The sequence below is a fragment of the Streptomyces sp. HUAS MG56 genome, assembly GCF_058673395.1.
The window spans coordinates 1-54,394 of record NZ_JBZWEN010000003.1; the positions used below are offsets into that span (position 1 = coordinate 1).

The following is a 54,394-nucleotide window of genomic DNA, read 5'->3' on the forward strand; positions in this document are numbered from 1 at the left end:
CAATTACTCATCTTTTGGCACGCTGTTCAGTTCTCAAGTGACGTACACCCCCGCCCCGGCCTGTCGTCATCTGACGATGGTTCCGTGCTGGTCAGACCAGCTCTGGCGGTGCGCTTTCAAGGAGTTCATGCAGGCCAGAAGACATGACGAGCACACCCTTTCCGACCACTTCCCTAGTTAACTGGGGAAGCTGAGAAGACCGTAAGCCTTCACCAGGTAAGCCGTCAACAACCAAGACCCAAAAGGGCTCTGACGGCGTGTCATTCAAACTTGGAAACCAACTCCGACCTGCGGAAAAGCGATCGGCGGCCAAAGAAGTCCCATCTCGGGCTAGCTTCACTAGACAAGCCGGGTACTCTGTTCGGCATGACAACCCGCCAGCCAAAGAAGCGGATGGGGGCGAAAGACATCGCCGCTGCCCTGCGTTCGCGCATCGACAACGGCGACATTGAGCGCCAGCTACCGCCCACTCGCGTCCTGGTCACAGATTTCGAGACGAGCCCCGAGACGTTGCGGCAGGCCATCGGAATCCTCCGAGCCGAAGGGCGCGTCACAAGCCAGCAGGGGAAGGGCGTCTTCGTCAGGCGCGTCGAGCCGATCGAGTTCGCCATGCACAGGTTCGAGCACGGGAACCGTCGCGATGACGTTGAGAGCGGCATAGACGACTGGAAGGCCGCGATCCTCGAACTGGGGCGGGTGCCCAGCCAGGACACGCCCGCGGTCAGCGTGGAACGCGCGCCGGCGGACATCGCGAGGGAACTCGGCGTGGCCCCGGGGACATTCGTCGTCGCTCGTCGGCGAACCCGCCGCGTCGATGGCGACCCGTTCCAACTCGCCGACAGCTGGTTCCCCACCGAGGTTGCGTTCGACACGCCGCTGATGGACGAGGAAGACGTCACCATGCCGGGAGGAATCCTGGCCAACATCAAGGACGGGCAGTACGCCCAGACGCGCAAGGTGGACAAGCTACGCGCCTGGACCCTGACCGCCGACCAGGCCGTTCGCCTTGGGTTGCCGACCGGCAGCACGGTCCCCGTGCTCCGGCACGTTCGAGTCGGCTACAACTCGGCCGGAAGGGCCGTCCGCTGCATGGTCACTGTCGCCCCAGGTGACCTCAACACACTCGTCTACGAGATCGAGGACTGACTCTTGTCACAGCTCATCCGCCAGGCCACCCCGGCTGACTCCAACGCCCTCATGAAGCTGCGGATCGAGGCCGAGCAGTGGCTCGCCAGCGCGGGAATCGACCAGTGGCGCTCGCCCGGATTCAGGGACCGAGCGTTGGCCAAGTGGCAGGTCGACATCACCGAGGGACGCACCTGGGTGGTGCCCGATGCAGACGGCGAGTTGTTGGGGACGATCACCCTCGCGCGCCCGGACTCGGACTTCTGGACGAGGGCCGACTCACCGGAGTCGGCGGTCTACGTCGCGAAGCTCATCACGGCCCGTTCGGCAGCAGGACAGCGACTCGGTGGGCGCCTGCTCGACTGGGCCGGAGAAGTCGCGCGGGACCAACAGCTCCCGTGGGTCCGGTTGGACGTGTGGCGCGACAACTTGAAGTTGCAGAGCTACTACCTGAACGAGGGGTTCGAGCACGTTCGAACCGAGGCGCCGTCCCATCGCCTTTCGGGCTGGATGGCTCAGCGTCCGTCGTCGCTCGCCAAGCACCCCGACGCCCCCCTGCGCACGGTCGACACACCGGGTTTGGCAGGCTGACCGCACAGCACGCCCTCGGGGGAGGAGAATGCGCGAGACGCAGGCTCCCTCCAGCACCAGGAGGGCGCTGCGCGGAGCGGTAGCCGATTGTGGTGGTCGGCGCCGCGCTGATCCGAGTAGCCGCAACCGCGGTGAAACCAACGGAACCAGGAAGGCACCACGCATGACTCGTACTCAGGACCCGTCCTCGCCTCAGCGGCAGCCCGGCAGCCCGAAAATGCGTTCAGGGCTTCGGCGTGAGAGGTGCAAGATCACAGGATGGCTAGTCATCCGCAGCACGACCACCGACGGCTGTGCCCCCGGATCTCTGCGGCCAGCACGAGCCCCCTGAAACGCCGATGGCCGCCCTGCCTGCCAGCAGAACGGCCATCTGAGTTGACTCGCAGCACTCTCACAGCCCGAGAGTCGTAGGTCGGCGATGACGCCGGGGCCCGAGCCCTGCCAGGCCCGAGGTCACCACTCCCAGGATAGAGCGAGCAGCGGCCGGCACGCAGCAGCGTGCCCGAGGTCACTGTCTCTTTTCCGTCAACTGCCGGTCTGCGGCTCCCCAAACACCCGTAGGGGAGATCCCGCACAATGTTCCAGGCCCATCTGACGACACGCAGCGTCGCGGCGCCGACTCGTTCGGTCGCGCTCGCTGTCTCCGCCGCCGGGGCGGTGACCTCGTGAAGCGCCCGAAGAAGGCCTTGTCCGCGGCCGCTTCGCCGGACGGCGACGAGGTGTTCGAGTTCTTCGGCGACATCACGGACTACTGGTCGTACACCCAGGTGCGCGACTACGTGATGTTGATGCCGGGGATGACGCACGTCGCGTACCGGCTCTACAGCCTGCTTCGGTCGATGATGACCGAGGCATCCCGCCGGCCGCGCAGCGGCATGCGGCGGATGACGATCGACCAGTTGTGCTGGCTGCTGCCCGGCCCGAACGACAAGCCCTTGAGCGTCTCGGCGATGTACGAGGTGCTGAAGACCCTGGAGACCCTCAACCTCGTCGTGCCCAAGGACTTGGTGGAGTTGGCGGGCATCTCCGACCTCAAGGGCAAGGTGAGGGCGGCCCAGGGCATCGCTCGCGGGTTCACCGTGAACGACCTGCCGCCCGATGCCATCCACACCGGCTGGCGCAACGCTTGGGACAAATTGGATGCCTACCGGCCGGACTGGCGGGACAACCCGCCCCAGGCGCCCACCCACCTCACCGAGGTCGAGACCTCCCCGAACGGCCGGGCCGTGGCTCGGGTGCGGCTGGTGGACACCGATGGCCAGCCGTTCCAGAAAACTGGAACGCCCCAGGTCGAGGCCACCGAGGACCCCTCATTCCAGAAAACTGGATCACCCTTCCAGAAAACTGGAACGCCAGACCAGAAAACTGGAACGGATCTTCCTCTGACCAGCGAAAACGGCCACCCTCTAAGAAGCTCTCTCAAAGAAGCTCTTCTCTCTCCTGTCCCTGGCGCCTCAACGGCCCCCGCCGTGACGGCGAAGCAGGGGACGGAGGAGAGAGAGAAGTCGGCTTCGCCGGAAAAGGCCACACCCGCCCCGGCTGCTGCTGATCTGCCCGAGAAGGCCGAACCGGCTCAGGCTGTTGCTGAGGCCTTCGCTCTGCGGTGGAAGCAGGAACGCGGTACGCGGCCCAACCGGCGTCAGCTTGCTTCGGTCGTCGCCGATGCTGCTGAGGCGCTGGAGGACGGCGACGCCTCGGACTGGCTGACGGAGACCGTGGTGCCGTTCATGGTCACCCGGGGCTACTTCGACCTCGGTCGGGCGAAGACGCACCCGGAGTGCCCGGCGCCGCGCGGTACGGCGGTGCCCGGGCAGCGGCCGCCGGTTCCTGACTGGTGCGGGGAGTGCAACGACGGCGAGCGCCCCGCCACCGTCGCCGAGCGCTTCCGCAAGGACGGTGGCCGCCTGGTCAAGTGCCCCGAGTGCCACCCCGGTGCGGTCCGGCAGCACGTCACGGCCTGACCCTGACTCTCTGATCCGACACACACAAACGGCGGCCGCTCCCGCGAAGAACCGGCCGCCGTTGAGACCCCAACCCGAGAAGGAAGAGATCCGTATGACCAGCATGACACCCCAGAGCCCCGACGGCGAAGGAGACCTGTTCGAGGGCGAGCGCGTACTTCCGGCGCAGCAGAGGCCGGACGTGCCCGAGACGTTCCGCGCCGAGGGCCCGTCGTCCGCTGACCGGTCCTTCGACCGGTTGCCGCCGCAGGATCTGGAGGCGGAGCAGGCCGTTCTGGGCGGGATGCTGCTGACTCGCGACGCAATCACCGATGTGGTCGAGGTGCTCAGCGGCCGGGAGTTCTACCGCCCGGCGCACCTGACGATCTTCCGGGTCATTGTCGAGCTGTACGGCAAGGGCGAGCCTGCCGACCCGATCACGGTCGCCGCCGAGCTGACCGTGCGCGGCGAGATCAACAAGGTGGGTGGGGCGTCCTACCTGCACACGCTCGTCCAGGTGGTGCCGACGGCGGCGAACGCCGAGTACTACGCCGAGATCGTGCGGGACAAGTGGAAGCTGCGGATGGCCGTCGAGGCGGGCACCCGGGTCGCCGCGATGGGCTACGACCAGGGCGCCGAGGCGGACGAGGTCATCGAGGCGGCCGCCAGTGAACTCCTTGCGATGCAGGCGCAGTTCGACACCGGTAAGGACCCCGCCGGGTGGGACACCCCGATGGAGGCGCTGATTGAGGAGTGGGAGGACGACCAGGCGGCCGGCGAGAACCCCGGGCTGCCGATGCCGTACGCCGACCTTCAGAAGATGCTCGCCACGGTGCCCGGCCACCTGGTGGTGCTCGCGGGCCGTCCCGGCATGGGCAAGTCGGTGACGCTGCTGGACCTCATGCGCCACCTCGCGATCGTCCACGACCGTCCGGCCGCGTTCGTGTCGCTGGAGATGGCCCGCCGCCAGATCATGAACCGGCTGATCGCCGCCGAGGCGGAGATCTCGCAGCACTACGTGCGCACCCGGGCCATGGACAAGGAGCAGTGGACGAAGTACGACAAGGTCCGCCAGCGCATCGTGGACTCGCCGCTGAGGCTGATCGTCCCGCCGGGCGGCATCACCGTGCCGCAGATCCGCTCGAACCTGCGCCGCTGGCAGATCGAGGACCGGCTCCCGGCGGCCCTGGCGGTCGACTACCTCCAGATCATCAAGCCGGACACCCAGAGCCGGGGCGGGAACCGGACCAACGAGGTCGACGCCATCGCACGCGGGCTGAAGGAACTGGCCCTGGAGTTCGACATCCCGGTGTTCGCGGCCGCCCAGCTCTCTCGCCAGACCACCGGCCGTGAGAGCAAGGTTCCGCAGCTCTCCGACCTGCGAGAGTCCGGTGAGATCGAGCAGGCCGCCGACGCTGTCGTGCTGCTGCACCGTGAGGACTACTACGAGCCGGAGAGCGAGCGGGCCGGGGAGATCGACCTCATCGTGGCCAAGAACCGTGAGGGATCGACGGGCATCGTGACCTGCGGATTCAGGGGCAGGTTCAGCAAAATCGAGGACATGGGCGTCCAGGCATGACGGGAAGGAAACCGAACAGCATGCTCACTGCCGACAGTGTGACCAACCGCTACGTCACCGCCATGCAGGCCCGGAAGATCACCGACCGGTGGAACGGGGCCTACCCCGCGATGCGGGCCATCCTGGACGACGTGATCAAGGCCCAGCGCGCCGCCGAGCGGCCCACGGTCGACGTGGCCCGCCTGGAGCGGGTCCGGCGCGAGATGGGGCAGCAGGACCGGGGCACCTTCAAGTCCTGCACCCACAGCCCGGGCGCCTTCAGCGTCTCCCACGCGTTCAGCCAGGTGCGCAGGGTGGTGACCGTGACCTCGATCGGCCACCCGGACGCCGGCGCGATCCTCCGGCTGTGCGCCGAGCTGGCCGACGCGGTCGCCGAGGAGGGGGTCGCCCGGCGGGCGGAGTGGGAGGCGGAGCGGGCCGCGGTTCCCGCGCAGCCGGTCGACGGCGGCCGCCACGAGCGGGCAGACTCGGAGCAGCACGAAAGGGGCACGCGATGACCGCACAGCCGATCCACCCGCACGAGCCGGAGCGGGTGCCGCAGAACGCCGAGGGCATCGCGGCCGCGCTGGACGAGGTGAGCCGTATCGAGTTCTACCGCCAGCTGCTGGCCGCCTCGCCGGATCAGGCGAAGGGTGTCCTGCTGTACTGGTGGGGGGAGGCAGTGCTCGACACCGACCCGGCCGGGGACCGGCTCACCGCGGCCGCGCTGGACGGGACGCTGCCGCTGACCGCGGTCAGCGAAGTCATCCGCCGCCGCCGTGAGGCGGGTCTGGCCGTTGAGTGAGCCGTACGACGAGGAGCCGGAGGGCCTGCCCTGCCTGCTGTCGGAGGAGGTCACCGAACTCCTCATGGACCCGAGTCTGCCCGGTGACGTGTTCGGCGCGATCGTGGCGGCCACTGTCCGGATCAATGAGGCCAGGGGTGAGGTGCCGGGCAGCACAGCGTCACCCCGGTGGCCGGAGCAGCGGCGCATGCCGCTCGGCAAGGATGGCTCGCTCGGCATCGCCGAGTACGTGATCGTCGCCGACGCCGATCCGCCGCACATCGTCCTCACTCGCATCCAGCTCTACTGACCCCGCCCGACCCGGGCCCGGCGAGACACTCGTCCCGCCGGGCCCTTCGGCGTTCACCGGCTGGTGCCGTACGGAGCCCGCGACGGCGCCGGCGGGACCGGCCCCCTGGTGATCGACCGGCCACCGAGCCGCCTCACCTCTTAAGAGATGAGTTTGTGGTGCGGGTGTCCGGGTGGGTGCGGGTTCGAGCAACGTGGGGGCTCCGCCCCCACACCCCTGGACCCTCCACAGAGGGGAGGGGGCGCCGTTTTGATCTTGCGGCCCGTGGGTGGTGCTGGGTGGGTGGGGTCGGGGGGTTCCCTCCGCGACAGGGCCCCCGGAGGGGACCATGGCCCGCACCGGAGCGTCAAAGCCAAGCCGCCTTCGGCGGTCGCGCGAGCGCGAGCTTTGACCCCCCGGCACGACCCATGGTCGGCTTCGCCTGCCCTGCCGCGGAGGGAACCCCCCGACCGGCCCGTCGTACGGCGTCCGCCGGAGGGGGTTTCCGGGGGCGGTCGAGGCGCCGGAAATTCCGTTAAAAAAGGCTTCTGACCTGCGGTTTTCTGCGTGTCGGGAGTTGACTCGGACCCCAAAACTTGAGAGTATTAGTTACGTCGAAAGGGGGGCGGGAATCCCCCGGCCGACACCGGGCCGACCGGCCCACACCGAAACCTCAACGAAAGGCCGAACGCCATGAACGACGACCTCACCACCCCGGACCGCGCCGAGCGGGCCCGCACGGTCTGGGAGATGTACCGCGACCTGCACGGCGAGGAGATCCGCTTCCTGATCACCGACCTGCTGCACCTCGCCGACGTGGACGAGCACCCCGGCGGCGGCACGCACGCCGTTCGTAAGGGCATTGCCGACTACCTGGCCGAGCTGCCGGTCTGGCCCGACCAGCCCAAGGAGCCCAAGTACCTGGGACAGTTCCGCCCGGCGGACGAGTGGATCACCATCGCCGAGGGCGACGACTCGGTCGAGCCCGCGGACGTGGCGAACCTCTTGTGGACCCAGATGCAGAAGGCCGACTTCCACACCGACGAGATCCCGGGCCACGTGCAGGACCTGGCCCGCGGCACCGTCCTGGTGGCCGACAACGGCACCGCGTTCCGCGTCATCACCAACCCGGCCCACCAGGGCTGACCCACTCGCCCCGGCGGGGGACGGGGCGGGAATCCCGTCCCCCGCCGGGTCACCGAAAACGCTCAACGAAAGGCCTCTCGTGAAGATTGAAAGCATGGACAGCCGTGACGGATTCACCAAGGGCGACCAGGTGAAGCGGGCCGGAGAAGGCCCCTGGGAGCTTCCGCAGGACGGCGTGGTCCAGGGCTGGTTCACCTACGAGTACGCGCCGACCAAGTGGTACTGCTGCGTGACCTGGGGTGGCCGGTACATCGGCCGCTACCAGGCGAACGAGATCGAGCACGCCGACCAGGCGAAGTGACCTGCGACCGGCGGGGGAGCGGGGCGGGAATCCCGCTCCCCCGCCGGGGCCCCATCACCGAAGAACCTCAACGAGGAGCACGAACATGAGCGCCACCACCCTGACGACCCGCATCGGAGAGCCGGACATCGAGTGCCGCTACCCGGTGATCATCGGGCAGGACCGCGTCATCGGGCAGACCTACCGCTGGCACCGTGACTGGCTGGTCGTCACCACCGAGGGTGAGCACAACCTCCGCCGCCCGCCCAAGGGTGAGAAGGGCATCGACATGGCCGCCGCGTACCTCGCCGAGGAGTACGCCGCCGGTCGCATCACCGCCGTCGCACTGGAGCAGCTCCGCGCCGAGGCCCCGAAGCCGCTGAACGGCCCGGTGCCCCTGCTGCACCCGCGGATGCCCGCCAGCCCGCGCAACATCGCGGGCGCCCACACCGCCTTCTCCGGACTCACCGAGCACCACTGGCGGGCCGTCCTCCACGGCTTTCCCGGCTCGGACAACCCGTGGTTCCTGCGCTGCGAGCTGTGCGGCTGGTCCGGCGTCCGCTACTGGAGCCACCACCGCGGGCGCAACGGCCAGCCGCCGAGCATCTACCGCCACGACGGCGGATGCATCGGCGCCGAGAAGGTCCGCGCCCTGATCCCCGCCTACCAGAAGTAGGCCCGCCGACCGCCGGGCCCGGATCTCACCGGGCCCGGCGCCACCGGCCACCAGACCACCCGGGCGACGACGGGGCGGGAATCCCGCCGCCGCCCGGGCCACACCGAGGAACCTCAACCCCCTTGGAGGGAACCCGTCATGACCGTCTTCGAGCCGACCGAGCAGGCTCGCGCCGCCGCCGCCCGCGCCACCGCCCTCGCGGGCATCGCCCGTCGCCGCACCCTGTTCGCCTCCGCCTGGAACGGCCGCGCGCTGCACGTGCTCGCCGACCTGCTCGACACCGTCGCTCTCTCCTTCTACGAGGACGCCCCGGCGGTCGACGGCATCCCGACCGACGCCGATCTCGCCCTGGCCGCCGCGGAGGTCGTGGCCGCCGAGGCGCCCGGCACCGGCTTCCCGGTCGGACTCGCGCAGTACGTCACCCACGCTGTGACCCGCCGCCCGCTGGTGGTCCCCGGCGCCGAGCGCGCCGCCGACGACGCCCGGCTCGTGGCCGCGCTGGAGACCCTGCACGGCCACCTCGCCGCGGCCGCCACCGAGGACGTCGCGCAGGCCCTGCTGGAGGCGGTGTTCGCGCTGCACGACAAGCGCGCCGACCTCCTCCAGCTCACCCGCGGCTGACGGCCCCACCGCCCGGGCCCGGGCGCCCCGGGCCCGGGCCGGGCTTCCGCCGGCCGCGACCCGGCGCGGGCGCTGGCCGCCCGCGCCGGGCCCCACCGAAGGTGGGCCGGAAGGGGTTCTGAGCTGCGGATCAGCTTGACTCGCACCCCAAAACTTGAGAGTATTAGTTGCGTTGGAAGGGGCGGGAATCCCGACCGGCACCGGCCTCCGGGCCGCACCGAGAACGCTCAACGAACGAAGGGCACACCCCATGATCATCAGCACGCCGCGACTCGACAGCCTCACGGCCGGCGGGACCAACAAGGTCTTCGACGGCATCCGTCTCGCCGACGGGAACGTGCTCACCCTCAAGGTCAGCCCCGGCGCCGAAGAGGCGGAGGTCTTCCTGCTCCCGGGGCTGACCGCGCCTGACACGGAGGCCTGGGAGAGCGAGGACGACTGGGAGGTCTGGCTGACCGGCGGCGAGTTCGGCGACGGCTCGCTGTACCTGGACGTGCCGGTCGAGGCCGTGCGCGACCTGATCGTGCAGCACGGAGGCGAGCACGAGAACCAGGAGGCCCCGTACGCCCCGGAGACGGCGGAGGTCATTGCGACCCGTGCCCTCACCGAGCGGGGCATCACCGTCCACCGCGACGACGACGCCGGGAACACGTGGCTGGTCGTCGGGCACAACCAGACCCGCAAGGGCTTCCCGCGCATGCTCGCCGAGCCCTACGTCGTGCTCTACCTCTACAGCGACGCCGACGACGAGGAGATCACCGTCGACCGGGCGCCCGAGACCGGCGACGAGTGGACCGTGCTCGCCGGTGACGGCACCGGCGCCGAACGCGAGCTGATGACGCGCCCCGCCGACCAGTTCGCCGACTGCGTCGAGGTCATCACCGCGTGGCTCGCCACGCCGCAGGTGACGCCGTCCAGGACCAAGTGACCGACGCCAGTCCGGCGGGGGAGCGGGGCGGGAATCCCGCTCCCCCGCCGGGGCCCGGCACGACCACACCGAACACCTCAACCAGGAGACGACCGTGACGAAGAAGCCCTTCCCTCCGCCGTGCGCCGCCGGGTGCGCCGCCGCCCAGATGGAACTGTTCGCCGCGCCGACCGCCGCGCCGGCCGCGCCGCCCGCCGAGTTCGACTTCGACGCCCACGACTTCGTGGTCGTCGGCGACAGCGGCGGGAAGGACTCCGGAGCCACCGTGCACGAGGTGTGCACCCAGGCCGACAAGGCGGGCCAGCTCCATAAGGTCCGTATCCTGCACTGCGACCTCGGCCGCACCGCGAAGGGGCACTTGGTCGAGTGGCCCGGCGCGCTCGAAGTCGCCCGCGCGCACGCCGAGCAGTACGGCGTCCCGTTCGCCGTCCGCCGCAGCAAGCTGTGGGGGTCGCTGTGGGAGCGGATTCGCTCCCACGGCAACTGGCCCGGGCACTTCGCGCGCTACTGCACGAGCGACACGAAGACCGTGGTCGGCCGGGACTACGTGGACGAGACCGGCGACGAGCTGAACCTGGGGCGCCCGCCCCGGGCCGGGTATGCGATGGGTATGCGGGCCGAGGAGTCCCGGGCCCGCGCCAAGAAGCCCGAGATCGAGCGGAACCGCATGAGCGGCAAGGGCACGCTGCGGGTCGTGACGACGTGGCTCCCGGTCCACAAGCTCACCACCGAGGACGTGTGGAAGGTCCACCGGGACAACGGCATCGAGCACCACGAGGCCTACGACCAGGGCATGCGACGCCTGAGCTGCCGGGCCTGCCCGCTCGCGCACACCGACGACCTGGTGCGCTCCGCACAGCTCAACCCCGGGCTGTTCGCCGAGTACGCCGAGGCCGAGGCCGACATGGGCCACCAGTTCAAGAAGTCCATCAGTCTGCGCGGGATCATCGAGCGCGCCCGTAGCTGACCGGCCTGGAGCCGGACATCGAGCGGCCCGGCGGGGCGCAAAAGCGTGGGAATCCCGCCGGGCCGTGCGGTCCGGCCACCGAGGGCCCTCAACAGCCCACAACCGAACCAGTCACCATCGTATCCACGACCGACACCACCAGGAGCACACCGTGAAGACCGTCGACGGCCGTCAGTGGGCGAACCGCGAGGACCTGATCGAGCACAGCGGATACAGCCGGGCCACCCTCGGAGCCCTGTGGCGCGACCGCCGGACCAACGGCCACCCCGCAGCCCGCGAGATCGACGGCGTCATGCACTGGGACCTGGAGGTGTGGGACGCCTGGTTCGAGGAGCACCGCCAGCGGCCCCGAGACCTGTCCGGCGTCGACCGCAGCGGTGACCCGGACGAGCCGCTCCCGCCGGCGAAGCAGGCCCGCGTGCTCGGCGTCGATGCGGCCCGGATCACCCAGTACGCCAAGACCCCGCCGCCCGGCTGGCCGGACCCGGTCCACGTTGAGCAGTTGCCCACCCGCACCCGTGAGTACCGCACCCGGGCGCAGCTGTGGGCATGGGTCGACAACCCGGTCAGCGGGTTCGGCACGACCGGCGGACGCCCCTCCGGCCCCGATCCCAAGACCCGTGCGGCGAAGGCGGGGAAGCCCGACCCGCGCGTCCGGCTGGCCGCCGAGGCGTTGGCGGAGCTGTCCGGCATGAAGCCCGGTGAGGTGGCCGCCGTCCTGGCCGAGCGCCACGGCCAGTCCGTGGACACCTGGAAGCGGATCGTCACCCAGGCCCGCCGGTCATAGCGGCGGCCGGGCCGGACGATGGCCAGCGCGACCCCGGAGCCGGGTTCCGCGCTGGCCATCGGCATGTCGGGAGGCGGGGGCTGAGGCCGCATCATGAGTCACCTCTTAAGAGGTGAGGCGGCATCTCGCCGGGGTTTACATGGCCAGACGTCGCCCGTGCGGCGGGTCTCGCTGTTGTGCGCGTGGCGAAGAGCAAGCGGGAAGGGGAGGGGAGGCGGGCCGGGGTCCGGAGTGCCGTCCGCCGGGCGGGAGTTGGGCCAGGCGCCGTACTGCCGCCGTCACGGACGCGCCAGCGTGAGCAGGCCTTGCGGCACGGCCGTGGCTGAGGGGGAGCGGCTGCTGCCGCGCTGCGGCCGGGGCCGTCGAGCTGGTCAGCCCTGCCCGCATCGTCGTGGCCGAGCGCCCGTCTGCGGGCCGGAAAGGGGCGCGCGAAATCCTCGGAAAATCGCCTCTGACCTGCGGCTTTGCATGGTGTCGGGGGTTGACTCGCACCCTAAAACTTGAGAGTATTAGTTACGTCGGAAGGGGCGGGAATCCCGACCGGCACCGGCCCCCGGGCCACACCGAGAACCCTCAACGACACCAAGGACGTGGCCATGGGAATCACCCACGCCTCCGCCGGCGGGATGCTGAGCCTCTTTCGCCCCGCGACCGGCACCAGCGCGGACTTCGCCGCCGACGCCGCCGAACAGGAAGCCGAGGACGCCGCCGCCATCGACGCGGCCGCCGGGCACCCCGCGCTGACCGAGTGCCAGACGGCCGCCGCCCTGCTCACCGAGTACGCCGCCCTTAACCCCGGCAAGCAGGCCGAGGAGTGGGCGTTCAACGCGGTCGAGCGCATCGCCGAGTGCGCGTACGCCGTGACCGAGGGATACGGGGAGCGCGTCGAGGAACTCGCCCGCGAGGCCCGCGGCGAGCGCGCCGCCGTCGCGCTGGGACGGTTCGAGGTCCAGGGCCCGGTCACCGCCGAACGGCTCGCCGCCCTGGACGACGAGACCCGCGCACTGCTGGAGTGGTACGCGGCGCCGTTCCCGATCGAGTGGCTGTTCGCGCCGGAGCGCGACACCTTCGGCCGCATCCTCCGTAAGCGCGTGGTCGTGCTCTTCCACGGTCCCGGAGGACTCTCCCTTGGTCTGCGTGATGTCCTTGGCGCGGACGTCGACATCATCGGCATCGACCTGGACGGCGGCGCCGTCGCCACCGCCGTCGCCGCCGGACTGCGCGTCATCCACGCGGACGTGACCGCGCTTGACCCGGAGAACCCCGCGCTCCAGTTCGTCAGCATCATCGCGCTGACCCCGCCGTGCCAGGCGTTCACCCCGAGCGGACTCGGCAAGGGCCGGTACACCGCCGCCATCGACGTCATCTGCCGCGTGATCTGGGAGGCGGGCGCGGCCGCCGGGTTCCTGCCCTGGGAGCACTCGGAGACCGGCTACGCGCCCCGCTCCGGCGACACCTGGGACGAGGTCCGCGCGCCGCTCGCGCAGCTGGAGGACCCGCGCGCCGGACTGATGGCGGAGGTCATCATCTGGCCGCTCGCGATGCTCGCGCGGTCCGGCGGCGGCATCCTGGAGTGCGTCATGGTCGAGCAGTCGAGCGCGCTGCCCCGGCAGATCGAGGACGCGTTGTTCGGCGAGCTGAAGCAGGCCGGTTGGCACACCACGGAGGCCTGGACGCTGGACGCGGTCGACTACGGTGCGAGCCTCCGAAAGCGCCGGTTCATGGCCGCCCACCGCGGCAGCGAGAAGCCGTTCGTGGACGTCGTCCCGAACGAACCGATCCCGGCTCCGACCTTCGCTCAGGTGGTCGGCTGGCCCACCGGTCGCACCTACCTGACGCGCGGTCACCGGCCCGTTGATCCCGAGACCGGCCGGGCCAAGGGCGGCGGCTCGCGCAGCGCCGATCTCCCGTCGACCTGCGTCACCGCGACCGCCTACGGATGGGCAGACTCCGAGACCGGCGAGACCATCAGTCAGTCCGACATCGGCCGCCTGGTGGGCTTCCCCGCCGACTACCCGTGGACCCACGTCGGACGAGGCCGCGGTGTGCGCAACGTCGCCCAGCAGGCGGCGGACGCGGTCTGCCCGATGGTCTCGGCCGCCATCTTCGGGCGCATCCTCGGAGACGCGAACTGGGAGACCAAGGTGCGGCACTACGTGCACGAGCTGTACGGCATCGACACCGGCACGAGTGCCGCCGAGCCCGAGCAGCTGGACCTGTTCGCGGCGGCGTAGCCGAGGCCCCGGCGGACCGCGCAAGAGGCGGTCCGCCGGGGCCTTTTCGGCGGGGACCGTCGACATGGGGAAGCCCCCAGCAGGCCGGGTGATGAGCGGCATCCTGCTGGGGGCTTCGTGTACCCGCGCCCACGGGGGTGGCGGCGGGTACGACCCGGGGGGAATGGTCTTATGCGGGCGAGCGCGTACGCCCCGAAGAGGCGGCGGTGCGCGGCCGGTTCGGGGTGAGCCGGTCCAGCCGTTCGTACAGTCCGCGCAGGACCTGCGCCCGCTCCTTTATGGCGTCGACGGTCGGTTCCGTGGGGGTGCTCAGTCGGCTCGTGGCGTCGGCGAGGACGGTCTCGGTCAGCGCGCGGGAGCGGCTGTCTTCGGGGAGCCGGTTGCACAGGCGCCGGACGTCGAAGGCGACGAGGTTCGCGTGCCCGGTGAGCTGAAGTGCGATCTGCGCGCAGTCGTCCGGTGGCAGGTCGGCGGACGCGTCCAGGGCGAGCACCGTCTTGACCAGCAGCAGGTACGGCTCACGGTCGAGCGGGAGCCTCGCGTAGATGGCGCCGTGCGGGTCATACGCCGCGCGCGCGGTCATGACGCGGCCTCTTCGGGGGAGGCCTTCCAGCCGTCGAGCATGGCCAGTCCGTCGTACAGAAACCGTGGAGTGAGACGGCCGGCGGGGAACTCGTCCAGCGAGTCCGGATCTCGTTCGACGGGGGACTCGTCCACACCGCTTTCGACGGCCAGGTCGATCCCGGGAAGCGGCGGACGGCTCAGCCAGACGGCCGCCCACGAACCCGGGGACGTCGTCGCGTCCGCAGGCGTCAGCACCCACGATCCGCCGGGCAGTACCCGCACCCCGTCAACGCCCGTCCACAGGTTCGCCCAACCACCTTCCACGAGCGCGGTGAGCTTGCCGCCCATGTAGTCGGCGATGAGGCTGTGGCCGTGTTCGACGGGCAGTTGCTGTGCGTCGAGCGCGGCCAGGCCCCGTTCCAGCGGGAGTACCACGGCGTCCCACCGCCGGTCGACACGTCGCAGCCGGGTCGACCACCTCGACGCGCTCCCGAGCGCATCGAGGAGCAGCGCATCACTGGGCACCGCCAGCGCGGCCCAGGTCAAACGTGAGGGAGTCTTCCGCTTCCGGGACTTGGCCATATCCGCACGGTAGAGGCGGTACAACAGAGTGAGACCACGCAATGTGCGTGGGTCGTCTGGACTCCGCCCCGGAGCGCACCCATGGACAGCAGCTTCTTCGGCCGTCAGGTCAAATACTTCCGCACCAGACGCGGCATGACCGTGCGGGAGTTCGCCTCCCTCATGGGCAAGTCGGTGCGCTGGGTCGAGGACCTGGAGGCGGGCAACCGGCAGGCCGACCCGAACCTGTCCGTGGCCCGGCTCGCCGCCCTGCGTCTGGGCATCACGCTCGACCGGCTGATCGCCGAACCGGTCGACGAGGAGTGCGCCGGGGAGGGCGAGATCGCAGCCGTTCGCGCCGCGCTCCAGCGGCACGACGTCATCACCGGCATGTGCGACGACTCGCACGCCGCACCGATCGCCGTCGCGATGCTGCGGCGCGGCCTGGACTACTCCCGGACGGCCTTCCAGTCCGGCCATTTCCAGCAGCTCAGCAACGACATTCCCACCCTGCTGGTCGACGCCACCCGGGCCGCCCACCGCCACGCCGGCGGCGACCAGCTCACCGCCTACGGAGTACTCAGCCTCACGCTCGAACTCGCCGAGGCCGCCGCCATCAAGTGGGGCGACACCGAGCTTGCCGTACTCGCCGGACACCGCGCGGTCGCGGCCGCCGAGCACAGCCAGAACCCGGTCATCATGGCGTCGGCCGCGCGCCACCTGGGCGACGCCATGACGATGCACGGCGAGGCGGCGGCCGCCGCTGAATTCATCCTCGCCGCAGCCACCCGCCTGCAACTCGACCTGCTGCGCAGCGGACCCGAGGGATACTCCGTCCTCGGCATGCTGTTCTTGAAAGCGGCGATGGCGGAGGCCGCGGCCGCGGAAGCCGAGGACCGCCACCCCGAGCGGCACACCCGCCGCGTCCCGGAACTCCTCACCGAGGCCGACGAACACGCCGCCCGCCTCGGCGGCGACGCCAACCACCTCTACACCGCGTTCGGCCCGACCAACGTCGCGGCCTACCGCGTGGCCGCGCACGTGCATCTGTCCGAGGGCGCCGACGCCGTCGCCGTGGCGCACGGCATCCCCGCCCCCGCGTTCCATGCCCTGCCGCGCGAGCGCCGGGCCCACCTGCTGGCGGACCGGGCCCGCGGCGAGACCCAGGCCGGACTGCGCGAGGACGCCGTGACGACACTGCTGGAGGCAGAGGAACTTGCCCCGGAGGAAGTACGGTGCCGCCCCCGGACGCGCACGCTGGTCGAGGACCTGCGTCTGCTCGGCGTCCCGCCGTCCGTCCAGGGGCGGTTGCGTCTGCTCGCTGATCGTTGTGGACTGCCCCGGTGACTCAAACCCTGTATCTGATCTCCTGCGCCGCCCCGCCCGCCCAGCACCTGCCGGTCCCCATCCGCGCCGCCAAGGCCGCCGGATGGGACGTGTGCGTGATCCTGACGCCCAAGGCATACCGGTGGCTGACCGAGGACGCGCCGGGCGCCGTCGAGGAGCTGGAGAAGCTGACCGGTCACCCGGTGCGCCACGAGTACAAGCTTCCGTCGCAGGCGGATGTGTTGCCCGAGGCGGACGCCATGCTGGTGGCCCCGCTGACCACGAACAGCCTCAACAAGTGGGCGGCCGGGATCAGCGACACGCTCGCCCTCGGACTGATCACTGAGGGCATCGGGCTGAGGAAGCCGATCGTGGCGCTGCCGCACTGGAACGACGCCCAGGACGCCCATCCCGCCGTGCACCCCAGCGTCGCCACCCTGCGCGAGGCGGGAGTGACGGTGCTGCTCGGCGAGGGCGGTTTCGTGCCGCACCGACCACGCCACGGCAACGTCAACGCCTACCCATGGCAGGCGGCTCTGGACGCACTTCCGGCCGTGCGGTAGCCGCATCCGGCCGTTCCAGTTTTCTGGAAGGCCCGCCCGCCCGGGGCGGCAACTGCACGACGATGCCGACCACCAGCACGGCCGGGGCGCCGACCCGGGGCGCACATGCGAAGAGGGGCCCCGCAGGGCCCCTCTCTCGTTCTCCGGCCGGTCAGAGCGACGGACTTCCGGAAGCCGTCGCCACCGGTTCTCCGGCGCCCTCCTGTGCGGGTACCGCAGCCGCCGGCGGGGCGGCCGCAGTCCCCGATGTGGCCGACCCCGTCGTCTCCTTCTTCGCTGCGGTCTTCCTGCCGCGCGGGCGTCCCTTGGGCTTCTTCACGGGTTCCTCGGCGCCGATCGCCTTGAGTTCCTCCGCAGTCCAGCCCGCCGCCTCTGCGGTGGCGAACGCCTCGCCGTACGGCTCGTCCAGCGCGGCCAACTGCCGCTGGAGTTCCTGACGCTGCTCCAGGATCTCCGCCAGCGGCTCAAACGCCGCCTCGCGGGCCGCCTGGATCTCCTTCATCCGCTGCCTGATCTCGTGTGCATTCGCCATACCGTGATCGTACTTGCACGTCGCCGTCGGCGGCCGCGGGGGACGCCTCATCACCGCAGGCCGCAGGGGTTTTTGACGGTCTGGCGCATACAGCGTGTGCGCTTCCGGCGGCAGTAGCCACCGGAAGCGAGTTAGTGCTTACTGGGCCCAGTAAGCGTGATCCCCGGCTTTCGGCCCATTACTGTGGGCGGCCGGTGATCTTTGGTCCGAGCACGGACCGGGGGGTTGGGGAGGGGGCCGCCGTGGCAGAGCCACCAGCAGCGGACGGCCGGCGCCGGGCGCCGAAGCGCCGCCGAGAGCGCGAGGCCGAAGGCACTCGCGACAACCGCATCAAGGTCTCCTACAACGACAACGAGCTGGCCATCGTGAACGAGGCTGCCGCCCGAGACAACCAGGCCCTTGCCTCATGGATCGGCGACGCTGCCCTGAACGTGGCCACGGAGAAGGTCGTCCCCGTCTCCACCGACTCCCGTGACGTCCTCGCCGAACTGATCCAGGCACGCAACCAGGCCTCGCGCCTCGGCAACAACGTCAACCAGATCGCCAAGGCTCTGAACGCCGACGGCACGGTGACCGGCGCGCAGCTCGCGGCCACCTTGGACGCGATCCTCAAGAGCGTGCGCCGCATGGACGAGGCGACACTCCAGGTGATGCGAGAGCGGCGGCCGCGGTAGTGGTGCCGAAGAGAGCCAGAGACGGTGATGACACCTGGGGTCTGCTGGACTACCTGTACGGTCCGGGCAAGCGAGACGAGCACACCGACCCGCACATGGTGGCGTCGTGGGACGACCCGTACGTCGAAGACCCGGCGCGCTCGCCGGACATGACGATCGCCGACCTGGCGCTCATCCTGGACGCTCCGGTGCACGCCCTGCTGGGCAAGCGACCGGCCAAGCACGTGTACCACGTGGCGGTGCGGAACGCGCCCGAGGACCGGCTCTTGACGGACGCGGAATGGGCCCGGGTCGCCCGCGAGATGATGCACGCCTCCGGTATCGCCAAACACGGAGATGACCAGGCCTGTCGGTGGGTGGCGATCCGTCACGCCGACGACCACATTCACATCGTCGCGACGATGGCCCGGCAGGACGGACGGCAGCCGCGGATTCGGCAGGACATCCCGAAGATGCACGCAGCCGCGAGGAAGTTCGAGGTCGAGTTCGGACTGCGTCGGCTGACTCACGGAGACAAGACCGCGCGGAAGTGGCCGAAGACGGGGGAGCAGGAGAAGGCGGTTCGGCGCGGACTGTCGGAGCCGGTCCGCGAGACGCTTCAGCGCACGGTGCGCGAGGCGGCGGCCGCCGCCGTGAGCGATGCCGATTTCTTCGCCCGGCTGGCTTCCTCTGGCGTGCGGGTGAAGCAACGTGTGGCGCCGGACGGGAACATCACTGGGTACTCCGTCGCCATGCCCGGCGACCGCGACAACGAGCAGCACGCGGTGTGGTTTCCCGGTGCCCGGCTCGCTCCCGACCTCTCCCTTCCGCGCGTCCGAGAACGCTGGCAGAACCCGACGCCTGTACCGGCGGTCGCGCCGGCGGAGATGTGGCGCGAGGCGGAGCGCCGCGTGCGCGAGGCAGCCGACCAGCTCGGCGCGGGCGGACTGCACCAGGGAGCCGGAGACGTCGCCGCACTCGGCGACCTCATCGTTGTCGCCGCGGTGATCTCGCCGCGCATGGTGCGTGACCGGTTGAGGGACGCGGCGTGGGAGTTCGAGCGGGCGTCGCGTGTTCCGGGTGACCGTGCGCTGGAGGGTCAGGCGCGCGGGCTCTACCGGGAGTCGGCGCAGTTGCTGTCCCGGTCGGCGGCCGCGGCGGGCCGCAGTGACACGGTCGCCGCGCTGGGGTTCTTGCTGGCCCTGGTGATGGCGATCGAGGCCTCCCGGCGCTGGCACCAGGCGCAGGAGCACCGGGCTCAGGCGGAGGCCTCCGGGCGGGCTGGTCGACTGCTGCGTGAGGCGGTCGAGGTGACCGCCGGCGCGAGCGCGGCACGCGAGTACCGACCACGTCCGAAGCGCACGTCCGCCCGGCCTGCGGGGGCTCGCCGGATACCGGCTGTCTCCGGTGAGAGGCCGATGGCGGACGTGCTCCAGCAGGCGGTTCCCGAGCACGCTCGGACGGTGCTCGCGGACCCGGCGTGGCCCGCACTACGCACACGGTTGGCGGCAGTGGAGAATGCAGGGGAGGACCCGGCCGACGTCCTGGCCGCGGTCGCCGCCCGGCGGGAGTTGGGATCAGCGGACTCCATCGCCGAAGTGCTTACATGGCGGTTGGACGGGTGGCAGCGTCAGCGCGGTGCGACAGCGGCCGCCACCGGCAAGAGCCCGTCACCGACGTCCTCGGGCGGTACCGGCCGCACCGGCACGCCGCGCAAGACGGGGGCGCCCGGACCGACACGTCGGCCGCCGGGCGACGAGCAGCGCAAGGGCCCGAGACGGGCTCGGTAACGAGGGGAGCGAACATGACTACACCGACACCAGAGGAGCGGGCAGGGGAGGCGTTCGCAGAGGCCGCCGCCGAGGCGGTGGAGACCTCCGTGATGGCGGTCCGCCTGATCCTGGCCATCGCGGACGCGGTACGTCGCTATCAGCAGCAGAAGGCCGGGAAGGAGGACGAACTCCCGGACGCCGAGGAGTCGGTGGCGGAGGCCTCCGCCGAGGCGAAGAAGCTGTTGCCGTCGGACATCAGCGCCGCCCTGCTGGAGGGCGCGGACTGGCCCCAGCTCGCACAGACGTTGGTGGCGCTGAGGCGTGCCGGGGTGGACCTGGAGACGATGCTGCCGCGCGTCGGCGAGGTCGCCGTGATGGTGCGCGACCAGGTCGCGGCGAACGCCGAGCGGGTGGCGCGCGAGGGCACGGAGGAGTGGACGAAGGCGCTGCGCGAGACACTTCCGGCGGGGCCGGTGCGCGAGGCGATCCTGTCGTCCCCTGCGTGGCCGGAGATGGCTGCGACGATGGCGAGTCTGGATGCGCGCGGGGTCGATGTGCGGGCGATCCTCGCGTCCGCGCACGAGCAGGGCCTCGGTGTCGACCGCGCGGTGGCGAAGGTTCTCGCGGCGGGGGCGGCGCCGACCACGAGCCGGGACGCGATGCTGTCGTACGGGCCGCTGACGACGGGTCTGGACATCCCGAAGGATCTCGATCTGTCCGACCGTGCGCGGGCACTTCGGCAGCTGGCGATCTCGCCGACGGAGAACGCCAAGTACTCGCGGTGGGTGCTGGAGGCGATGCCGGGGCGTGAGCGTGAGGCGCAGATGCTGCTGACCGCGCGGCAATGGCCGTTGATCGCCCGTCGGATGGCCCAGATGGAGGACGAGGGCAGGCCTGTGCGGGAGCACCTGACGCGGGTGATGGCAGACCCCTCGTGGGAGAAGGGCCCGGCGTCGGGGCTCGGTTCTCGGCTGGTGCAGGCGACCAACGACGCGTTGCGGAAGCCGGTCGGTGCCCCGGCGGATTCCCGGGTGCGGGTGAACACCGCGGCGGCCCGTGCGCAGTCGCCGAGCGTGGGCCCTACTAAGGCGGGCGCGAAGAGTGCGGCAACCGCCGAGCCGGGGGTGGCCGCGCACCGGCAGGCCGGGCCCGCCACGAAGAGCGGCAAGACCCGGTAGAGCATCGCCCGACGCACGTGTGCCGCAGACCGGATGTCGGTCTGCGGCACACGTCGTTTCGGGTCAGGGACGGGTGGCTCCGTAGTAGTCCGAATCCGGCATGGCGGAGGTCAGGGGAGCTACTTCGACGGAGCGGCCCGTGCGCGGCGCCTGCACTACGTTGCCATCACCCGCGTAGATCGCGACGTGGTAGATGGAGCCGCTGCCGCCGTGCGACCAGAACAGCAGATCGCCGACTTGGAGGTCGCTGCGGGAGACGGGGTGATCGGACGTGGCGCCGTACTGCTCGGCCGCGGTGCGCGGCAGCTGTGTCTTGGGCCAGAACGCGTACTGGACCAGGGAGCTGCAATCGAATCCGATGGTGCTGGATGCGGAGCACTGGCCGTCGAGGTAGCCGTTGGTGCCGTCGCAGTATCCCTTTGTCGGACCGTTGGGTCCGCCGCCGCCCCACGCGTACGGGGTGCCCATCCGGCCGACCGCTTTGCGCACGGCGTCGGCGGCGTAGCCGGAGCCGGATACCTGGAGCAGGCTGGGGCCCTGGAAGCGCGGCATGATGGACAGGATGATCTGTACGTAGTCGTAGGTCTCGCCGTTCGCGAACGACTTCGGCGGCACTCCCTTGAACTGCTGGACGCGGGGCCAGCCGGCGTTGTACCCGGCGAGTGCGAGCCCCCGGACGTCACCGGGGTAGCCGGAGGATTTCGCCTGCTTCAGCAGGGAGCACATCATCCGGCCCTGCGCCATGACGGCGTCGCCTATGTCCCACGGGCTCGCCTCGCCGTTGCCGTCGTCGTCGCGTCCCCATGTCGCGAACGTCGAGGGAAGGAACTGTGCCGGGCCCACGGCGCCGGCGTCGCTGGTGGCTTCCTTCCGGGAGGTCTTGAACTTGGACTCCTGCCACAGCTGAGCGGCGAGCAGGGCCGGGGTCATCTCCGGTTCCTTGCAGGCTTCGTCCGCTTTGAGGATCCACTTGCGGAACTCGTCAGGGACGCCTCGCAGTCCGCCGTTGTTGGTCGTTTCGGTGGCGGAGGCGTTGTCGTCGGCGATGACGACTCCCACCACCACGAGGATCGAGAGTACGACCGTGCCTATGACCGCGGCGGCAGCTCCTATGAGCACCTTCACGTGCTATCCCCCCGTGCTTGTTTCTCTCTTCGCTGTCGTGCCGGTTGTGTGACTTTCTGCCGTACTAGATCACGAGGTACTGGGCGGGTGCGCCTCCTTTGGGGTGGGGCCGGGCGGTGTGCGGGCCCGCGGCTCACGTAGGGTCGGCGTGGGTCCGGGGTGGGGCGATTTCGCTCAGCGAAATGCGGTCCGCTTCACGGCGTGCGGCGAAATGAAGGCGCGCGTGTGCGAGGCATTCGGCGACTCGGGGGTGTGACGGATGGGCGTGGGAGCTGACGCGGCGGATGCTGCGGAAGGCACCAGTCGTGGACGTGGCGTGGTCCGGCAACTCCCCTTGTATTGCTGGCAAATCCGCCTCCTTCGTCCATTGCCGTAGAGCGACACGTTGTGACTGACCTCCGGCTACCGCGAAAACGCGACCCGGGTTTGTCAGACGTTCACGCTAACCTCAGTGATCCCACGAACCCAATATCGTGACTTAAACGAAGGCAAACAGGGGGGAGTTGCGGCATGACCGCCCAATCGGTGACATCAACCCCGGGCGCCGGTGCCCCGGTTGCCCTTCGGTACGGGCTGATGCCCGTCGACGGAAACGGCATTGCCGTGGCGACGGTCGCCGCGATGCTCGACAACGGCGCCGGCGGCGCCCGGGCCCGCGTCCTGGCGCCGGGGGAGGTGCTCCCCTACGGAACCGCCCCGGTGCTGGTGACCGACATGACGCTGTACGGCGTGACGCGGCTGGAGGAGACCCTGCTGCGCTGGGGGCCGCTGCCGAAGCCCTGGCTGGTGTGGGTGGCCGATGCCCCGGGCCGTGCGGTGCAGGACGCCCGCTTCCTGGTCCGTGCGCTGGAAGGGCGTCTGGCCGGGGTGGCGAAGGTGCCGTACCTGCCGGTGCTGCGCGCCGTGAAGGGGCCGGGGGAGGCCCTGGAGTACAAGGACGTCCGGGCCGCGGCCGAGCGGCTGCGGCGCACGATGGAAGGGAAATGAGCATGGCCATGGAGCGGCTTGCCGCAAACGTGTACCTCGCGGGCGGAGGCCTCATCCCCGGGGCCAAGCCGACGAAGATTCCCGGCATGGACGGTCCGGTCTCCCAGATCTTCGGCTACGGGTTGTGGCTGCTGGTCCTCGCCGGGGCCGGTGGCGTGGGCTACGGGCTGTTCAAGCTCGGTATCTCGGACAAGAGCCGCAACGGGGGCGGCAGCGAGCCGTTCAAGTGGATGGGCGGCGGGATCGCGGTGCTCATTCTGTCCGGCTCCCTGATCGCCATCCTCAACGGCATCACGGGCTGAGGAGGAGGGGGACATGGGACGCACCAGGGGAACATGGAACACCAGGGCCCTGTGGCTCGCGGGCGCCGCGCTCGCGGCTGTGCTCGCCCTGACGGGTTACGCGGCGCTCAGCGGCGGTGACGACGGAGGCAAGGGCACCCCGGCGGGCAAGGGCGGGGCGAGCGCGAGCGCGTCCGCCTCTCCGGGGCCGTCGGCGACGTATGCCCCGCCGACCGACTGGACCGAACCGGATCAGTGGGCGGCGCTCCCGCGGGGGGAGCGCACCGACAGCCGGGGCAGTACGGTCGGCTTCCCCAAGAGCGCCGAGGGTGCCGTGGCGATGATGGTGGCCGCCAACACGACCGCCATCCAGGGCAGTACGTCCAACGTGGACGAGCAGCTGCGCATCTACCACTCGTACATCGGCCAGGCTGACCAGTCCGCGCAGAACGCGCAGGCGATCCAGAAGAACGCCCAGGCGAGCGACAAGGATCTGGCCCAGCAGATGGGTGTGAGCCCGGGGCAGCCGCTGCCGTCGGGTGCGTACGTCCGCAGCACCGTGGTGGGCTTCAAGATCATCGACAAGACCGACGGTGAGGTCAGTGCGTGGCTGCTGTCCCGGGTGGTGCAGAAGGACGGGGAGATGAAGAAGGAGTCCTCCTCCTACACCCGGACTCTGGCCGGTGCGCAGTGGCAGGGCGGCGACTGGAAGCTCACCGGGGAGGCCACCGCCACCGCGCAGCAGGACGTCCAGGGGCAGACCCAGCCGTCGATCGTCGCGCCGGGTGACCCAGCCTTCAATGCCTCGGGCTGGACGGCGATAAGGCAGGCGTCGTGATGAGGCTGAAGCGGCGGCTCGTAGCGCTGGTGCTCGCGCTGGTCGCGGTGTTCGGGGTGTCGGTGTCCGCGCCGCAGCCCGCAGCCGCCGACGGGATCATCGGCAAAACCATCGAGGGGGCGTGCCGGATCGGAACCGGCCCGGTGCTGGGGACGATCCTGGGCGGCGGCGGCCAGCTGACCGGCCTCGGCGGTCTGACCGGCTCGGACATGTGCCAGGTGGTCGGCGAGGCGGGCGAGAAGCAGATCAAGAAGGCCTGGAAGAACGTCTGGGACTCGATCTTCGGCGACATGGTCAAGTCCGCCGTGGACGCCGCGAAGTGGGTCATCAAGAAGACGCTGACGTTCGCCCTGCTGGGACCATCCGTGGATCTGGCGGGCACCGGTCTGTGGAGCGGGAACGCGACGCTCGCGGGCATGCTGGTCTGGCTCGGGCTGGTGATCGCCGTGGCCGGGATCATCTGGCAACTCGGCAAGATGGCCGTGACCGGGCAGGCCAAACATGCCGGCCGGGCGATGGCGGGGTGGGTGGAGAACCTCCTCCTGTCCGCCCTCGGCGTGAGCCTGTTCGCGTTTCTGCTGACGCTCGGGGACGCGTTGAGCAGCGGTCTGGTCAACGCGACCTTCAAGGACGACGGCCAGGCCTACGAGCGGATCATCGCGGTCATGCTGCCCGCCATCTCGAACCCGATCACGCTGGCCGGTGTGGTCGGCGTGCTGCTGCTGATCGGCTTCATCCAGATGGTCATGATCTTCCTGCGGCAGAGCGCCATCCCCATCATCTGCCTGCTGCTGCCCGTGGCCGGCGGAGGACGCACCGGCGGCGAAGCGACCCGCAAGTGGGCGCCCACCCTGATCACCACCGGCATGGTGATCATCGCCTACAAGCCGATCGTCGCCGTGATCATCTGCACGGGGTTCGCGGAGTTCGGGCACGCCAAGACGTTGACTGAGTGGCTGCGCGGCTGCGCCACCCTGATCCTCTCCATCCTCGCGCCCGGCCCGCTCACGCGTATCTTCGCGCCGTTCGGCGCGGCGGTCGGTGCGGGCATGAGTTCCGGCGGAGCCAGCGGAGCGCTGTCCGCAGCCGCGGGCTACATCGCCGGGAAGGCCAGCGACGGCGACAGCGGTGACGACGGCGGCAACGGCGACAGCGCCCCGACGAACGCGGTCGACCACGCCCGGTACGTCGAGCGAGAGATGGGCAGCCAGGGCGGCAACGGCGGCTCCGGCGAGGACGGCGGCCGGGGCGGCGACGCCCAGGAGCAGGCCGCGCGCAACGACGCCGCACGCGTGCCCAACCAGGCAGGACCCGAGGGTGTTCCGGGCACGGGCACGGCCACCGGCGAGGGCGTGGTCGGCACGACGGGCGCCGTCGGCAGCGCGACCGCTACCGGGGGCACCACGGCCGCCGTCAGTGGCGGCATCCAGGTCCTGGACGGCATCAACGACGCCATCCAGGGAGCGAGCGGACAAGTGGGCGGGGGAGACCAGCAGTGAGTTCGCACGAGGTACCCAAGTCGCTGATGGTCGACGGCTTTCGTACCCGCCGGTCTTTCGGACTCGGCGGCCTGAGCCGCACCGCGACAATGATCGCGGCAGGGGTCCTGACGGCGGACGGTCTGATCGCCACGCAGCAGCCGCTCTCTTTGCTGGTCACCCTGCCGGTGACCAGCATGGCCATCGGGCTGGCCGCCGCCCGCCGTCACGGCATGTCGGCGCTGGCCTACTACTGGGCCAAGGCCTCCTGGCGGCGGGCGGCGCGCTACGACGGCACCTCCTTCCGCAGGCTGCTGCTGCCGCACCCGTACGCCCTGGACCTGCCGGGCGTCGGAGCCAGCAGCACCCTGATCAAGGCGCACGATCCGACCAGCGGTCGGCCTGTCGGCGTCGTCCACGACCGCACCACCGGCTACATGACCCTCACCACCCTCCTCGCGCCGGGCGGCAGCCTCATGGCGCCCACGGGCGCGGTGCAGAGCAGTCTGCGCACCTGGGCGTCCGTGCTGGACGCGATGAGCACGGACGAGCAGGTCAAGGGCGCGTCCGTGACCATCCAGATCACCCCGGGCGCCGGAGAGGCGCTCGGCGACGACGTGGCGGCCCGCAAGGACCCGGGCGCCCCGCAGCTCGCGAAGCAGATCATTGACGAGCTGGTCCGTACGACCCCGCGCGCCACCGCCAGCGTCGCGCCGTGGATGAGCGTCACCGTGGACCCGAACGCCACCGCCAACGCGCCAGCGGATCTCGCCGAGCAGGTCGCCGAGGCGCTGCGGGTGGTCGACGGGCTCGACCTCTCCGGCACCGGGACGGACATCGAGCGCCGGGCAACCGACGTCGACCTGCGCCGGATCGTCCGCGCCGCCTACGACCCGGACGTTTTCAACGCGCGGGACAAGGAGTTCGAGGAACTCAGCTGGAGCGAGTGCGGGCCGCAGGCCGCCGACGACGGCTTCGAGGAATACAGCCACGACGGCGGGGTGTCCATCAGCTGGGTGTTGCGGGAGATGCCGCGCCGTCCCATCCCGTACAGCGTGCTGCTGCCCCTGCTGGCCCCCGGGCGTTACCAGCGGCGCATCACCCTCAGCTACAGGGTTTTGGACCCGCTGGAGGGTGAGGCGGTGCTGGAGCGGGAGATCAGCCACGCCCACGACCGGGCACGGGCGACCGCCGAGGTCAAGGGCCGCGCGAAGTGGTCTCAGAGGGCCGACACCCAGCGTGCGGAGAAGGCCGCCGCCCAGGTGGCCGGAGGCGCCCAGGTGGTCGACTGGACGCTCATGGTGACGGCGACAGCGCGCAGTACCGCCGATCTGCCCGCCGCGCGCCAGGAGTTGGCGCGTGCGGTCAAGGCGACCCGAGGCATTCGCATGAGGAGCGCGTTCGGCGCCCAGGCCGCCATTTTCGCGGCCGGGTTGCCGATCGGATACTCACCGCTGGTGAAGGACTGACGACGATGGCACGCAAGCCCAAGCCGGTGCCGGTCACCACACCCAAGCGCGTGGTCAAGACGACCGAGCAGGGCCCGAGTCGCGAGGAGCGGCGGGCAGAGAAGAAGCTGAAGAGCCGCTTCGCCCCGAGGCTGGGATGGGGCGGGCGGTTCGGCGGCCGCGTGGTGGTCGAGGACTCGGGCACGGTCTACACGGGCCCGACCAGCCAGGCCGCCGGCATCTACCCCTTCCTGCTGGGATCGGGACTGCCGCCGCGCGGTGTGCCCGTCGGCAGGGATGTGCTGACGGGTGAACTCGTCTGCATTGACCCCAGCGGCTGGACAGGCAAACTGACGACGAACCCGGGCGTCTGGGTCATGAGCCAGCCGGGCGCGGGTAAATCGGCGCTGGTCAAGCGGGTGTGCTTGGTCTACTCGGCGTACGGCTTCATGACGTGTGTCCCCGGCGATGTCAAAGGCGAGTACAGCGACCTGATCCGCGAACTCGGCGGCTCCGTCGTACGGATCGGTGACGGCATCGGCCGCCTGAACCCACTGGACAGCGGCCCGTTGAAGGGACACGTGCACACGCTGCCCGTCGACCGGCGCGAGGCCCTGCTCGACGTCCTCAACGGCCGGCGGCTGGAGACGCTGGTTGCGTTGCTGTCCACCAAGCACGGGCTTGGCCGGGCCCCGGACGAAGTCGAACGCAGTGCGTTGGACACCGCGGTGCAGGTCGCCTCCGCCGCACAGGAGTCCGGCAGCGACCCCGTGGTCGCCGACGTCGTGAGGGCGCTGCGGGCGGCCCCCGAGGAGTTGCGGACCAAGCTCGCCGCCGAGGGGGAGCGGTACCAGGATCTGACGCGCAGCGTCATCGCCGGGCTCGACAACTTGATCGGCGGGCCGTTGAAGGGGCTGTTCGACGGCCCGACGACGACCCCCTTGGACATCTCGGCGCCCGCCGTGTCCGTGGACATCTCCGCCCTGCGGGCCCGCGGCAACGACGTCGTCTCCGCCGGGATGATCGCCACGTGGGCGTACACCTACTCCGCGATCGACTCCGCCCGCAGCATCGGCCTGATGGACAGGAAACTCGTCCTGCCCATGGACGAGATGTGGCGCGCCCTGCGCAGCGGCCCCGGCCTAGTCGACGCCATGGACGCCATCAGCCGACTCAACCGAACGACCGACGACGTCACGATCTACGTGACCCACTCCCTGCTGGACGTCGAGGCGCTGCCCACCGAGATGGACCGGGCCAAGGCGCGAGGCCTGATGGACCGGTGCGACACCTGGGTGATCGGCGCGTCCTCCGAGGAGGAGCTGCGCCGGATCACCGGCAAGCGCACCCTCACCGAGCAGGAACGCATGATGATCGGCTCGTGGTCGTCGGCGACGTCGACCGGGCTCGACATCGACCCCACCTACGACGACACCGACGGCACCGCGGCCCCGGAAGAGGAAGGCGCCCGGCACCCGGGCCGCGGCAAGTATTTGATCAAGATCGGCACCCGGCCGGGAATCGCGTGCGCGCTGGAGCTGACCGGGACCGAGCTGCGGCTGTACCGCACGGATAACAACCGGCGCCGGATGACGACCACGGGAGGTGGTAGCCGATGATGACGGACGATGACCGGGCGTGGGCGGCTGGAGGCATCTTGCTCGGCGGCGTGGTGGCGCTGTCGGCCACGACGTGGGCCGGTGCGGCGGCCGGCGCGTTGGTGACCGGTGAAGACGTGGCGCCTGCCTCCCCGCTGACCGTCTACCAGATGGCCACCAAGTGGTCGACGGTATGGCCGCACTCGCAGACCGCGTCCATCGTCGGCGCCACCGTCGCGGACCTGGCCGTTGTCATCTTCCTTGTGTGGGGCCTGCGCTGGGCCTTCCGGTGGTTCCGGAACCCGACCAGCCTGGCGACCCTGCACCAGGTGCGCGAGCTGACACCGAAGCACGCGGCCCGCACCGCGACCAGGCTGCGGGCCTCACTGAAGGGGGTCAAGCCCTCCCAGCTCCCGGCCCGCGACCGGGGCGTGCTCCTCGGGGACCACATGCCGTCCGGCGTCGAGCTGCGCGGCAGCGACGAGGACACCTACGTCGCCATCATGGCGCCCCGCGCGGGCAAGTCCACCAGCCTTGCCATCCCCGTGGCGGAGGAGGCCCCCGGCGCCCTGCTGATGACCAGCAACAAGAGCGACGTCTACGCAGCGACGCGCGCCTCCCGCGCGCAGGTCGGGCAGACCTTCCTGTTCGACACCCAGGGCGTAGCCCAAGCCGAGCGGGACGTGTGGATCGACCTGGTCGCACAGGCCGAGACGCTGGAGGGAGCCGAGCGTCTGGCCTCCCACTTCGTCAACCAGATCACCAGCGAGCAAGCCGACCCGTTCTGGAGCCAGGCCGCCGGAGACCTCCTCACCGGCCTCTACCGGGCCGCATGGTGGGAGGGCGCCACCGTCCGCGAGGTCATGCGCTGGCTGGCCGACCCGAAGGAAAAGGCCCCGCTCCGCGTGCTCTACGAGCACGAACCGGTGCTCGCCGAACAGGTCGATTCCTCCATCAATATTGCCGAAGAGACCCAAAGCGGGATCTATCAGAATGCGCGTACGGCGATGTCCGCGCTGCGCGACGAGAAGGTGCTCGCGTGGGTCACCCCGGACAAGAGCCGGGCCCGCTTCGACCCCGAGGCCTTCGCCACGAGCAAGGACACCCTGTACCTGCTGAGCAAGAAGGGCGGGCCGTCCTCGGCGCTCGTCGCCGCGGTCGCCGACGCGGTCTTCACCGCCGGCACCGAGGCGGGCGAGCGCCACGGCGGCCGCCTGCCCGAGCCGATGCGCGCCGTCCTGGACGAGGCCGCCAACATCTGCAAGATCGCAGACTTGCCGGACTTGTACTCGCACCTCGGGTCTCGGGGGATCACGCCGTTCGTGATCCTCCAGAGCTACCGCCAGGGCGTACGGGCATGGGGCGAGGTCGGCATGGACTCAATGTGGAGCGCGGCCACCAAGAAGCTGATCGGCGTCGGCATTGACGACGCGAAGTTCGCCCAGGACATCAGCGCTCTGATCGGCCCGCATTGGGTCGAGCGCGGGTCACACTCCAAGAGCAAGGACGGCGGCAGCCGCAGCTGGTCCGAGCAGCGCGAAGAGGTGATGGACCCCTCTCGAATCCGGGCGATGGCTAAGGGAACTGCCCTGTTGCTGTCCACCGGGATGCGGGTTGCCCAGATCGGTCTGCGGCCCTGGTATGCGGAGAAGGCGATGGCGCACATCGGCCCGCAGATGCGCGACGAGGAGGCCGCCATCACCAAGCGCGCCGTGGGCGCGTACGAGCTGCGGAAGGCGACGCGCAGTGGCCGATGAGCAGCCCGACGGCCTTCCGGACATGAACGTGCCGGTCACGATGTTCGAGGACGTCGAAGACCTCAAGGCACAGGTTGCCCGCCTGACGGACCTGGTCAGGACGCTCACCGGAGGCGAGGAGGGGGAGCCGGGCGAGGCCTCCGCCGACGACGAGGAGACGGCCGGCGGGGAGGCCGCCGAGGAGGCCACGGAAGGGGACGACGAGGAAGAAGAGTGGCAGTACCCGCCCTTCATCCTGCTGCTCGATCCCCCTCAGTACGACGACGAGCTGAGGGCCCTGATCGAGTGGGTCGAGGGGGTGCTGGTGCCCGGCTACCTCGCCGAGCCGAGCGCCGATGCCCGGTGGTGCCACCTGTGGTGGGAGCACCCCGTGGCCATCGCCCGCCTGCACGCGGTGTGGCTGGCCTGGCAGGAGCTGACGGACCCGGCATCCTGCGGCTACACCGGGCCGTCGGTGTGGCACCGCGACCACATGGACCCCGCCCTGCGGGAACTGCGCGGGTCCACCGGCCCGTTCGCTGGCTGCACCAAGGGCGAGCACCAGATCGACCACCGCATGCCCAGCCTCGTGCCCAGCGCCTGGAGCCACGCCGAGGACTGACGAAACGAACCACCGTCCAGTGAGGAGAGAACCGCGGTGACCGACGAACCGATGAACAACCGCAAAGCGGAACCGACACGACGTGCCGCCCCCTACACGGGTCGCGCGCTCGCCCGGGTGCTCGCGCCGCTGGATCTGACCGTATGGCCGCTGATCCGGCGCGGTTGGACTCTCACCGCGGCGGCGCTCGGCTGGCTGCTGCTGGATGCGGTGCTCACCGGTACCGGGGTCGGGCTGGTCTCGCTCGCGGGGCAGCTGCCCACACCGGGAGCGCCGGCCGTAGGCGGACTCGGCGCATTGCTGGTCGTAGGCGGGCGCCTCGCCGCATGGGCCCTGCTCGCCGCGCTCCCCGTCGCCGTTGCCGCCGACTTCGCCCGCAGTCCCGGGAAGGCATCATGATCACAGGGGCACGCGGGTGCCTTGAGACGTTCGATGGGGACCTGACCCCGTATGAGGAGTACCTGGGTCTGGAGCCCTGGCCGCTCGGCCGGGTCCGACTGGGGGTGTCACTGATCGCAGCAGTGTGCGGCCTGGTCGCCGTGACACTGACGGCGAGCCACCCTGCGGGATGGCAACTGCTCGGCTTCGCCGCGGGCCTGGCGGGGATCACCGCCCCCGCCCTGGTCGCCATGCAGCATCAACGAGCCAGGATGCGGCGGCTGAAAGCCGCCTGGCCGCACCGGCACACCGAGGGGGAAGCCTGATGGCGCGCAGCACAGATGACCCGTTGATCCGCGTGGTGGAGCGAGCCATCGAGCAGAACATCACCAGCCATGAGGGCATCGACGTGCACGACGCGGCCCGCGCGGTCGTACGTGAGGTGCGGCGGCACTTGAAGATGGAGGAGTTGCAGCGGTCCGCCGCGAAGCTGGCCGGCCGGACCCCCAACTCCGACCCCGGATCGGAGGCGGAGTGAAACACCACCAGCCCGCCAGGGAGTTCAGGCCGGTGTACCCGCCGACCGTGCTGTGTGCCGCGCTGTACGCCGCCGGGGTACGGCCGCTGACCGCATCCGCGGCCCGGCGGGCGGCGGATGCGGACCGGGTGGCAGCGCAGGTGACGGCCGACTACGGGGCCGCCTCACCGGAGGCGGCGGGCGCCCTCGCCGCAGCCGTCCGCCTGCGGGCAACGACGAGCTGAGGACCCGGCTGTGCGCCCAGCGCCTCGGCACACGGCGAAGACCGAGAAAGAGGGCACCGCATTGTCTGTTCACGACACTTCCGACACCTTCACCTTGACCATCACCGACCGCTTGGACGTGCTGCGTCCCGACGGCAGCACCTGGGATCTGTGCGCGGGGCACGATCACGAGTGCCGAACCGTGGCGCAGGTGTTGGACTGTCTGGTGTGGGAGAGCCTTGCTTCCATCCCGCCCGCGGACCTGTACGGCCCCAGAGCTGAGCCGCTTCGTATCGTCCTGCCCGGCGTAGAGCCCTTCGTTGCCGTCTTTCATGCCCCGGACGAGGAATTCGTCAGTGGGCGCACTCTCGATGAGATCGGCCTACCTCTGTGCTGGCGCGCGGTCGCCGAAGCGGCAGGCGCGTCCGCCGCCGAGGCGGCCGAGGCCATCGGCTGCCCCTCCTGCCAGCACCCGCAGGGCTGACTGAGTCGTTCCTCCCTGCCGCCGCACGGTCAAGCAGTTGACCAGGCGGTTGGAGTGCCACCGCTTCCCGCGGCTACGGTGACGTCCGTGGCGTCGACCGTGCACCAGATCAAGGTGACCTTGCAGGGCATCGAACCGGCCGTGTGGCGCCGTCTGCATGTGCCCTCCGGCATCCCGCTGTCCGGCCTGCACGCGGTCATCCAGGTGGCCATGGGCTGGGAGGACTTCCACCTGTATGAGTTCTCCGCCAACCACGGCAGCCGCTACGGCAGCCAGGCCACCCCTGCTCGCGCGCTCAGCGTTGCCCAGGCGCTGCCGCACATCGGCAGCACGGCCGGGTACGTGTACGACTTCGGTGACTACTGGGTGATGCACCTCGAAGTCGAGAAGATCCACCGCCCGGCCAAGAACACCGCCTACCCCAGGTGTTCGGCCGGCAGCAGGGCCGCCCCGCCCGAGGACTGCGGCGGCGTCGATGGCTACTACCAGATGCTCAGGGTTCAGCGGCACCGCAAGGGCTGGCGCTACCAGCAGCTGCGCGAGCAGGGGCTGCACAAGTACGACCCGAAGGTCTTCGGTAAACAGGAACGGGACGAGATCAACCGCTTCCTGTCCGACGACCCCAAGGCGTGCCGCTACCAACTGCCCGCCCCCTGGCACCACACCGTCGAGCCCCCGCCCGACCCGCTCCCGAGGCGCCCCTCTGGTCAAGAGGTTGACCGCCCAGAGCCCGAGTCCGAGCCGCAGATGCTCCCGGCGCCCCGCGACAGCCCCGAGCCTCCCGCCCCGGAAGCCGACGCGTCCGACGATCCGCCCGCCGTGCTGGTCAACGCGTTGACCAGCGAGTCGCCGAGTGTCGCCGAGGCCGCCGACGCCGTACTCGCCGCGCTGGACCAGGTTGACGAGGCCCGCGAGGTACTCGGTGCTGCTCTGCGCGCCGAGCAGAAGGCGACCGGCGTCAGCGCCAACCAGCTGGCCGAGCGGGTCCGCGGCGCGATGTCCCGCCCCCTGGTCCTCAAGGCCCTGCGTGAAGCCGACTGAGGAAGCCGTCCCCGCATATAGGGGTGGGGAAAGCCGTGGCGGAAGGACGGCCGACGCGAAAGTCTGAGCACCTAGGCTCTGAACACCGAACCCGGGAACGAGGGAAGCATGAAGTCGATCGCCGCCGTACTGGTCGCCGTCACGATCGCGATGGTGGTAGCTAGCGGCCTCGCGGTGATGGGTGCTGCGACGGTAGGCCGACCGCTGGGGCCCGCACTCGCGCTCTACCTCGGCGCGGTCGGCCTGTTCGCCACGTCCCTGTCCGGCTGGTACGCAGCCAACCGGCCCCACCGAACCCGTTGGTGACCGCGGACCCGACCATGGCTGGACCGTAGCGTGTCCGCGCGACGGCCACGGCCGTTTCAGCCCACCTCCGCCCCATCTACCGGCCGCCGATTGACCGGATCACCTCCGACGCGTCCCGATCGCCACGCAGGGACAGTTCGGCCGCGAGGGCCGTCAGCTTCCCGGCCATCCCCATCAGCATGCTCGGCAGGATGCACTCCTCGTCGGAGCCAGCCGCGGCGATCCGGTCGTAGGACTTCGCCAGTTCGGTGGAGAACTCGGCCTCCAGAGCGGCGCCTTCCTCCTGCGGGGACCGTGAACGAGGGAGGGTGAGGTGCTCCATTCCGCGGTCGGCCATGAGGCAGGCCAGGCGGACGCACTCCTGATCGAGAACGGCCATGTCGACGTACACGCGAGACTCTCCTTCGCGAAGGTGCAGGTGTCCTGCATACCGGACGGCGCCGCCGATCTGCATGGTCAACACGTCTCGATCGAGCCCGCGTTGGGGTGATTCGCGGCCAACTCACCTCAGATTCTCACCTCTTAAGAGGTGAGAATGCGGCTAGGATGGAGTCATGACCACCGAAGCCGCCGCCCTCATCCCCGAGCCCGCCCCCGCCCCGTCGCTGGAGGTCGTGCCCGACCTGCCCGTCGAGGTGACCGTCGCCGAGATCGCCGCCGGAGTCACCGGCGCCCTGGTGGAGGCCTGGAACGCGATCCGTGCCCGGCACCCCGACGTGCCCGAGGCCGTCATCAGCATGGCCACCGGCGGCCGCGCGAGCGCGGTCGAACTGGCCCACTTCGCGCCCCGCAGGTGGCGCCTGCGCCAGGGCGATGACGTCCACCACGAGGTGTTTGTCACCGCCGAGTCCCTGGCTGATGGGGCGAGGAAGGTGTTCGGCTACCTGCTGCACGAGGCCACGCACGCGGCCAACGAGGCGAAGGGCGTCAAGGACTGCTCGGCCTCCCAGTACCACAACAAGGAGTTCCGCAAGACGGCCGAGGCGATGGGGCTCGCCCAGCGGGACGAGACCGAGAAGTGGAAGAAGAAGTACGGCTCCGCCGGAACCGAGTTGGGCGACGAGGCCGCGAAGACGTACGCCGACCAGATCTCCGCGCTGGACAAGGCGATGCACGCCACCCGCACGCCCGACATCTACGCCACCCGCAGCCGAGGGGGCGGCAGCAAGGGCGGGGCCGACGGCGACGCGGACATGGAGGCCGACGCCGGCGGGGACGGCGAAGTGCCGTCCGGGAAGAAGGAGCGGGAGGACCGCAACTACGTCAAGGCCGTGTGCCAGTGCACCCCGCCCGCCGTCATCCGGGTCTCCCCGAAGACGCTGGAGCGCCGCAACATCATGTGCGGCGACTGCAAGGAGAACTTCGCGCTGGAGGAGTCCGACTGAGAGAGGTGGTCTTTCTGGCCAGATAACCCGCGGGCCCCGGCGGTCCCCTGCGCAGAGGGGGGGAGCCGGGGCCCGCGTCGTCGTGCGGCTGTGCCGCCGTGGTGCACCAGGAACAGCACCTACGGCAGGGGGATCAGGTGAAGTGCCGGGAGGCGGGCGGCTGCTCGATCACGGTGTCCCGGCGGTCGTCCCAGCGGGTGCAGTGCGAGGTGGTACGGTCGTCGGCCAGCCACCGGACGGTGATCTGCCACGACGGCCAGGTCCCCAGTGGGCGGTCCCGCTCGATGTCGAGGACCTCGTAGGCCTCTCCGTTCGCGCCGACGCGGTAGCGGCCGCCGACTCGGCGCGGGCCGACCTGGAGGTTCACGAACTCCGCGTGGGTCAGCTCGTAGCCCTCCTCGGCGTCGCCCAGCGACTCGGCGGCGGTCTCGCACCCGCACTCGGTGCAGCCGCCGAACCGCTGCGGGCTGACGGTCCCGCAGGTGGCGCACGTCACCAGCGGCTGCCCGCAGTCGTGGCAGGCGTCGTAGTGCGGCGGGTTACTTGCGCCGCAGGTGCAGGTGGACGCACGACGCTCGCGCAGCGCGATGGCGACGTCTTCCTCATATGTGCCCATGGGGCCCCCTTCAGTACGGGCCGGGGGAGTCCCGGCTCGTGGTCTATCTGGCCAGATAAAGCGTGCTACACGGCCCGTAGGCGGCGCGGGGAGCGGGCCGGGGGCGGGTTGCCCGGGTCGGGCCAGTCGTCGGCGGACAGGCCGTAGGAGGGCGGCTTCCAGCTCGCCGGGGCGTAGTGCCGGTAGACGTCCTCCCACGGAGCCTTGAAGAACGCCGGCAGCAGGCCGCCGCGGTTCGGGATCGGCTCGGGCGTGGCCGCGTTCTGCTCGCGGACCTGCTCGGCGACGCGCTCGGCGTGGTCGACGTGCCGCTTGCAGAACCAGTGCGGGAGCACCCAGCCGGTCCGCGGGTCCAGCTCCAGCACCTTGTGGTGGGAGTCGGCGCCGCAGATCTGCCGTTCGTTGCGGACGTCGACCGGCGGGACGTAGCCCGGGTCGACGTGCACGACCGGCTCGGGCAGAGGCCGCAGCGGCACCGCAGCCGCCTCGTCCCCGCTTGTGGCGGGTCGGCGCGGCCGGTAGACGTACGGCCGCAGGCGGGGCGCCTCGCAGCCCGGCGCCTGCCCGGGGCTCCAGTCGCCCGCCGCCCGGGGCGGCTCGTAGCGGGGCGCGTCGTCGGCGACCAGGGCGTCGAGCCGGGGGCGGCCGGTCGCCGGATTCCGGCCCAGGGCCCGGGCGGCGGTGCTCAGCACCCGCCCGGGGTCGCCGGGGGCGACGAAGAGGGCGTACGCCACGGCGAGCAGCAGCTCCCGCGCCGGCGGGGCGGCCCGGCGGTCGCCGAAGATGCGGTGGACGACCTCCGCGTGCGTCTCCGCCCGGTCCAGGCGCGGGGCGTCGGCGTCCGCCGGGCTCACGCGAAGACCTCCACCAGCCGGACCGTCACCGCGTCCTCGTGCAGCCGCTGACGCTTCAGGTACTGGTTCCAGGTCCGGTTGTCGCAGCGCTGCGGGATGCCGTCGCCCGGGTCGAAGTCGACCAGGCAGGGAAGGTGCACGTCCTGCGTGAGGACGGCGGCCAGGGCGTCAGCCTCGTACATCGGCTCCAGGCCCTGGAAGACGCGCTGCCGGTCGACCCGGGCGCGCGCCGAGGCGGTGCGCACCTCCAGGGCGAGCGGGGAGAGCGCGGCCCATTCCAGCAGCACGTCGCCGTGGCACGGCTCGCCGGGCTCGCACGGGCAGGCCAGGTCCATGCCGCACAGCTCCGGCAGCCGGGCGAGGATCTTCTCCCGGCGCTGGTCGCTCTCGTCGGCGGTCCAGTTGGCGCGGCTTCCGCGCAGCCACGGGCGGAACTCGGCGATCACCGTCGCGCGGGCCTCGGGCTCCTTGTAGCCGATGTCCATGGCGGCCGCGATGGTGAACGGGTTGCCGAAGTCGGAGGTGCGATCCACGATCATGCACCGCTCGGGCTTGCGCCAACCGCGGTCTCGGCGGCGCTGGATACGCGTGCAGGTACGCACAGGATGCGGTCCCTTCTTGCTGGTCAGGGCGGGAACGGGCAGTCAGTGTGTCGGTCGCGCATGAATCGGGATGTGGACTTCCCCGCCACCGCAGTCAAAGTCGGACCACTGGTGCTCGGGGTCGAGCATCCATCCGTTGTCCGTCGCAGCGCGCACAGCCTCCCGGATCGCCTCGGCCTTGCTGGCGTAGTCCCCGAGAGCCACGGACGCGAGCGGCAACCCGAAGTCCGAGGTGTAGGTGTCCACCGAGGCCAGCCACCCCCCGCACTCGATGATCAGAAGGTGCGTCGCCACCAACCCGACGCTGGCGCCGAGTTCGAGATACCGGGCGTGATCGGTCTGCATCACCAGCCCTTCGTACTCCGGGAAGTACCCGGCGAGGTCTCGGTGTGCGGTCTGGTCGCCTTCCTGTGCCTTGCGCAGTACGGCGACGGCATCCGCGATCCGCTCGGGGGAAAGGGCGTCGTTGGTCACGGTGGCTCCTGTCGGGGTGGGGTCGACCTGGTGCACGGCGGTGAAGCCCTCCCGGAGCAGGGCGCCCGGGGTGGCCTCTTGTGCGAGGCGGTGCTGCCAGTCCAGCGTGTCCGGCGGTACCCGCCGGTTGGTCGGTCGCAGCGCGTTGCGGATCAGGCAGTTCTCCCAGTCGGCGGCGTCGTACGGCTCGATCTCCATGGGCACGTCGCCGGTGGCGGGCAACTCCAGCGCGGCGTACGGCCGGGCCACGCCGAGGACGCGCTGGGACTAGTCCTCGGGCAGCGCGCGCACCTGCATGGCGAGCGCGGCAGCCACGGCAGGCTGGTGCTCGGTGAGGTGCTGCCACAGCGTGTCCGCCGTGGTCAGCGCGTCGGGCGATAACGTCATGTCGTCTCCTTGCGGACGGAGTTGGTCAGAACTGGCGGCGCATCCAGGCGGGGAAGCCGCTCGCGCAGGGACGGCAGCGGAGCCGTCCCAGCACCAGGCGCCAACCGGCGGCGGCCGCGCGGACGAAGTTCAGGTCCGTCATCCCGCAGCCGGTGCACTCGGGCTGTACCGGCCGGGTCACCGCAGCACCCCGCGGCGTCCGAGGACGTAGCCGAGGGCGGCACTGGCGGCGGCCTGGACGGCGATCCAGACCGCGCCCCCGGCGAGGAGGCGCGTCAGGCTGAGGTGGTCGGCACCGGGGAGCCAGACGGCGGCCGCCGCGGCGAGGCCGAGCAGCCCGGCCGGCAGCACTGCGAGCAGGATGAGGCGCGTGCTCACGACTGTCCCTCCTCGTCCTGGTCGTCGTCGGCCGAGCGTGAACCGCCGTCGAGATCAACGGGCTTGACCCCGGGATAGCCCTCCAGGAAGACCGGGTCGGGGGACCAGGACATGGTCGTCTTGCCCGCGCCGCCGGGGGCCAGTCCCATGGCCCTGGCCTGCGGGGCGTTGGGCAGGAGCCGGTCGAGGGCGGCCCGGAAGGTGAGCACGTTCTCGCTGGTCATCGAGTAGGCGACGGCCCGCTGCCAGCTGGGGTTGTCCGGGTCGTACACGACGGTGACGGGCGCCGGCGTGCCCTCGGGCCACCAGCCCTCGCGCACCCCGCGCGTGACGGCCCGGGACAGGGCGATGGTGGGGCCGCGCAGCGAGCCGAAGAACTCGCGCAGTTCGTCGGCGTCCTTCATGCCGTCGGCGTACACGACCTGTTGGACGAAGTGGCGGGCCGCGCCGGTCAGCGACGTGAGGTAGGCCTCCGCGCGGCCGACGGTCCAGCCGGTCTCGACGGTGGTGACGGTCAGCTCCGCGCCGTGCTGCGCCGCGGCGAGCGCGACCAGCTTCTCGGCGAACTCCTCGCTCGCGCCCTCGATGGTGATCTTCAACGGTTTCTCCCTGCGGTGGGGCCCGCCCCGGCTGGGGCGGGCGGGCGGTCAGTCGAGTTCGGCGCTGTCCACGACGTAGCCGGTGCGCTGCACCTGGCGGGGGGCGACGGCGAGCTGGAGTTCCGCGCGGTCGCCGGTGCGGCCCTTCTTGACCCGGGCCGGGCTGCCGGAGAGCGGGTCCGGGGCCGGGACGTAGTCGAGCAGGAGCCACCGGTGCTCGGTGCGCTTGCCGTCCCGCAGCTTGGCCAGGGCGAGTTCGAGCGCGAGCGCCCGGGCCAGGTCGCGGGTGCGGCGCACGCCGACGAACCGGCCGTGGCGGGTGACGATCCATACCTTCACGAGAATCCAGCCCCTCCGACAGATTCTTGCCTTGTTCTTCTTGTTCTACATGGGGAGTCTGCCCGCCCGGACCCTCTTCCGTCTAGACCCCGGAGAACTTGGCGAGATTTCTACACTCGTTCGGGTGACGGGGTGGCCGCCGCGTCATCGCCTCGGATAATGTGCCATATCCGAGGCGATAAACCGGACATGACGAACCGTCGGTCCCGAGGGGAAGGAAGCGAACGCGCATGCGAATCGTTCAGCAGGGTGACCGCGTCTCCGGCACGATCCAGGGGCAGGACTTCACCGGCACCGTCACGACCGTCCACGGACGCGACGGACACTACGCGGTCGACGGCGCCGGCACGTGGACCGTGCTCGTCCCCGCCACGCCGGACGCGGTCCGCATCGCGACCGACGCCCCGCTCACCACCCCGAGCGGACGCACCGTCAGCGGCGCGCTGCTGCGCGGCGCCGAGGAGATCGCCGCCCTGGTCTTCCTGGACGAACCCGGCGCCGGGGCCGCCGCGTAGCACCCCCCGGTCGGGGGCGCCGACGCCCAACCCCGGTGCCCCCGACCGCCGTTCACTCCTTCCGCGCCACCATCTTCCTGCACCGCGAGGGCGCGTGATTGTCTCCGGCACCCGTGACGAAGGGACACAGACGACCCCGATGAACACCGACCCCAACTACGCGCAGGGCCGGATCGTTGAGGCTGCGGCCGCGACCCCGGTCAGCGAGACGCAGACGGCGTTCGCCTACAACCTGCTCTACGACCTCATGGCCGCCGCCTACAAGCACGGCGTCCAGCTCTCGGATTTCGACGCGTTCACCGACCTTCCCGCAGCCTGCCTACAGGTCGCCCGCACCCTTGACCCCACCGCGACGAGCGAGGACCTCCCCCATGCGTGAGCACGCCCAGCGCGCTGGCAACGCCACCGTTCCGACCGCCACCCTCCACCGGTGGCAGAACCTCGGACAGAAGCAGCTCGCCACGTTCCTCGCGCACGGTGCGAAGAACGACCTGCCCCCGCTGATGTGGACGCTTGCGTCGAGCGGCGCCCTCACCGGCGAGGCGGATGGCCTCAGCTACACCCCGCAGGGGCAGCGCACGGCGGTCGAGCAGTGGGCCGCCCACGTCGGCGCCACCGTGACCAGCCGTACGACCAGCGACGGCCGCGAGGAGCTGTACGCGGGCTGGAAGATCGGCAAGGGCGTGGACGAGGTCGGAGGCTGCTTCCGCGCCACCATCTTCCTGGACGACGAGGCCGCGCGGCCGGAGAGCACGTGATGCCGACCTTCCTGATCGTCGCCATGCCGCTGGCCGCCGCGTTCATGGCCTGGTTCTACGTGGGCGTCGTGCGCGTGCACTCCGGCCGGGCCAGGAACGTCATCGAGGGCATGACGCCCCAGCGGATCGTCTACCGGCGCCTCAGCCGCCAGATCCGCGAGAAGCACGGCCGATGACCGACGCCGCACCGGTGTCAATGCCCCGCCGTAGCGTCCCGACCATCCACGCCTGCCGACGAGAGGCCACCACCATGGACGACCTGACCATCCGTACCGCCGCCGACATCTGGGAGGCCCTGGACGAAGGGCGCGACGTCGCCGAGTTCCTCGCCCACGCGCTGTGCCAGGTCGCCGCCGACGAGGGCGGCATCGAGGAGGTACTGCGCAACCGCTCCGGTTCCTGGGAGGCCGGACACATCCGCAGCCTCATGGAGGGCACGGTGGGCCCGGACGGCGAGGGCCTGGCGATGTACCGCAAGGCCGCCAAGCCGGAGCCCGGCCTGTGCGACGCCGAACTCCGCTTCGTCCACGGGGCCTGGCGCCTGGACGTGCGCCTGCCCGCCCTCGCCCTCCAGGGCGGCTGGCCCACCACGCCCCTGCCCGGAGACGCCGCGGCGGTGCCAACCGTCGCTGCCCGCACCGCCGCGCTCGCCCACCTCGGCTACCGCCCGGCCGATCCCGAGCAGGTCGGATGGCGCTGGGTCGAGGTGCAGGAGGGCCCCGACGAGCCCCCGTCCTTCATCACGTACACGCAGGTCCGCCCGCTGTAACCGGCCGCCCCGCGGTCGTCGCCGGAACCCTCCTCGTCATCTTCGGCTTCGGCCGAGCCGTCCTCACCAAGTAGATCGAGAGGTCACACCCCATGCCGCTGTCCGTACCGCTCCTCCTCGTGCCGGGAGAGCCGGACCGCCACTACACCGTCCACGTCCACCGCGTGCGCTGGAGCGTCGGCGCGGTCTCCGTACCGCTCACCGACGGCCACCTCACGGCGCTGGAGGCCAACGCCCAACGGGGCCTGCGCCTGGTCTCCGAGTGCATCGCCGCCGAGCTGACCGACGCCGACGTCGAGGTCACCGAGAACCCCGACGGCTCCGCCGAGGCCGTGGCCCGCGTGCTGTGCACCGAGGACGCCTGCGCTGCCGTCGCCGAGCGGTACCACCGCGACGCCGACGAGGACGTCGAGGCCGAGGCCGCCCGGAAGTGGGCCGCCACCAAACTCCAGGACCAGACCGTGGAACTCCTGAAGCTGCGCGGGGAGTTGGAGAAGACCACGCCCGGCAAGACCCCCGCCTCGCTCAAGGACATGCTCGCCGCCGTGCTGGCCGTCCAACAGGAGCGCACCGGCGGCCAGGACGACCGCGTCGTCCTGATGCTGGACGAGGCGGCCTTCCTCGCGCGGGAGAGCGGCCTGCTCCCCGACGGCACTCCGGAGGGGATCCGCGAGGAGATCGCACGGCTGATCCGGCAGGGCCGCAAGCCGTACCCGGTCGAGACCGACGACGAGGTGTTCGTGGGGGAGATGGGCCGGGGCAAGACCCGGTTCCAGGTCCACCGCCTCACGGACTTCGACAACCCCGACTCCGCGGTCTGGGTGGCTCCGGCCCGGGGGTCGATGACCCCGACGCTCACCGCCGAGGGGCGGGCCCACCTGGACCTGCCGAACGCGTTCCACATGGCGCCTGAGCACCTGGTGCGCGAGACCGAGACGCTGGCCCGGTCCGTTGCCGCGGGCGAGACTCGCAGCCTCGGCGTGCGGCGGCTCGCGGAGCTGTGCGGGGAGCTGGCCCGCCGGCACGGCGCCGAACCGCAGCCCCGGCCGTGCCCGGGAGGGTGCACCGAGGACGACGACGCGGCGCACGACCTGGTGCACCGGATCGGGTACCGGCCCCGCGCCGTGCGGGCTGGAGAGGTACGGACGGCCCGCATCATCCTCGCGCCGGAGCGCCGGGTGGACACCCTCCCGGCCGAACTCCCTGCCGACGACACGGCCTTCGTGCTCGTCTACCGCGAGGACACCCCGGGCCTCGCCCTCATCGAGGCCGTCCGCGCGGGCGATGACGAGGCCGCGCGGGACGCCGTCACCGGCGCGCTGCGCTGGCTCACCGCGGACGGGAAGTGACGGTCATGATGCTCACCACCGTCACCCTGCCCGACGGCACCGCCGCCGTGGTGCACACCAGCAGTCTCGGATGGGGCTCGATCAACATCGAGCAGTACGGGCTGCCCGCCCTCTACCGGAACGTGTTGGACGAGCTGCACGAGGACGCGTCCTGCACGGCCGTGCAGGAGCACGACGGCAGTGTGCTGGTCGAGTCGCTGCCCGGCGGCGGCCCGGGGGTGCTCGCGTACGCGCTGGCGCTGTGCACCGCCCCGGAGTGCCGTACCGCCGCCGAGTCCCACGAGAAGGAACACGGCGGCCCGCACCCGGAACTCGGCTACGAGCGGACCTGGGCCCGCAAGCAGGCCTCCGCCGAGGAGGGGGAGGAGGGCGACATGGCTAGGGAGTACGCAGACGCGGAAGTGCAGGACGTCAACCTGCACTGGCTCCAGCAGACCGACCCGGACGCCACCCGGATCTTCCGGTCCGGCTGCTTCACCGGCCTGCTCGACATCGAACACCCGGTGCCCGGCTTCGAGGGCTTCGACCTGGGCAAGGCGCTGGAGCTGTACGCGGCCGCCAAGAGCGCCGAGGGCCGGATGGACCGGTACGGCGCCCTGTTCGCCGGGACCGCCGACTACCAGTGGGATGCGTTCCTCCCCGCCGGCGCCACCCTGGAGGTCTCCCGGTGAGCAGCACCGCCGCTCTTGCCGCCCACCTGGGCTGGACGCCGTTCCGTCATCGGCCCGACTGCGCCAAACCGGCGTGGGGGATCGATCAGCGGATCGAGACCGACCAGTGGCGCGACCGCCGCGGCGGTCCGGAGCACGAGTGTTCCAACGAGGACTGCGGCCACGGCGACCGCTATGACAAGGTCACCGTGCGGGTGCTGTGCCGGTCCTGCCAGGTGGTGCACCTGATCAGCGGGGAGGAGCACAGCAGCCGGGCGACCACCACGGCGAGCACCGGCTACGGCCAGGCCCCCAAGCGCGTGGCCGGGCTGTGGCTCTATCCCGGCCCGCCGCTGCTCGACCTTCAGGACATGGGGCCCAGCGCCTACCTGTGCGCGCTTCAGAAGACCGACCGGCTGACCGAGAAGGACATCGTCGGCGTCATCGGCAAGGGCCGGGGCCCGCGCGGCGGCACGGTCTGGAGCGCGGGCGCCGACCCCGTCTTCAAGCCGTCCGCCATCGGCCGGAGCGAACTCCACCCGGCCTGGACGAAGGTCAGCGGCGACACGAAGTTCACGACCGTCACCGCGGCGGCGAAGTGGGTCAAGGCCCAGGTCGACGCGGCCACGACCGAGGAGGACCAGGACCAATGAGCAGCATCGAGCAGGGCCCGGACGCACCCCGGCTGCGGGCGGCGGTCGCCACGGCGCCGATGGTCGACACGGTGGGCGAGCTGCGCGCCCTGCTGGAGCAGCTCCCCGACGAGATGCCGCTGTCTCTGGACGACCACCACCGGGCTCTGCCGGGTGAGCCGGACCAGGTGCACACCATCCATCCCCGGCTGGTGGCCGTGGTCTCCGGGCTCGCCACCGAGACGGAGAGCAAGCAGCCCGGGCTGATGCTCACCCAGGTGTACGTGCCCTTCCCGGCCGAGGAGGAGCAGGCCGCCGTCGCCAACCGCGACGACCTGCCCGCGTACGGCGAACTCCCGCGCGCCGCCCACTACCTGGAGCGCGGGGAGCTGCGCCCCGGGCTGAAGGACGTCGCCGAGGTGCTGGAGGAGCTGGCGCACCTGGTGGGCGAGGTCGCGGCGGACTGCACCGAGCACGACGAGGACGGCTCGCAGCTCAGGGTCGAGGCGAAGCGGATCACCCACGCCGCCGAGCGGATCAGCAAGCTCGCCGACACGGTGGAGGAGGTCGCTGAGTGACGACCACCCAGGAGCACGGGACCGCGCTGGAGCCGGTGGAGGTGGTCGACGCCGAGCTGGTCGAGGACGACGCCCCTGGCGCCGGCGCGGTCGCCGTGCCCGACCCGGTGGACGCCGTCCTCAAGGCCCTGGACGCGGACGCCAAGGAGCACCTGGACGACATCCGGCCGAAGAAGACCAAGGACGGCTACGCGCGGGACTGGGAGATCTGGACCGAGTTCCACGACTGGCTCGCCGAGCGGACCGGCACCCTCCTGCCGCTCAGCAAGGTCACCGTCGGCACCTTCGTGTCGTTCGTGACGTACCTGGACCAGGTGGTCGAGGCGCCGCCGAACACGATCGAGCGCAGGATCACCGGCGTCACCTCGGAGGCCCGCAGGCAGGGCTACACGGTGCCCAAGGAGGCCACCGAGGCGGCCCGGCGGGCGCTGAAGCCGCTGAAGCTGGACAAGCGGCGCCAGCAGCGCGGCCGTGGCAAGGCCGCCGCCGTCACCCCGAATGACCTGCGGAAGATGGCCAACGCGCCGCGCGAGCGCCGCCCCCAGCCCGGAGCCCGGCGGCGGCGCACCATCGTGGTCCCGGAGCTGACCCGGCTGCGCGACAAGGCGCTCAACTCCCTGAAGTTCGCGGTCGCGGGCCGCAACGAGGAGATGTCCGAGCTGGACGACCCGGACATCAAGCCCGTGGACGAGGGCCTGATGGTGCACGTGCCCTCGGTGAAGGGCCGCCCGGAGCGGGACGTGCCTGTCACCTACGGCGAGGACATCGACACCTGCCCGGTGCGCTGCTGGCGCGCGTACCAGGAAGCCAAGCTGGCGGCCGGCGCCGCCCCCGGGGGACCGGCGTTCCTGCCCGTCGACCAGTGGGGCAACCAGGGCACTGCACGCCTGTCGCCGGACGGCGTCGGCCGGGCGCTCGCACGCTGCGCGCAGTACGCGGGCCTGACCGGGCGCCGGATCACCGGGCACTCCGCCCGGCGCGGTCTGGTCACCACCGGGCGCAAGAAGGGCAAGCGCGTCGAGAAGCTGCGCCGCCAGGGCGGCTGGTCGGCCAACAGCCCGGTGTTCTGGGAGTACGTGGACGAAGGTGAGGCGTTCGAGGACGCCGCGACCGAGGGCATCGGCCTGTAGCCGCAGTTCATCCACGGTGGGTGGCCGACGGGGCTTCCCGTCGGCCACCCACCGTTTCGGGGACCGCTGGCGCGTTCCCGCCTCCGTTGTCAGTGGGCGTCGGTATCGTGCTTCCTGCACGGCCACGCACAGGCCCAAGCCAGCCTCTAGCCCATGACTGGGGCGTTCTGAGGCGAAGGTGCCAGGACCGGACGGTCCCAGCGCATCAGTGCGGAGAGCACCACCGAGTTGGTCATCACCAACGCACTTCCGTATGCCCGCACAGTCCACCGTTCTCCGCGCGTGCATCGGGTCATGGGTAACCGCTGCACGCCGCCTCCGAAGGGGAGAACTGCCGTGGTCAAGGGACATGGAAAGAAGCAGCGCGCCAAGAACAGGTCGCGCCGTACCGGAGCCGCCCACGCGTCGGCGGCCGCGAATGCCGTCCACAAGCACGAGCCGTTGCCGGACCTGAGTGTCCTGCCGCTCGTACCGCACGGTGCGGGGCAGGCGCTCGATGTCGACCTCGCGGCCCGGCTGGTAGCCGCGTGCCGTGCCGCCTGCCGCCCGTGCCAGAAGTCGCTGGCCAAGCAGGTGCGGGAGAACCGGCCGACGCTCGCCGCGCTCGCCGGGTGCGTCTTCGGCATGCTGCCCGCTGCGGGGGCGTTCGCGTCCGGCACCACTCGTGAGTGGGCTCCGCTGGCCCGTACCGCACTGGCCCGCAACGAAGGCGTCGCGGCACTCGCCGCGGTGAGGGCCATGACGGATGAGCAGGCGTCGGACCTCCTGGAAGACGCGCTCGACCACTGGGCCATGGGCGGGGCCACGGCGGAGCAGCTCGCTGACATGATCAAGGTGGTCACCCCGAACGACCTCGGCATGTCCGCCGAAGAGGTCGCCGCGGCGGTCGACCCGCAGGCCCAGGTGTCCATCTACGCCGACCCGGTCGCCGGTACCGAGGGCGCGGGCGGGAGCGCCTACGGGCTGCACCTGGGGTTCGTTGAGATGCCCGACGGGCGCCCGCTGCCCCTGATCGCGTTCGAGCCGCGCGGCGCGAAGGCCGGGCTGGAGCACCTGCGCGACGAGTGCCGGTGGCAGCCGTGGGACGGGCGAGACAGCACCTTCCCCGGGCTGGACTTCAACTGGCGGATCCGCACGAGCATCCCCTCACAGGCCCTTGAGGAGATCGCCCACACCGACATCGAGGGCTGGGACGACATCAGGCTGTGGCGGGGTGAGGCCAAGGTGCCCGGCGACTGGTGGAAGCTGCTCGATGTCGCCTCCCACGCGCTGCTGTGCGGGCCGGTGTCTTCCCCGGACCCCGACGCGCTCATGGCGGCGGCCGCCAAGGGCGAGCTGGTCGCCGTCGTCGCCCGGGCGTCCTTCCAGTGACCGCCCGTGCCCGCCGCGAGCGGATCCCGCGCACCTTCCTGCCGGGCATCGCGGACATCCGGATCATGGCCGACGAGGCGACCATGAAGGCCGTGCTGGACGTCCTGGAGGCCAACTTCCGGTGCACCGGCGCGCGGACGTACGACGGCGGCCGCGCCTATCTCCAGCTGGACACCGGCTGCGTCGACCCCGATCCCGGCACGGACTGAGCTGACCTTCCCCGCCCCTGCCGCGTCCGCCGGCGGGCCCGGGCCACGGAACCACGGCCCCGGTGCCGTCCGGCGCGCACGCACCTGCACCACGGGAGCGCTGTCCGCGCCGGGCGGTGCCGGGGAAGCGGGGGTCTGGGGGCCGGCGAAGGCCCCCAGCAGCCACCCGGCCCAGCCACCACCACCACCCTTCGAGCAGAAGGAGAACCATGCCCAGCACCGACGACGTGAACCTCTCCCAGATCGCCCGCATGGCCGGTGTCGGCCGCGTGGCGGTCGTCAACTGGCGCCGCCGCCACGGCGGTCTCGACGCCACCGGCGGCACCGCCGAGAGCCCCACCTTCCCCCTCGCGGCCGCCGAACAGTGGCTGCGGGCCCTCGGCAAGCTCCCCCAGACCACCCCGGCCGAGCCCGCCACCCTGACCTTCGAGGGCGGGCAGACGGTCACCGCGTACGTCCCGGACCTGCGCGTGCCCGGCGCCGGGGACCGGTACGACCGGTACGAGGAGTTCGGCGGCTACATCGCAGCCGAGGGCCGCGACGGAATCCCGTGGCCCCGGGCTTCGGTGCGGATCGACGTCCCCGGCCAGACGCCGTACGAGGTGACCGACGCGCACGTCGACATCAGCTACGCGGGCGGCAACTGGCAGTACCTGAGCCTGATCTGGCCCGCCCCGCGGCGTCAGCTGCTGACCGCCGCCACCTCCACCGACGAAGGGATCTGACCGTGACCGACACCTACGAGACGGCCACCGAGGCGAACACCGCCGACCTCATGGCGGGCAAGAAGATCACGATGGACGAGATGGCGGTCGAGCTGGCCGCGATCGAGCTGCGGCTGCGCCAGCTCGCGCGGGCCGCCGAAGTGCCGGACACTCCGGTCGAACTCTCCGACACCATCGGCAACCTGCGCTCGTGGGCCTCCAGCATCCGCAAGGCCGGTAAGGAGCTGGGCGTCCTCGCCCGGATTGTCGACGGCGAAGTGCCGCTTGCCACCCGCTTCTCCAGCGGCGACCCGTGGGGCAAGGCGGCTCGGGGGACGGACCGCGAGGACTTCGGCGGCCCGGCCATCATCCCCACCCAGTGGCAGCTGTACCGCCTCGCCGAGGACGCCAAGCGCGTGCAGACGACCACCACCTACCCGGAGGCCATGGACGGCGTCGGACTCGGCTGGGAGTCCAAGGCGGCCTCCGCCCGCCGCCAACGGGAGCGGGACGCAGCCGTCACGGTCGAAGTCCTCAAGATCCGGTGTGAGAAGTGCGATGCCGGGGACGGCGAACCGTGCCGCACCGCCAAGGGCTGGCCCGCCGACAAGGCCCACGTGGGCCGCCAGCGCGAGGCCGAGGCGACGGTCGATGCCCGCCTCGGGTACCTGGACGTCAACCCCGTCGCGGTGGCCGACGCCTGAGTGTCCCGGCAAGGAAGGGCGGCCACCCCGACGGGGTGCCGCCCTTCCTCTGCGTCTCGCAACCGCCGACCACCGGCGCCGGGAAGGGCGGCCACTCCGCCGAGTGACTGCCCTGTGGCCTGCCGGGGTCACTGGCCTTCGGCGGGGTCGCGCACAGGTTGCCCGTTGCGTAACGTCAGCGCGTCGTACCCGTCGGTACAGCTCGCTTTTCCGACGCCTTCACGTGACCGTACTGCCGGTGCCGACGCCGGTATGCACGGTCTCGGCAACGAGCCGAGCAGTACTTTGCGTCCCGTCGCCGGGATCCGGCCGCGTAGGTCATGCGTCCGCACACCGGGCACAGCAGCCGACGCAGTAGGCGGTCGTTGTCGGTGGCCACGGCCTTCAACAGCAGTCGGCCGAGTGCGCCGATCCGCTCGGTGGCTTGCCGGTCCCTGTACGCCTGGGCTCGGCAGGCCGGGCCGCAGTACAGGCGCCGCCGTGTCGCGTTCTTCGGCAGTACGGCGCCGCAGACGTAGCAGTGCCGGCGGCGGGCCATACCTCCAGGATCGCTCGTGCGGACGGCTTGCGGTACCGCCGCGCATCGCCGGACGTGCTTCTACCGGCGCCCCTACGCGACCAGATCTCCGGTGGGGTGCCGCACCGCCGTCTTCACCGACTGTTCCAGGTCGTAGCGGTTCTCTGCGGTCTCGTCGGCGTGCGCCGTGATCGCGGCCTGAGCCGCCTCTGATGCCTCGCGCCAGCGGCTCCACTGTGCGTCGTACTCGTCACCGGTCAGGCCCGCGAGCCGGGCCCGTTCCTGTTCGGCGACACGCTCCAGTTCGATCAGGGGTTCGGGTATTTCTTTCACGTGCATGGATCCTAAGCGGCTGCCACGGAGAGCCGTCACCAGCGCTACCGGGCACACACGTCGAAGGTCACAGCAGCGGGGACAAGGCCACGGCCGCGTCGCATTCCTTGCAGGGGACCGCCCCGGCCCTGGTGCGCAGCACTTCCAGCGCGGCCAGGACGTCCAGCTCCTCCGCGCCGGCCGGGGCTTGCGGGCAGTCCCACACGTGCACCAAGACCTGGCCGGGACGCCCGGATTTCGGTGGGATCACCTGTACCTTCCACCCCCAGCGTCCGGCGGTGTCGACCGGCTTGTCGCCGGGCGGGCGGTGCGTGGGCACGTCGTCGTACGACACCCCGTCGGGCCGCTCGACCTGCGCGGGTGTGAGCCAGACCCGGTACTCGCGCGGCTGCACCGTCTCCGTCGGACCGTCCGTGATCCACATCGGGATGCCCACCAGGTACATCCAGCCGCCCACCGACCACTGTCGCCGCTCGTGCAGGACGCCGCGCACCGTCTGGCCGTCCGGCAGGGTGACCAGGATCGGGGGCGGAGACGCGTCGGCGGGCATGCGGCCACCGTATGCGACGCGCCGCTGGCCGACGGAGGAGTCCCGCACTGTCCACCAGCTCACGGCTGAAGCGGCGGCGGCCGACCCCGAGTAGGTCCGGCCGCCTGGTGTCACGGGCCGCCGGTCAGAAGGGCAGGCCGACCACTTTCTGGTGCGCTTCTCCGAGGATGTACTCGGCCCGCTGCTGCGGGTCCAGCCGTTCCGGGATCCGGTCGAGCCGCGCGGTCAGGTCGGAGAGGTACGCCTCGACCCGGGCGACGCCCTGCGGGTTCCGCGGCCGCATACGGGCGAGTGCCTTGCAGACCAGCCCGGCCCGCAGGCGCGGGATGGTGTACATCGGGTTGGTGGCCGACAGGTTGAGGTCGTTCAGGGGCAGCTCCCTGCCGACCTGCTCGGCGATGAGTTCATAGGCGCCGATGAGGCGTCCGCAGACGTAGCCGGGGGTGCTGCGGGTTTCGTTGAGTGGCACGGGATCTCCTGATCGCATCGATACGGGGGCCGGTGCCCTGCGCGGTTGCGAGGGCACCGGGATGCCGTTCTCTGGGTTTTGATCCTCACCTCGGCCGCCGGGCCGAGTTCTCGACCGCGCCGATGCCGCGCGGTGTGCCACGTGCTGCTTCGGACACTACCGCAGCGCACGGACAAGGGCAGGAGAGTGCCGTCAGGGACGGGACGGGCGGCGGCGCAGGTCCGCTGCCCATTCCCGGAGTGGGTCGGCGAGGGCGAGGTTGTCGCCCCGGTCCACGGTCTGGAGGAGCATGGCGCACACGGTGGCCTCGGCGGCGAGTGCGTCCGGGCTGCCCAGGAGGGGGAAGGCGCTGCGGACGCGTGCGGCGACCGTGGGGTGCAGCAGCGAGTAGGCGTAGAGCATGGCGCAGTCGAAGCCGATGGGTGCCTGCCCCCAGCCCTCCCAGTCGAGGATCTTCAGGGGGCTGGTGAGGTTCGCCCAGTGCAGATCGCCGTGTGCCGTGGCCCAGCAGGGCGCCTCCGGGGCCGGGATGCCCACGAACTGCGGGATGGCCCGCTGCATGTACTGCGTGCGGACGGTGACGCGGTCGGTGGCGGCCGCCGCGAGCTTCTGCAACGTCTCCGTCAGCTGGGCCCACCAGGTCTCGGGGAGGTCGAGGTCCTGGTGCAGGATCGGCGTGCCGGAGAGGACCGGTTCCTCTACCCGCAAGGAGAGTTCCGCGCGGTAGGCGGTGCCGTCCTCGGTGGCGTCGTGCAGGCCGACCAGCGCCGGGCGGTGGCCGTCGAGGTCGCCGAAGGTCCGCTGTGCCTCCCAGGCGCCTTCCCACAGCTTCCCGGAGGCCTTCTCCTGCCGTTCGGCGACCAGCCGCAGCCACACCGGTGCGCCGGCGGCGGTGCGGGCCGGGGCACCCAGGGTGCGCCCGGCCCATCCCCAGAACTCGCCGCCCGCCTCCACGGTCACGGCCAGAGCCTTCGCCGCCCGCCGGTGGTGGGCGCGCATGCGCTGCTCTACGGCCTGGTCAGACGGAGGCGAGTACACCGGTGATCTCCCGCAGTCGGGCGATGTCCACAGAGGGCTGGGCGAGTGCGTCAGCCGCGTCGTGCCAGTGTGCCGCACTGGAGGCGGACACAAGGACATCCGTCACCCCTGGGCATGACGCCGTTGCCAGCAGGCAGGCCTGAGCGGGTGTCAGGCCCGGCCGGATCAGGTCGACCAGTTCCTGGCCGACCATCTCCACCAGCTCACCGCCGTGCAGCGGAGCCGAGGCCATCACCCGCATCCCTGCTCCGGGGGCTTCCCACAGCGGGCCGCGCCCGTCCATGACCAGCTCGACCGGCGCCAGGTTCACCAGGCTGACCGGCAGTTGGATCGCCGTCAGGTGGTGCCGGGCGCCGCCTGCCGCCTCGGTGGCCAGCGCCGTCAGCAGCGGCACGGAGAACAGCCCGTCGGCGAAGCCGTGCCAGGTGGCCACCCCGTATCCGCCGACGTGCCCGGCCGCCACCTCCTCCTCCAGGACGGTGAAGGCCTCCCGCAGCACCCGGTACAGCGCGGCCCGGCCGCCCGTGTGCGCCCGCTCGGGGTTGTGCAGCAGGACCAGGTCCAGGCAGTCGCGCCGCAGTTCGAGGCGGTTGCGCCGGACCTGCCAGCGCACGTAGTCGGGCGTGAGGCTGTGCCCGGTGACGGCCTGGGCGGAGGTCAGTACGCCCTCCACCGCCGCGGCCCCTGCGGTCGCCGCGGTGAAGTAGCCGACCTTGGTGGACACCCGCACCCCGGGGTGGGCCGCCAAGCATGGGGCCAGCTGGGACTGTGCCCGGCCGGTGCCGTAGTTGGGCGCGGTGTCGATCCACTGGACGCCGGAGGCGGCCGCCCGCGCGGCCGCCTCCGGAATGTCCCGGCACCGGTAGGTGCCCAGGGCCAGCTGTGCCGTCACGGCATGCTCCCCACGGCCGCGGCCTGCCCGGCGACGAGTTCCTGGACGAGGGCGGCGACCGCGTCGACGTCCAGGTCGGCGGCGGCCGCGAGGGTGGCCAGGGCCACGGTCTCGCCATCGACCAGCGGGCGCAGCACCTTCTCGGCGGCCGGGGCGAACTCGTAGACGCTGCCCGCGGCCGCAAGGGTCACCGCGTCGTCGGTGACGTCCAGTACGGCGCGGGCGGTGGTCAGCCGCACCCGCAGGTCGCCGTCGGCCGGCACGCCGTCGACGTACGGCAGGCTCGGCGCCATGCGGCCCGGGTCCCGGCCGTCCAGTGCGGCGGTGTAGCGGGCGATCAGCGCCGGGTCATCGAGCTGTTCGACCAGCAGCTTGCGCAGCCCGTGCAGGACTTCCGCCTGTTCGGCCGGGGGCGCGAGGCGGGGCAGGTCACGGCGCCATTCCTCGTGCTCCAGCAGCTGCTCGCAGGCCCAGGCGACCAGGTCGGTGGGCGTGTGGGTCTGGAGTCCGCAGGTGACGTGCAGGGAGCGGGTGCCCTGGTCGGCGGCGACCGCGTGCCAGATGCCGCGCGGCACGTACAGCACGTCGCCCGCGTGCAGCACCAGGTCCGCCACCGGCTCGGCCGGGGGCTCGGCCGGGGTCTCGACATCCCGGTGCAGCGGGACGGGGCGGGTGGTGCCGTACAGGCGCCACCGTTTGCTGCCGTCGAGCTGGACGACGACGGTGTCGTGGTCGTCCCAGTGCACGCCGAAGCCCTCGATGCCGGTCCACGACGCGTACAGGTTGGTCTGCACGCGGGTGCGCAGGACGCGTTCGATGTCCTCGGCAAGCCGGGCGACCGGGCGGTGCATCTCGTCCACGGAGTCCAGGACGAGGGAGGCGCCGTCGGCGAGACGGGTGTGGAGTTCGGCGGGCTGGAGCCGACGCCAGATGGTGTGCCGGCGGGTGGTCACCGGCTCGGTGTAGGAGGTCACCTGAAGGGGTGCGCCGTCGCGGTGCAGCCGCATCCGGGGCGGCTCCAGCCGGTGGGTGGCCAGAAGCCGGGTGAGGTCGTCCCAGGTCATCAGCCCGGCGACGTCCACGGCGCCGGGGAAGTGGCGGAAGTCGCGGTGCAGTGCCTGGGCGGGGAAGGCCCCGCCCAGGCATGCCGCGATCGACGTTGTCGTCATCGCGAGTTGACCGCCCTCGTCAGTCGTTCGAGTCCGAGACGCCGGAGCTGCCGCCGTCCGAGGGGGTGGCGGTGCGCGACCGGGCGGCGGTGATCAGCCGCCGGGAACGCACCAGGCCGCCGGACGTGGCCGGGGTCTCGGCGGGCGGGGGCGTGACGGGAACCGGCATGAGGGTCCTCCTCCACTGGTAGGTCGGCCGGGCCTGGACGGCTCGGCCAGGGACATCCGTCAGTGAAGCCGGGCGCGCCGAGGCCGGTAAGACCCGTCGTGGGGGCCCCGTCACGG

At 71.1% G+C, this 54,394-nt stretch carries 70 protein-coding genes; 50 read left to right on the plus strand and 20 right to left on the minus strand.

Going from position 1 to position 54,394, the window contains the following annotated elements; translation table 11 throughout:
• Positions 1-366 precede the first annotated feature (366 nt).
• The 15 genes from AC4OXY_RS46580 to AC4OXY_RS46650 all read left to right on the plus strand — a co-directional run bounded on the left by AC4OXY_RS46580 (position 367) and on the right by AC4OXY_RS46650 (position 13,926).
• Positions 367-1,146, plus strand: a complete 780-nt coding sequence (locus AC4OXY_RS46580; protein ID WP_491995001.1) for a GntR family transcriptional regulator — start codon at positions 367-369, stop codon at positions 1,144-1,146.
• A gap of 51 nt (positions 1,147-1,197) precedes the next feature.
• The gene (locus tag AC4OXY_RS46585) at positions 1,198-1,716 is read left to right on the plus strand and encodes a GNAT family N-acetyltransferase (protein ID WP_491995002.1); all 519 of its coding nucleotides are present in this window, start codon (positions 1,198-1,200) and stop codon (positions 1,714-1,716) included.
• Between the two features lie 665 nt (positions 1,717-2,381).
• On the plus strand, positions 2,382-3,677 hold the full coding sequence (locus tag AC4OXY_RS46590; RefSeq protein ID WP_491995003.1) for a hypothetical protein: 1,296 nt from the start codon (positions 2,382-2,384) through the stop codon (positions 3,675-3,677).
• 94 nt (positions 3,678-3,771) lie between these two features.
• Positions 3,772-5,235, plus strand: a complete 1,464-nt coding sequence (locus AC4OXY_RS46595; protein ID WP_491995004.1) for a replicative DNA helicase — start codon at positions 3,772-3,774, stop codon at positions 5,233-5,235.
• Between the two features lie 20 nt (positions 5,236-5,255).
• Positions 5,256-5,732, plus strand: a complete 477-nt coding sequence (locus AC4OXY_RS46600; protein WP_491995005.1) for a hypothetical protein — start codon at positions 5,256-5,258, stop codon at positions 5,730-5,732.
• On the plus strand, positions 5,729-6,019 hold the full coding sequence (locus AC4OXY_RS46605; RefSeq protein WP_491995006.1) for a hypothetical protein: 291 nt from the start codon (positions 5,729-5,731) through the stop codon (positions 6,017-6,019). The genes AC4OXY_RS46600 and AC4OXY_RS46605 overlap by 4 nt, the downstream gene beginning before the upstream one ends.
• A complete protein-coding gene (locus tag AC4OXY_RS46610; RefSeq protein WP_491995007.1) occupies positions 6,012-6,308 on the plus strand; it encodes a hypothetical protein in 297 nt (98 codons plus the stop codon). The genes AC4OXY_RS46605 and AC4OXY_RS46610 overlap by 8 nt, the downstream gene beginning before the upstream one ends.
• Positions 6,309-6,980: 672 nt before the next feature.
• The gene (locus AC4OXY_RS46615) at positions 6,981-7,433 is read left to right on the plus strand and encodes a hypothetical protein (protein ID WP_491995008.1); all 453 of its coding nucleotides are present in this window, start codon (positions 6,981-6,983) and stop codon (positions 7,431-7,433) included.
• Positions 7,434-7,527: 94 nt separating this feature from the next.
• Positions 7,528-7,734: a hypothetical protein gene (locus tag AC4OXY_RS46620; protein WP_491995009.1), complete on the plus strand. Its 207-nt coding sequence runs from the start codon at positions 7,528-7,530 to the stop codon at positions 7,732-7,734.
• Positions 7,735-7,819: 85 nt separating this feature from the next.
• The gene (locus tag AC4OXY_RS46625; protein WP_491995010.1) at positions 7,820-8,389 is read left to right on the plus strand and encodes a hypothetical protein; all 570 of its coding nucleotides are present in this window, start codon (positions 7,820-7,822) and stop codon (positions 8,387-8,389) included.
• A 138-nt stretch (positions 8,390-8,527) separates the two neighbouring features.
• Positions 8,528-9,010, plus strand: a complete 483-nt coding sequence (locus AC4OXY_RS46630; protein WP_491995011.1) for a hypothetical protein — start codon at positions 8,528-8,530, stop codon at positions 9,008-9,010.
• A 250-nt stretch (positions 9,011-9,260) separates the two neighbouring features.
• Positions 9,261-9,938 (plus strand): hypothetical protein, encoded by a 678-nt coding sequence (locus tag AC4OXY_RS46635; protein ID WP_491995012.1) that lies wholly within the window; start codon positions 9,261-9,263, stop codon positions 9,936-9,938.
• A 94-nt stretch (positions 9,939-10,032) separates the two neighbouring features.
• Positions 10,033-10,905 (plus strand): phosphoadenosine phosphosulfate reductase domain-containing protein, encoded by an 873-nt coding sequence (locus AC4OXY_RS46640; RefSeq protein WP_491995013.1) that lies wholly within the window; start codon positions 10,033-10,035, stop codon positions 10,903-10,905.
• Positions 10,906-11,056: 151 nt separating this feature from the next.
• Positions 11,057-11,692, plus strand: a complete 636-nt coding sequence (locus tag AC4OXY_RS46645) for a hypothetical protein (protein ID WP_491995014.1) — start codon at positions 11,057-11,059, stop codon at positions 11,690-11,692.
• 596 nt (positions 11,693-12,288) lie between these two features.
• A complete protein-coding gene (locus AC4OXY_RS46650) occupies positions 12,289-13,926 on the plus strand; it encodes a DNA cytosine methyltransferase (RefSeq protein WP_491995015.1) in 1,638 nt (545 codons plus the stop codon).
• A gap of 169 nt (positions 13,927-14,095) precedes the next feature.
• Here AC4OXY_RS46650 and AC4OXY_RS46655 read toward each other — a convergent pair whose 3' ends face one another.
• On the minus strand, positions 14,096-14,509 hold the full coding sequence (locus tag AC4OXY_RS46655; RefSeq protein WP_491995016.1) for a restriction endonuclease: 414 nt from the start codon (positions 14,507-14,509) through the stop codon (positions 14,096-14,098).
• The gene (locus AC4OXY_RS46660; RefSeq protein WP_491995017.1) at positions 14,506-15,072 is read right to left on the minus strand and encodes a hypothetical protein; all 567 of its coding nucleotides are present in this window, start codon (positions 15,070-15,072) and stop codon (positions 14,506-14,508) included. The genes AC4OXY_RS46655 and AC4OXY_RS46660 overlap by 4 nt, the downstream gene beginning before the upstream one ends.
• Before the next feature lie 81 nt (positions 15,073-15,153).
• On the opposite strand from AC4OXY_RS46660, the gene AC4OXY_RS46665 reads away from it, so the two are divergent.
• Complete coding sequence (locus AC4OXY_RS46665; RefSeq protein WP_491995018.1) at positions 15,154-16,398, plus strand: helix-turn-helix domain-containing protein; 1,245 nt, start codon at positions 15,154-15,156, stop codon at positions 16,396-16,398.
• A complete protein-coding gene (locus AC4OXY_RS46670) occupies positions 16,395-16,940 on the plus strand; it encodes a flavoprotein (RefSeq protein WP_491995019.1) in 546 nt (181 codons plus the stop codon). The genes AC4OXY_RS46665 and AC4OXY_RS46670 overlap by 4 nt, the downstream gene beginning before the upstream one ends.
• 151 nt (positions 16,941-17,091) lie before the next feature.
• Here AC4OXY_RS46670 and AC4OXY_RS46675 read toward each other — a convergent pair whose 3' ends face one another.
• Positions 17,092-17,472, minus strand: coding sequence for a hypothetical protein (locus AC4OXY_RS46675; RefSeq protein WP_491995020.1), 381 nt, complete (start codon positions 17,470-17,472; stop codon positions 17,092-17,094).
• A 242-nt stretch (positions 17,473-17,714) separates the two neighbouring features.
• Here AC4OXY_RS46675 and mobC point away from each other — a divergent pair, with 242 nt between their 5' ends.
• The 3 genes from mobC to AC4OXY_RS46690 are packed head-to-tail and all read left to right on the plus strand — an operon-like array spanning position 17,715 to position 21,075.
• Entirely contained in the window at positions 17,715-18,146 is a 432-nt protein-coding gene (mobC, locus tag AC4OXY_RS46680; protein ID WP_491995021.1) for a plasmid mobilization relaxosome protein MobC, read from the plus strand.
• Positions 18,147-18,148: 2 nt separating this feature from the next.
• Positions 18,149-19,915 carry a relaxase/mobilization nuclease domain-containing protein gene (locus AC4OXY_RS46685; RefSeq protein ID WP_491995022.1) on the plus strand — a complete coding sequence of 589 codons (1,767 nt, stop codon included), beginning with the start codon at positions 18,149-18,151 and terminating at the stop codon, positions 19,913-19,915.
• A gap of 14 nt (positions 19,916-19,929) precedes the next feature.
• Positions 19,930-21,075 carry a hypothetical protein gene (locus tag AC4OXY_RS46690; protein ID WP_491995023.1) on the plus strand — a complete coding sequence of 382 codons (1,146 nt, stop codon included), beginning with the start codon at positions 19,930-19,932 and terminating at the stop codon, positions 21,073-21,075.
• Between the two features lie 63 nt (positions 21,076-21,138).
• Here AC4OXY_RS46690 and AC4OXY_RS46695 read toward each other — a convergent pair whose 3' ends face one another.
• Positions 21,139-22,200, minus strand: a complete 1,062-nt coding sequence (locus AC4OXY_RS46695) for a C40 family peptidase (protein WP_491995024.1) — start codon at positions 22,198-22,200, stop codon at positions 21,139-21,141.
• A gap of 576 nt (positions 22,201-22,776) precedes the next feature.
• Between AC4OXY_RS46695 and AC4OXY_RS46700 the strand changes: the two genes are divergently transcribed.
• The 15 genes from AC4OXY_RS46700 to AC4OXY_RS46770 all read left to right on the plus strand — a co-directional run bounded on the left by AC4OXY_RS46700 (position 22,777) and on the right by AC4OXY_RS46770 (position 34,138).
• Positions 22,777-23,187, plus strand: coding sequence for a hypothetical protein (locus tag AC4OXY_RS46700; protein WP_491995025.1), 411 nt, complete (start codon positions 22,777-22,779; stop codon positions 23,185-23,187).
• The gene (locus AC4OXY_RS46705; RefSeq protein ID WP_491995026.1) at positions 23,184-23,489 is read left to right on the plus strand and encodes a hypothetical protein; all 306 of its coding nucleotides are present in this window, start codon (positions 23,184-23,186) and stop codon (positions 23,487-23,489) included. The genes AC4OXY_RS46700 and AC4OXY_RS46705 overlap by 4 nt, the downstream gene beginning before the upstream one ends.
• Positions 23,490-23,502: 13 nt before the next feature.
• The gene (locus AC4OXY_RS46710) at positions 23,503-24,306 is read left to right on the plus strand and encodes a hypothetical protein (RefSeq protein ID WP_491995027.1); all 804 of its coding nucleotides are present in this window, start codon (positions 23,503-23,505) and stop codon (positions 24,304-24,306) included.
• Positions 24,303-25,805, plus strand: a complete 1,503-nt coding sequence (locus AC4OXY_RS46715) for a hypothetical protein (RefSeq protein ID WP_491995028.1) — start codon at positions 24,303-24,305, stop codon at positions 25,803-25,805. The genes AC4OXY_RS46710 and AC4OXY_RS46715 overlap by 4 nt, the downstream gene beginning before the upstream one ends.
• Positions 25,802-27,253: an SCO6880 family protein gene (locus AC4OXY_RS46720; RefSeq protein WP_491995029.1), complete on the plus strand. Its 1,452-nt coding sequence runs from the start codon at positions 25,802-25,804 to the stop codon at positions 27,251-27,253. Before AC4OXY_RS46715 ends, AC4OXY_RS46720 begins: the two co-directional genes overlap by 4 nt.
• 5 nt (positions 27,254-27,258) lie before the next feature.
• Complete coding sequence (locus tag AC4OXY_RS46725) at positions 27,259-28,851, plus strand: putative type IV secretion/conjugal transfer ATPase (protein WP_491995030.1); 1,593 nt, start codon at positions 27,259-27,261, stop codon at positions 28,849-28,851.
• Positions 28,848-30,587: a type IV secretory system conjugative DNA transfer family protein gene (locus AC4OXY_RS46730; protein WP_491995031.1), complete on the plus strand. Its 1,740-nt coding sequence runs from the start codon at positions 28,848-28,850 to the stop codon at positions 30,585-30,587. The genes AC4OXY_RS46725 and AC4OXY_RS46730 overlap by 4 nt, the downstream gene beginning before the upstream one ends.
• Positions 30,577-31,188, plus strand: coding sequence for a DUF4913 domain-containing protein (locus tag AC4OXY_RS46735; RefSeq protein WP_491995032.1), 612 nt, complete (start codon positions 30,577-30,579; stop codon positions 31,186-31,188). Before AC4OXY_RS46730 ends, AC4OXY_RS46735 begins: the two co-directional genes overlap by 11 nt.
• Positions 31,189-31,224: 36 nt before the next feature.
• Positions 31,225-31,587, plus strand: coding sequence for a hypothetical protein (locus tag AC4OXY_RS46740; protein ID WP_491995033.1), 363 nt, complete (start codon positions 31,225-31,227; stop codon positions 31,585-31,587).
• A complete protein-coding gene (locus AC4OXY_RS46745) occupies positions 31,584-31,892 on the plus strand; it encodes a hypothetical protein (protein WP_491995034.1) in 309 nt (102 codons plus the stop codon). The genes AC4OXY_RS46740 and AC4OXY_RS46745 overlap by 4 nt, the downstream gene beginning before the upstream one ends.
• Positions 31,892-32,104, plus strand: coding sequence for a hypothetical protein (locus AC4OXY_RS46750; protein ID WP_491995035.1), 213 nt, complete (start codon positions 31,892-31,894; stop codon positions 32,102-32,104). The genes AC4OXY_RS46745 and AC4OXY_RS46750 overlap by 1 nt, the downstream gene beginning before the upstream one ends.
• 32 nt (positions 32,105-32,136) lie before the next feature.
• Positions 32,137-32,328, plus strand: a complete 192-nt coding sequence (locus AC4OXY_RS46755; protein ID WP_491995036.1) for a hypothetical protein — start codon at positions 32,137-32,139, stop codon at positions 32,326-32,328.
• Between the two features lie 94 nt (positions 32,329-32,422).
• Positions 32,423-32,791 carry a hypothetical protein gene (locus AC4OXY_RS46760; protein WP_491995037.1) on the plus strand — a complete coding sequence of 123 codons (369 nt, stop codon included), beginning with the start codon at positions 32,423-32,425 and terminating at the stop codon, positions 32,789-32,791.
• 87 nt (positions 32,792-32,878) lie between these two features.
• Positions 32,879-33,832, plus strand: a complete 954-nt coding sequence (locus AC4OXY_RS46765) for a plasmid pRiA4b ORF-3 family protein (protein WP_491995038.1) — start codon at positions 32,879-32,881, stop codon at positions 33,830-33,832.
• A gap of 108 nt (positions 33,833-33,940) precedes the next feature.
• Positions 33,941-34,138, plus strand: a complete 198-nt coding sequence (locus AC4OXY_RS46770; RefSeq protein WP_491995039.1) for a hypothetical protein — start codon at positions 33,941-33,943, stop codon at positions 34,136-34,138.
• A 76-nt stretch (positions 34,139-34,214) separates the two neighbouring features.
• Here AC4OXY_RS46770 and AC4OXY_RS46775 read toward each other — a convergent pair whose 3' ends face one another.
• On the minus strand, positions 34,215-34,529 hold the full coding sequence (locus tag AC4OXY_RS46775; RefSeq protein ID WP_491995040.1) for a hypothetical protein: 315 nt from the start codon (positions 34,527-34,529) through the stop codon (positions 34,215-34,217).
• 163 nt (positions 34,530-34,692) lie between these two features.
• On the opposite strand from AC4OXY_RS46775, the gene AC4OXY_RS46780 reads away from it, so the two are divergent.
• Complete coding sequence (locus AC4OXY_RS46780; protein ID WP_491995041.1) at positions 34,693-35,523, plus strand: hypothetical protein; 831 nt, start codon at positions 34,693-34,695, stop codon at positions 35,521-35,523.
• 133 nt (positions 35,524-35,656) lie between these two features.
• On the opposite strand, the gene AC4OXY_RS46785 is transcribed toward AC4OXY_RS46780, so the two are convergent.
• From AC4OXY_RS46785 to AC4OXY_RS46820, 8 genes are all read right to left on the minus strand, one after another.
• Entirely contained in the window at positions 35,657-36,139 is a 483-nt protein-coding gene (locus AC4OXY_RS46785; RefSeq protein ID WP_491995042.1) for a hypothetical protein, read from the minus strand.
• A gap of 65 nt (positions 36,140-36,204) precedes the next feature.
• Positions 36,205-36,993: a hypothetical protein gene (locus AC4OXY_RS46790; RefSeq protein ID WP_491995043.1), complete on the minus strand. Its 789-nt coding sequence runs from the start codon at positions 36,991-36,993 to the stop codon at positions 36,205-36,207.
• Positions 36,990-37,595, minus strand: coding sequence for a DUF4326 domain-containing protein (locus AC4OXY_RS46795; protein ID WP_491995044.1), 606 nt, complete (start codon positions 37,593-37,595; stop codon positions 36,990-36,992). Before AC4OXY_RS46795 ends, AC4OXY_RS46790 begins: the two co-directional genes overlap by 4 nt.
• 42 nt (positions 37,596-37,637) lie before the next feature.
• Positions 37,638-38,318, minus strand: coding sequence for a hypothetical protein (locus AC4OXY_RS46800; RefSeq protein WP_491995045.1), 681 nt, complete (start codon positions 38,316-38,318; stop codon positions 37,638-37,640).
• Positions 38,319-38,481: 163 nt separating this feature from the next.
• Positions 38,482-38,637 (minus strand): hypothetical protein, encoded by a 156-nt coding sequence (locus AC4OXY_RS46805; RefSeq protein ID WP_491995046.1) that lies wholly within the window; start codon positions 38,635-38,637, stop codon positions 38,482-38,484.
• Positions 38,634-38,834, minus strand: coding sequence for a hypothetical protein (locus AC4OXY_RS46810; protein WP_491995047.1), 201 nt, complete (start codon positions 38,832-38,834; stop codon positions 38,634-38,636). Before AC4OXY_RS46810 ends, AC4OXY_RS46805 begins: the two co-directional genes overlap by 4 nt.
• Positions 38,831-39,433, minus strand: coding sequence for a hypothetical protein (locus AC4OXY_RS46815; protein WP_491995048.1), 603 nt, complete (start codon positions 39,431-39,433; stop codon positions 38,831-38,833). Before AC4OXY_RS46815 ends, AC4OXY_RS46810 begins: the two co-directional genes overlap by 4 nt.
• 48 nt (positions 39,434-39,481) lie before the next feature.
• Positions 39,482-39,772, minus strand: a complete 291-nt coding sequence (locus AC4OXY_RS46820; RefSeq protein ID WP_491995049.1) for a hypothetical protein — start codon at positions 39,770-39,772, stop codon at positions 39,482-39,484.
• Positions 39,773-40,002: 230 nt separating this feature from the next.
• On the opposite strand from AC4OXY_RS46820, the gene AC4OXY_RS46825 reads away from it, so the two are divergent.
• The 14 genes from AC4OXY_RS46825 (at position 40,003) to AC4OXY_RS46890 (ending at position 49,141) form a co-directional block, all read left to right on the plus strand.
• A complete protein-coding gene (locus AC4OXY_RS46825) occupies positions 40,003-40,287 on the plus strand; it encodes a hypothetical protein (RefSeq protein ID WP_491995050.1) in 285 nt (94 codons plus the stop codon).
• Positions 40,288-40,426: 139 nt separating this feature from the next.
• Positions 40,427-40,666, plus strand: a complete 240-nt coding sequence (locus AC4OXY_RS46830; protein WP_491995051.1) for a hypothetical protein — start codon at positions 40,427-40,429, stop codon at positions 40,664-40,666.
• A complete protein-coding gene (locus AC4OXY_RS46835; RefSeq protein WP_491995052.1) occupies positions 40,659-41,045 on the plus strand; it encodes a hypothetical protein in 387 nt (128 codons plus the stop codon). The genes AC4OXY_RS46830 and AC4OXY_RS46835 overlap by 8 nt, the downstream gene beginning before the upstream one ends.
• Complete coding sequence (locus AC4OXY_RS46840) at positions 41,045-41,221, plus strand: hypothetical protein (protein WP_491995053.1); 177 nt, start codon at positions 41,045-41,047, stop codon at positions 41,219-41,221. Before AC4OXY_RS46835 ends, AC4OXY_RS46840 begins: the two co-directional genes overlap by 1 nt.
• Positions 41,218-41,814: a DUF6303 family protein gene (locus tag AC4OXY_RS46845; protein WP_491995054.1), complete on the plus strand. Its 597-nt coding sequence runs from the start codon at positions 41,218-41,220 to the stop codon at positions 41,812-41,814. The genes AC4OXY_RS46840 and AC4OXY_RS46845 overlap by 4 nt, the downstream gene beginning before the upstream one ends.
• 92 nt (positions 41,815-41,906) lie before the next feature.
• Positions 41,907-43,163 (plus strand): hypothetical protein, encoded by a 1,257-nt coding sequence (locus tag AC4OXY_RS46850; protein ID WP_491995055.1) that lies wholly within the window; start codon positions 41,907-41,909, stop codon positions 43,161-43,163.
• Positions 43,164-43,168: 5 nt separating this feature from the next.
• On the plus strand, positions 43,169-43,834 hold the full coding sequence (locus AC4OXY_RS46855; RefSeq protein WP_491995056.1) for a hypothetical protein: 666 nt from the start codon (positions 43,169-43,171) through the stop codon (positions 43,832-43,834).
• Entirely contained in the window at positions 43,831-44,466 is a 636-nt protein-coding gene (locus tag AC4OXY_RS46860; protein ID WP_491994966.1) for a hypothetical protein, read from the plus strand. Before AC4OXY_RS46855 ends, AC4OXY_RS46860 begins: the two co-directional genes overlap by 4 nt.
• Complete coding sequence (locus tag AC4OXY_RS46865) at positions 44,463-45,023, plus strand: hypothetical protein (RefSeq protein WP_491994967.1); 561 nt, start codon at positions 44,463-44,465, stop codon at positions 45,021-45,023. The genes AC4OXY_RS46860 and AC4OXY_RS46865 overlap by 4 nt, the downstream gene beginning before the upstream one ends.
• Entirely contained in the window at positions 45,020-46,153 is a 1,134-nt protein-coding gene (locus AC4OXY_RS46870; protein WP_491994968.1) for a site-specific integrase, read from the plus strand. The genes AC4OXY_RS46865 and AC4OXY_RS46870 overlap by 4 nt, the downstream gene beginning before the upstream one ends.
• A gap of 336 nt (positions 46,154-46,489) precedes the next feature.
• The gene (locus AC4OXY_RS46875; protein ID WP_491994969.1) at positions 46,490-47,524 is read left to right on the plus strand and encodes a hypothetical protein; all 1,035 of its coding nucleotides are present in this window, start codon (positions 46,490-46,492) and stop codon (positions 47,522-47,524) included.
• Complete coding sequence (locus tag AC4OXY_RS46880) at positions 47,521-47,733, plus strand: hypothetical protein (RefSeq protein WP_491994970.1); 213 nt, start codon at positions 47,521-47,523, stop codon at positions 47,731-47,733. Before AC4OXY_RS46875 ends, AC4OXY_RS46880 begins: the two co-directional genes overlap by 4 nt.
• 209 nt (positions 47,734-47,942) lie before the next feature.
• A complete protein-coding gene (locus AC4OXY_RS46885) occupies positions 47,943-48,458 on the plus strand; it encodes a hypothetical protein (RefSeq protein ID WP_491994971.1) in 516 nt (171 codons plus the stop codon).
• A gap of 2 nt (positions 48,459-48,460) precedes the next feature.
• The gene (locus AC4OXY_RS46890; protein ID WP_491994972.1) at positions 48,461-49,141 is read left to right on the plus strand and encodes a zinc finger domain-containing protein; all 681 of its coding nucleotides are present in this window, start codon (positions 48,461-48,463) and stop codon (positions 49,139-49,141) included.
• A gap of 610 nt (positions 49,142-49,751) precedes the next feature.
• On the opposite strand, the gene AC4OXY_RS46895 is transcribed toward AC4OXY_RS46890, so the two are convergent.
• From AC4OXY_RS46895 to AC4OXY_RS46925, 7 genes are all read right to left on the minus strand, one after another.
• The gene (locus tag AC4OXY_RS46895; RefSeq protein WP_491994973.1) at positions 49,752-49,991 is read right to left on the minus strand and encodes a hypothetical protein; all 240 of its coding nucleotides are present in this window, start codon (positions 49,989-49,991) and stop codon (positions 49,752-49,754) included.
• 67 nt (positions 49,992-50,058) lie between these two features.
• Positions 50,059-50,541, minus strand: a complete 483-nt coding sequence (locus AC4OXY_RS46900; protein ID WP_491994974.1) for a DUF6233 domain-containing protein — start codon at positions 50,539-50,541, stop codon at positions 50,059-50,061.
• Between the two features lie 124 nt (positions 50,542-50,665).
• The gene (locus AC4OXY_RS46905) at positions 50,666-51,010 is read right to left on the minus strand and encodes a type I-C CRISPR-associated protein Cas8c/Csd1 (protein WP_491994975.1); all 345 of its coding nucleotides are present in this window, start codon (positions 51,008-51,010) and stop codon (positions 50,666-50,668) included.
• 192 nt (positions 51,011-51,202) lie between these two features.
• Positions 51,203-52,009: a hypothetical protein gene (locus tag AC4OXY_RS46910; RefSeq protein ID WP_491994976.1), complete on the minus strand. Its 807-nt coding sequence runs from the start codon at positions 52,007-52,009 to the stop codon at positions 51,203-51,205.
• 19 nt (positions 52,010-52,028) lie between these two features.
• Positions 52,029-52,940: an aldo/keto reductase gene (locus AC4OXY_RS46915; protein ID WP_491994977.1), complete on the minus strand. Its 912-nt coding sequence runs from the start codon at positions 52,938-52,940 to the stop codon at positions 52,029-52,031.
• A complete protein-coding gene (locus AC4OXY_RS46920) occupies positions 52,937-54,109 on the minus strand; it encodes a JmjC domain-containing protein (protein WP_491994978.1) in 1,173 nt (390 codons plus the stop codon). Before AC4OXY_RS46920 ends, AC4OXY_RS46915 begins: the two co-directional genes overlap by 4 nt.
• A 19-nt stretch (positions 54,110-54,128) precedes the next feature.
• Positions 54,129-54,278, minus strand: a complete 150-nt coding sequence (locus AC4OXY_RS46925) for a hypothetical protein (protein WP_266439125.1) — start codon at positions 54,276-54,278, stop codon at positions 54,129-54,131.
• Positions 54,279-54,394 lie beyond the last annotated feature (116 nt).

Bases quoted from the DNA above. Each gene is read 5' to 3' on its own strand.
- AC4OXY_RS46580 (WP_491995001.1), top strand. From the start codon at position 367: ATGACAACCCGCCAGCCAAAGAAGCGGATGGGGGCGAAAGACATCGCC.
- AC4OXY_RS46585 (WP_491995002.1), top strand. From the start codon at position 1,198: ATGAAGCTGCGGATCGAGGCCGAGCAGTGGCTCGCCAGCGCGGGAATC.
- AC4OXY_RS46595 (WP_491995004.1), top strand. From the start codon at position 3,772: ATGACCAGCATGACACCCCAGAGCCCCGACGGCGAAGGAGACCTGTTC.
- AC4OXY_RS46600 (WP_491995005.1), top strand. From the start codon at position 5,256: ATGCTCACTGCCGACAGTGTGACCAACCGCTACGTCACCGCCATGCAG.
- AC4OXY_RS46605 (WP_491995006.1), top strand. From the start codon at position 5,729: ATGACCGCACAGCCGATCCACCCGCACGAGCCGGAGCGGGTGCCGCAG.
- AC4OXY_RS46615 (WP_491995008.1), top strand. From the start codon at position 6,981: ATGAACGACGACCTCACCACCCCGGACCGCGCCGAGCGGGCCCGCACG.
- AC4OXY_RS46620 (WP_491995009.1), top strand. From the start codon at position 7,528: ATGGACAGCCGTGACGGATTCACCAAGGGCGACCAGGTGAAGCGGGCC.
- AC4OXY_RS46625 (WP_491995010.1), top strand. From the start codon at position 7,820: ATGAGCGCCACCACCCTGACGACCCGCATCGGAGAGCCGGACATCGAG.
- AC4OXY_RS46630 (WP_491995011.1), top strand. From the start codon at position 8,528: ATGACCGTCTTCGAGCCGACCGAGCAGGCTCGCGCCGCCGCCGCCCGC.
- AC4OXY_RS46635 (WP_491995012.1), top strand. From the start codon at position 9,261: ATGATCATCAGCACGCCGCGACTCGACAGCCTCACGGCCGGCGGGACC.
- AC4OXY_RS46650 (WP_491995015.1), top strand. From the start codon at position 12,289: ATGGGAATCACCCACGCCTCCGCCGGCGGGATGCTGAGCCTCTTTCGC.
- AC4OXY_RS46655 (WP_491995016.1), bottom strand. From the start codon at position 14,509: ATGACCGCGCGCGCGGCGTATGACCCGCACGGCGCCATCTACGCGAGG.
- AC4OXY_RS46660 (WP_491995017.1), bottom strand. From the start codon at position 15,072: ATGGCCAAGTCCCGGAAGCGGAAGACTCCCTCACGTTTGACCTGGGCC.
- AC4OXY_RS46665 (WP_491995018.1), top strand. From the start codon at position 15,154: ATGGACAGCAGCTTCTTCGGCCGTCAGGTCAAATACTTCCGCACCAGA.
- AC4OXY_RS46675 (WP_491995020.1), bottom strand. From the start codon at position 17,472: ATGGCGAATGCACACGAGATCAGGCAGCGGATGAAGGAGATCCAGGCG.
- AC4OXY_RS46690 (WP_491995023.1), top strand. From the start codon at position 19,930: ATGACTACACCGACACCAGAGGAGCGGGCAGGGGAGGCGTTCGCAGAG.
- AC4OXY_RS46700 (WP_491995025.1), top strand. From the start codon at position 22,777: ATGCCCGTCGACGGAAACGGCATTGCCGTGGCGACGGTCGCCGCGATG.
- AC4OXY_RS46705 (WP_491995026.1), top strand. From the start codon at position 23,184: ATGAGCATGGCCATGGAGCGGCTTGCCGCAAACGTGTACCTCGCGGGC.
- AC4OXY_RS46710 (WP_491995027.1), top strand. From the start codon at position 23,503: ATGGGACGCACCAGGGGAACATGGAACACCAGGGCCCTGTGGCTCGCG.
- AC4OXY_RS46725 (WP_491995030.1), top strand. From the start codon at position 27,259: ATGGCACGCAAGCCCAAGCCGGTGCCGGTCACCACACCCAAGCGCGTG.
- AC4OXY_RS46730 (WP_491995031.1), top strand. From the start codon at position 28,848: ATGATGACGGACGATGACCGGGCGTGGGCGGCTGGAGGCATCTTGCTC.
- AC4OXY_RS46745 (WP_491995034.1), top strand. From the start codon at position 31,584: ATGATCACAGGGGCACGCGGGTGCCTTGAGACGTTCGATGGGGACCTG.
- AC4OXY_RS46750 (WP_491995035.1), top strand. From the start codon at position 31,892: ATGGCGCGCAGCACAGATGACCCGTTGATCCGCGTGGTGGAGCGAGCC.
- AC4OXY_RS46770 (WP_491995039.1), top strand. From the start codon at position 33,941: ATGAAGTCGATCGCCGCCGTACTGGTCGCCGTCACGATCGCGATGGTG.
- AC4OXY_RS46780 (WP_491995041.1), top strand. From the start codon at position 34,693: ATGACCACCGAAGCCGCCGCCCTCATCCCCGAGCCCGCCCCCGCCCCG.
- AC4OXY_RS46785 (WP_491995042.1), bottom strand. From the start codon at position 36,139: ATGGGCACATATGAGGAAGACGTCGCCATCGCGCTGCGCGAGCGTCGT.
- AC4OXY_RS46825 (WP_491995050.1), top strand. From the start codon at position 40,003: ATGCGAATCGTTCAGCAGGGTGACCGCGTCTCCGGCACGATCCAGGGG.
- AC4OXY_RS46830 (WP_491995051.1), top strand. From the start codon at position 40,427: ATGAACACCGACCCCAACTACGCGCAGGGCCGGATCGTTGAGGCTGCG.
- AC4OXY_RS46835 (WP_491995052.1), top strand. From the start codon at position 40,659: ATGCGTGAGCACGCCCAGCGCGCTGGCAACGCCACCGTTCCGACCGCC.
- AC4OXY_RS46840 (WP_491995053.1), top strand. From the start codon at position 41,045: ATGCCGACCTTCCTGATCGTCGCCATGCCGCTGGCCGCCGCGTTCATG.
- AC4OXY_RS46845 (WP_491995054.1), top strand. From the start codon at position 41,218: ATGACCGACGCCGCACCGGTGTCAATGCCCCGCCGTAGCGTCCCGACC.
- AC4OXY_RS46850 (WP_491995055.1), top strand. From the start codon at position 41,907: ATGCCGCTGTCCGTACCGCTCCTCCTCGTGCCGGGAGAGCCGGACCGC.
- AC4OXY_RS46855 (WP_491995056.1), top strand. From the start codon at position 43,169: ATGATGCTCACCACCGTCACCCTGCCCGACGGCACCGCCGCCGTGGTG.
- AC4OXY_RS46865 (WP_491994967.1), top strand. From the start codon at position 44,463: ATGAGCAGCATCGAGCAGGGCCCGGACGCACCCCGGCTGCGGGCGGCG.
- AC4OXY_RS46885 (WP_491994971.1), top strand. From the start codon at position 47,943: ATGCCCAGCACCGACGACGTGAACCTCTCCCAGATCGCCCGCATGGCC.
- AC4OXY_RS46900 (WP_491994974.1), bottom strand. From the start codon at position 50,541: ATGCCCGCCGACGCGTCTCCGCCCCCGATCCTGGTCACCCTGCCGGAC.
- AC4OXY_RS46910 (WP_491994976.1), bottom strand. From the start codon at position 52,009: ATGCGCGCCCACCACCGGCGGGCGGCGAAGGCTCTGGCCGTGACCGTG.
- AC4OXY_RS46920 (WP_491994978.1), bottom strand. From the start codon at position 54,109: ATGACGACAACGTCGATCGCGGCATGCCTGGGCGGGGCCTTCCCCGCC.
- AC4OXY_RS46925 (WP_266439125.1), bottom strand. From the start codon at position 54,278: ATGCCGGTTCCCGTCACGCCCCCGCCCGCCGAGACCCCGGCCACGTCC.